Source organism: Azospirillum sp. RU38E (genome assembly GCF_900188385.1).
GTDB lineage: Bacteria > Pseudomonadota > Alphaproteobacteria > Azospirillales > Azospirillaceae > Niveispirillum.
This window is the reverse complement of the sequence record NZ_FZOI01000029.1, coordinates 1-41062: the sequence shown is the minus strand read 5'-3', so window position 1 is coordinate 41062 and position 41062 is coordinate 1. Positions and strand designations below refer to the sequence as shown.

The following is a 41062-nucleotide window of genomic DNA, read 5'->3' as shown; positions in this document are numbered from 1 at the left end:
ACCGGTGACGCTTAGTGTGTAATTGGTGTTGGATGCGAGGCTGCCCTGGCTGATGGCGTAGGTACCGACATTCTCACCGGCAGCCCGGTCGAGGGCGCCGGAGAGCACCGCCGCCGCGCTGTCATCCCGCTTCAGGCCGCTGACGCTGTAGCTCAAGGCCGGGTCGGCGTCGCCGTAGACCCGGCTGACGGCGTTGGCCGTCACGATCAAGGCCGCCGGGGTGATGCTGAGCGTCGAGCCGGTGTAACTGATTGTATAATTGGCGTTGGCGGCAAGGTTGCCCTGGGTGATCGCGTGGCTGCCGGCATCCTCCCCCGCATGGGTCAGGCTGCCGGACAGCACGGCACCGGCCAGATCGCCCCGTTTCAGCCCGCTGACCCCATAGGTCAAGGCGGGGGTGCTGTCGCCATAGATCTTGCTGGCGGCATTAGCAGTGATGGTCAGGGTGGCGGGGGTGATGGCAAGTGCTGCACCGCTATAGGTAATGGTATAATTGGTATTGGCGGTCAGCCCGCCCTGGCCGATGGCGTAAGTGCCAACATCCTCCCCCACCGCGCGGGAGAGCGCACCGGTCAGCACGGTGCCCTCCACGTCGCCGCGTTTCAGCCCGCTGACGCGATAGGTCAGGGTGGGATCAGCATCACCGTAAATCCTGGTCTGCGCATTGGCCGTGATGGTCAGCGCGGCCGGAGTGATGGCAAGTTCCGCCCCCGTATAGGTGATGGTGTAATTGGCCCCCGCCGTGACACTGCCCTGGTTGATGGCATAGCGGCCGGTATTCTCTCCACCTGCGCGGGTCAGGCTGCCGCTGATCGTATCGCCTTGCAGCAGGCCGCTGCTGGCATAGGTCAGGCTGGGATCGGCATCGCCATAGACCTTGCTGGCAGCATTGGCGGTGATGGTCAGCGCGGCCGGGTTGATGGTCAGGGTGCCATAGGCATTGCCGCTGTCGGCAATCCGGTAATTGGCGGCATCCGCCCCGCCCAGCGCCCGCACCGCCTGGTCATAGGTGCCGACGGAGAGCCGGCCGCTGAGGCTGCCATCGGCCAGCCCCACAGTGCCCGTAACGGCATCGCCATTCAGCACACCGGTCAGGCTGGCAGTGCCATAGGATATCGTCTGGCCATAGGTAGCGCTGGCCGCCGCCACACTGTAGGTCAGTGATTTGGCGGCGATCACCAGATTGCCGGCGCTGTTGCCGCTGGCGGCGATGCTGTAATTGCCGGCATCCGCCCCGGTCAGGCCGGTGAGGGTCTGGGCATAGGTGCCGGCCCCCAGCCGGGCGGACAGGCTGGCATTGCTGAGCGCCACCGTGCCCGATACCGCATCAGTGCCCACCACCCCGGACAGGCTGGCCGTGCCCAGGCTGGCCAGGGTGCCATAGGTGCCGCTGGCCGCACCGATGGAATAGGTCAGGGCCTTGGGCGCGATGGTCAGGGTGCCGCTGCTGTTGCCGCTGACGGCGAGGGTATAATTGCCGGCGGCGGCCCCGCTCAGCCCGGTGACAGATTGGGTATAGCTGCCGGCCCGCGTGGTGGCGGACAGGGTGATGGCGCCATTGCTGTCCCGCGTGCCCACCACCCCCGATACCGCATCCGCCCCCACTACCCCGGTCAGGGTCACCGTACCATTGCTGGCCAGCGTACCATAGGTGCCGCTGGCATTGGCCACGGCCCAGCTCAGCGCCTTGGGGTTGATGGTCAGGGTACCGGTGGCCGAAACATCGAACTGATAGCCCAGATCGGAGGCCAGGGTGCCCAGCGCCGCGCGGATCGTATAGGTGCCGGCATTGGCATTGCCGCCGGAAAGGCTGGCGGCACCGCTGACCGCCTGGGCCAGCGTGTCATTCCCCACCAGCCCGCTGACCGTATAGGTCAGGGTGGGGATGGCCCCGCTATAGGTATGGCTGAAACTGTCCGGTGTGACGGTGAGGGTCGGCGCGTAACTGTAAACGAAGCGGCTGCCGCTGTTGGCTATGGCCGCATGGCTGCGCCCGCTGAAATCATAGGAACGGTTATAGAGCGGCAGGGCATCCACCCCACCCGTGCTGGTGCTGACGGGTGAGGTAGAGAAGACCAGGAAGCGCCCGCCACCACCGACCGACAGGGCCGTCGCCCCACCATTATTGCTGAAGCTGCCATTGGCGGCCAGCACCAGGGCGTCACCGGTCCCGCTGGCCGAAACACCGGCCCCGCTGGCAATGGTCAGGGTGCCGCCAGCCGTCAGCTTCACCGTGCCGCTGGCACTGATCCCGGCCGTCGCATTGACGGTGCCGATGGTCAGCGCCCCGGCATGGGCGAAATCCAGGCTGCCGACGCTGCCAGCAAGGGTGGCGATGCTGTTGCCAGCGCCAGCCAGGATGAAATCCCCGCCGCCCAGCAGCCGCAGGGAACCACCGGTGATCGCCTGGCTCTGCGTCACGGTGCCGGCACTGGTCAGCAGCACGGCCCCGCTGCCGGCATTCAGCCCGTTAAGGCCATTGACCGTGCCGATGGCAAAGCCGCCATCATCACGCAGGCTGATATCATGGCCGCTGGCGCTGACAGCCACGGTACCCAGGGCATTATCGGCATGGGCGAGCGTCACCGCCCCGCCCGCGGTGACGGCCAGATTGGCGACGCTCAGCCCCGCCGCCTGACTGACCATGCCGCCGGCCACCAGATAAAGCGTGCTGCTGTTGGCCGGGCTGATGGCGGCACTGATGCCGATAGCACCGCTGCCGGAGGTCTCTATCCGCAACAGACTGGCCGTCACCCGGTCCAGGGCCGCGTCGGACAATTGCAAGGCTGTACCGGTACCGGCAGCCCCCAGATCAATGTCCCGACTGCGGCTGTTGGTTGTCAGGGCCACCATGCCGCTGGCCGAGATGGTGCCGGAGAGGTCCATCGTATCGGCAGTAAGCGTGACATTGCCCGCCGCCGCATTCACCGCCCCCGTGGCGGCAATGGTCAGACCGCTGGCCTGCAGGGAGAGATTGCCACTGTTGCTGCCGGTCCCGGTGGAGAGGGTGCCTGTGACCCGCAGGGTGCTGCCGGTGCTGATGCTGGTGTCATCGCGCAGGGACAGCGTGCCAATCTCCACCGCCGCCGTGCCGGTGGTGGTGCCGATATTGATACTGGCGAAGCCCGCCTGCAACAGCGCCAGTTCCGCATTGGTCAGGTTCAGCGTGCCGGCCCCGCCGCCCAGCCCAATGCTGGTGCGCAGGAGCAGCGGACGAATGAACAATTGCCCCGTTCCGCTGATACTGGCCGTACCGCTGCCAGCGGACAGGTCCATCTTGTCGGCCATCAGAGAGATGTTGCCCGCCCCGCCATTGATGCGGGTGCCGGTGGCCCCGTCGGCAGCGAAAAGCAGCCCTTCCCCCGCATCCTGATGGCGGGCGGTGATGACAATGCCGCTGGCACCGGTCAGGCTGGAGCCATTGCCGATCCGCACGCCGGCCGACAAACTGTTGCCTGCCCCGCCGGTCCCATCCAGACTGATCATGCCGCTGCCGCTGGTGGTCAGGCTGGCAGCGTTGAGATCAACACCGATACCGGTGGCGGCGTTGATTGCTGACGCCACCCCACGCCCCCTTATGGCGATATTGCCGCCCCCGGCATCCAGGGTGGCATTGGTGATGGCAACGCCAATGCCAGTATCAGCAGCCCCTGTCGCCGCATTGCGGTTAGGGTCGCTGCCGCCGCCCAGGATGATCGCCCCGCCACGGCTGGACAGGCTGGCATTGCTGATGCGGATAGCGCCGGTGCCGGCATTGCCGCTGTCGGCATTCAGCGTGATGGCCAGGGCACCCCAGCTGCTGGCGCTGATATTGGCCGTCACCGCCAGATCGCCGCTGCTGTTCAGCCGCAGGCTGCCGCTGGTTGATCCGGTATAGCTGATGGCCTGCCCCACATTCAGGCCGGCGGCACTGAGGGTAAGGTTGCCGCTGGCCGTCAGCCCCGCGACACCCCCCACCATGCCAATGGTCAGCGCCTGATCGCTGACCAGACTGGCACTGCCCAAATTGCCGGCCAGGGTGGCAATGCTGTTGGCGCTGTTGGTCAGGGTGAAGCTGCCACTGCCCAGCAGGGACAGGTTGGCAATATCCAGTGCGGTGGATTGGGTGACGCTGCCGGCGCTGGCCAGTTCCAGCACCGACAGGGTGCCCGTCACCGGACTGTCCACCAGGGTGATATTGCCGCCGCCGGTCGCGCCCAGCCGCAGGATACCGGCGGAGACATTCCCCAACTCCGTCCGGGTCAGGTGCAGGCTGCTGCCATCATCCGTACCGTCGGAAACGGTGAGCGCCTGACCATTGCTGCGCGGGGCCAACGTCACCCGGCCGCTGCTGCGCAGTTGAAGCTTACCCAGGTCGATCCTGTCGGCGACAAGGCTGATGGCACCGGTCTGGTTGGCATCCCCCAGCTGCGCGTCCGGAGTGGCGGTGCGGCTATTGCCGATGCCGCTGCCCCCCGCCCCGCCGGTGCCGGTGATGCTGATCGTGCCCGCACCGGCGGTTACCCGATAACCGCTATGGATCATCACGCCGATATTTTCGGCATGGCTGGTGCTGCCGCCCGAATATCCCGTCAGGCTGACATCACCACCATTGGCGGTGATAGCAAAGCTGGTCCCGGACTGGCCGTGCAGCTCAACCCCGATGGTATTGGTGCTGCCGGACAGGGCCGATCCTGTCAGGCTGATCGTGCCGCTGCCGGTGGCGCTCAGGCTGCCATTCAACACCCGGATGCCGGTATTGAAGCTGCCGGCCACACCGGATCGCGCCGTGCCGGTAATGCTGATGGCACCATTGACTGTGTTGATATTGGTGCCGCTGCCCGACAGGTCCACGCCATAATGCCGCTGTGCAGCACCAATGCCAGAGGTACCGGTGATGGTGATGTTGCCGCTGCTGGTGGCAAGGCTGGTGCCACCGATCAGCCCCACCCCGCTGGTACCGATGGTACTGGTGCCCACCGGCCCGGAGCCGGTGATGCTGATGGAACCGCTGCCGGTGCTGATCTGCACCCCGCTCAACTGCACGCCGTAAAGGTCGCTGCTGCTGGCCGTCCCGGACAGGGAAAGCGACCCGCCATTGCTGCTGATGGACAGGCCGGAGGCCAGCACCAGCATCCCGCCCGACGCGCTCAGCCAGACATGCCGGCCGGCGGCCAGCGGGGTTTGCAGGGCCGCAGCATCGGTCACGCTCAAGCCACCGCTGGCCGAAACCGCGATGCTGCCGGCGGTGATGCGGCCGATTTCGGCCGCACTCAGGGCCAGACCGGTGCTGCCATTGCCCAGCTCGACGGAACGGTTACTGCTGCGGGTGGCGAGGCTGGTGGTGTAGAGACCGGTATTGATGGTGCCGGCAATATCCATCACATCCGACCGCAGGGTCAGGCCGCCGCCCGTCACGCTCAAGGCCCCGGTCAGCGACAGGTCGCCGCCCTGGATCTGGGTGTCGCCCTTGATGCTGGCGGTACCGATGGTGACCGCCCCCGTGCCATCGCTGCGCCCGATGGTCACCTGATCAAAACCTGACTGGATGGTCGCCAGTTCCGCCGCCGTCAGGTTCAGCGTGCCGGCACCGCCGCCAAGGCCGATGCTGGTGGTAGTGCTGGCCGGCCGGATGGTCAGGCTGCCGCCGCCGCTGGACAGGCTGGCATTGCTGGCAATGTCCAGGCTGTCGCTGACCAGGGTGATGGCATTGCCACGGCCATTCAGGCTGGCCCCCGACGCGATGCTGAGGGAGCCGGCCGTCAGGCTGGCACCGCCGCTGAAGCTGCCGACACTCAAAGCACCGCTGGTGACCAGCGACAGGCTATAGGCTGTGCCGGAGACCGCGGCGATGCTGTTGGCGCTGTTGGTCAGGCTGACATAGCCATTCTGTAACACCAGCGCACTGGCGGTAAGGGCGGCGGATTGGGAGATATTGCCCGTACTGGACAGGGACAATTGCCCCGCCGTCACAGCCCCCGTCAGCGCGATGGACGATCCGGACAGGCTGATGGCGCCGCCATTGCTGGCCATGCTGCCCAGGATCGTGACGCTGCCGCCGCTGCTGGCGAAATCCAGCCCCAACTGGCCGGCGCTGGTGGTGATATTGGCCCCACTGGCCAATGTGATATTGCCCCCGGCGCGCAGGGTCAGCGTGGCATTGCCGCCGGCGGATTTGGCGATGCCGGTATTGATGGAAATGGCATTGTCGGCCGCCAGCGTCACGCTGGTGCCGGCATTCAGCAGGCCTTGCAGGGCACCTGCCGTGATGGTGCTGTTGGCCTGGGGGAAATTGCCGGCGCTGTTCAGATCGCCAGCCCCGGCCAAGTCATCCCCGGTGACCCCATCGCCATTGATATTGGCCGGGCCAGTGGAAATGGTGATGTTGGCCGGGTCCAGCAGCAGCGTGCCGGCCAGCCCCGCCGGGGCCGACAAATCGACCATGCCGGCGAAATCCAGCCGGTCCTTGGCCGATATTTCGGCAAAGCCGCCAGCGCCCTGGCCCGCCCCTTTGGCGGAAAGACTGCCCTGGAAATCCGTCCGGCCATCCGCCCACAGGATCACCCGGCCGCCAGCCCCATCCTGTGTTGCATCGGCGCGGATGCGGCTGGCCGCATCGACGCGTGTGGTCTCCGCCCGCGCCAGATCCCCCTTGCCCTGATAATCACCGCCGATGCGGATGGAACCACCACCGGTCGCCCCGCTGGCATCCAGCGCGGCACCTTGCAGGGCAACACTTTCCCCCGTCACGCTGATGGCGCCGCCGGTCCCGCTGGCAGCACTGGCATCCAGTTGGCCGGTGACGGTGACATCCGCCCCGTCCCCACCGATGAAGATGCGGCCGTCGCGCGCCTCCGCCCGTGTCGCCTGCACCAGCCCACCGACATTGATCGCGGCCACCGCCCCCGCTGCCGCCCGCGCCGTCACCAGCACCGAACCGCCCTGCGCCGACAGGGTGCCGGCATTGGCCACCTGCGCCGCCGTTTCCGCCGGCAATTCATAGCGCAGCAGCCCGTCGCCCTGCAGGTCCAGCGTGAAGGTTTCCGTGCCGGCCAGCACGATCCGGCCCAGCTTGGCCTGCACCACACCCTTGTTGGCAACGGCCGCCGCCGCCAGCGCCACATAGCCGCCATCAGCAACCTGGATGGTGCCTTCATTCACCACAGCCGCCCCAGCAGCCCCCTTCTGCCCGAAGACCAGCCGCCCGGCGGCAAAATCGCCGTTGCTGATATTGGCCGTGGTGGCGATGAAGGCGCCGGCATCGATGCGGGCATTGCGCCCGATGATGATGCCAGCCTGATCAATGATCACCACCTGCCCATTGGCCGTCAGCGAGCCATCGATGCGGGTGCCGCTGCCGCCCCCCACCCGGTTGACCAGCAGGGCGCTGCTGCCCGGCTGGCGGACGCTCACCTGTTCCCCGGCGCCAACCGTGAAGGACCGCCAGTCGATCAGCGCCCGGTCGCTCTGCTGCTGGATCAGGGTCTGGTTGCCGTTGCTGCTGATGCTGGCCTGACCGACGGCGACCGACCCGCCCTCCGGCCCCGCCAAGGCAGGCAGGACCGGCAGGGTGAAGACGCTGGCCAGCGCCAGCGCCCGCAATCCCCGCCGCCGTGCCATAGCCGCCCTCATAGCTGCACCGTCAGATCGACGAACAGGCGGGTACGTTCCCGCGTGGCACCGGGGATGGGCAGGCGGCGCAGCGTGCGCGCCCCTTCCAGCATCAGGCTGGCCTTGCCGGCCAGGCCGATGCGCAACCCGCCGCCGGCCGAAACCAGATGCGTATCGGCAGCGACACTGTCCCACACCCGCCCGCTATCGATGAAGGCATAGGGGGTGATGCCATCCACATAGGCGATACCGGGATCGAAGCGGCGGCGCAGTTCCAACCCGCCGCCAATGCCGGACGGGCCGGACAGGTCACCGCCATTATAGCCGCGCCCGAAGCGGCTGCCACCCAGCGCGAACTCCTCCCCCGCCGGCAGTGTATCGGGGCTGTACTGGCCGCCGATGGTCAGGCTGGCGCTGACGCCCGCCCCGATCAGGGTGGCATAGCCCAGTTCGCCACTGAACTTGGTAAAGTCCGGTTCCACCTTGGGACGGGAGGCTTTCAGCGATCCCTTCTCCGTCGCCCCCAGAATGCCCAGCCCGCGCGTCACCCCGCCCATGGCCAGCACATCCCCGCCCAGCAGGCGCTGAGCGGTGAAAATCGCGCGGATATCCACGCTGCGCCAATCATCCCGGCTGAAAGGCGCATTCAGGATGCGCACCGTGGCCCGCTGGGCATTCCAGCCGCCTTCCAGCGACAGGTTGCGGGCGCGGCTGCGGATCAACGGCCAGGACAGGCGCTGACCGAAACCATAGCTCTCCGTCGCCACGGCAAAGGGCTTCAGCGCCGCACCGGGCCGGCCCCGGCTGTAATTGCCATTGCTGGTCAGGGTCAGACCGTCGCCGGACAGGGGCTGCAGCCAGCGCAGATTGGCGGAACGCTGTTCCCTGATCTCCGGCGTGGCGGACAGGGTGGCGCCCAACTGTTCCCCCAGACCCAGCGCATCATTGGTTGCCAGATCGACAAAGCCGGACCAGGGGCCGGCAAAATCCGATCCACGGTTGCCGATGCCGGCCATCAGCCCCCAGGGCGCGCGTTCCACCCCCACCAGCAGTTCCGCCGCCCCGAAGGCATCGCCCGGCCGGATCAACCCGGTCACCGTCACCCCCGGCAGATCATCCACCAGCAGCAGGCCACGTTCGATCAGCGGCACCTGGGCCGGGCGGGCAGCCAGGGCGGGGGCCAGCCGAGCCTCCACCAGCACCCGGTCATCGGCGCTACCGCCTTCCACCCGCACCTTTTCCAGATGCCCCTCAATCACCTTGATGGTGATGGTGCCGTCCTTGATTTCCTGCGCCGGGACGAAGACGCGCGTCAGCCCGTAGCCAGCAGCCAGATAACGGGCCTGGATCGCCTCCGCCACGGCGGAGACATCGCCCAGCGTCACCGGGCGGGCCAGCAGACCGGCCAAGGGTGCGGCAAACTCCTGCTGCACCGGGATGGTCTGCGCCCCATCGATCAACACGCGCGACAGGGTGAAGCGCAGATCGGCCGCCGCCCCGGCGGGCGCACCCTTGCGTTGGGCAGGGATGGAAAATTGCAGTTGCGCCTTGGGCACCCGGCGCTCTTCCTCCAGCGGGGCAGGCAGGCTGGGCCGCCCGGGCTCCACACTGCCAGGCAGTTGCACAGGGGTTTGCTGCGCCACGGCAGAGCCGGCAGCCAGCACAAGCAGGGCCATGGCAGGGAAAGCTGCGCGCATCCTGGGAACAGAAAAGGAAATTGACATCAAAAGATGTAGGCTGCGAAGAGCGCCAAAATCCAGGATTTTATCTATTCTGTATATAAAGATCAGCCTTGACCAACGATGCAAGCCGCGACCACCCCTGAATGTCATTATGCTGTGTCGAGAATATTTACAACCTAGGATTAATATCGACCTATTTGCCATTCATGCTTGGTGATGACAGGAAACCGGCACCGGGCCGAATGCCGCACCGCCGCAACGGGCTTGCCGTCAATGATCCTACCAACGTATTTTCGGGCGCCCAGTTTTCAGAGACGCGCTGGACGTGAAGAGGACAAGCGATTGGAAGAGATTGAGGTCGGCCCCGGCAAGCTGTTGGTCAAGGAGGGCGACCGGTCCGGGGCGGCCTTTCTGATCGCCGGCGGCCGGGTGGAGGTTTTCCGCGCTGTCAACGGCAGTAAACACCGGCTGGCCGTCTTGGGACCGGGGGAAATAGCCGGGGAAATGGGGTTGCTGGACAATGCGCCCCGTTCAGCCTGCATCGCCACCATGGAGCCGACGCGGCTGGTGATGATCTCCCCCGATCTGGTGGCCCGGCAGATGAAGGCCAGCCCACCGCTGGTGCGCTTCGTTCTGCGCTCACTGATCCGTACCCTGCGCAGTATCAATGGCATCCCGGCCCCCGCCAGCGACCCGATGCTGGATGGCGACCCCATCGTTTCCGAACGAACCTACAAGCTGCTGCGGCGGGAGACCTACCCGGCAGGCCGGGTGATCTTCCGCCGCGGCGATGAAGGCCATTATGCCTATCTGGTGCAAAGCGGGCTGGTGGAGGTGTGGAAGGAAACACTTGAGGATGAGGTGCAGGTGCTGGCCCAGGTCGGACCGGGCGGCGTGTTCGGCGAAATGGCCCTGTTGCGCAATGCCAACCGCGCGGCCAGTGTCACCGCCGTCGAACATACGGTATGCGAGGTGATCCCCCGCCACCGGTTCGATGAGTTGTTGCGCATGGCCCCCACGCTGATCCGCCAGTTGGTGCTGACTTATATCCGCCGGATCGAAACCGGGCTTTAAACCAGCAACCGTTTCCTGTTGGCACCGTCCCGCTTTCCCGTTAGCCTGAATTGTGACAGCGCTGTCAAGCATTGTCCAAAGTCAGGATCGGGAGGAAACAACGAATGTGTTACCGGGCATGGCGGCCGTTGCTGGCCGCCCTCAGCTTTCTGTGGACCATGACCAGCCCTGCGGCGGACGCAGAGAAGATCGACAAGGCCCAGGCGGCTGCCATCGCCGGCGACCCGGCCTTTCACTATCGGCCGCAGCGGCTGGTGGATATTCCCGCCCCTGCCGGCCCCACCATCAGCCTGTTCAACGGCAAGAACCTGGATGGCTGGGACAGTTGGCTGGGCTATGCCGACCCGGCCCATACGTTCAAGCCCGATCCGGCCCCGACCTATGGGCTGAACCAGGATCGGTTCGGCATTTTCAACGTAGTGATGGAAGAGGGTGCGCCCGCCCTCTTCATCACCGGGAAAATCTGGGGCGGCATCGTCCACCAGGGCCTCTATGGCGATTATCATCTGCGCCTGGAATATAAATGGGGGCGGGAGCGCCATGCCCCGCGCGCCGACAAGCCACGAAATAACGGCTTGCTCTACCATTCCCATGGGGCACCGGGGGCCGTCTTTGGCAGTTGGATGGCGGCGGTGGAGTTCGAGATCATGCTGGGCTCCGTCGGCATGGTTGTGCCGGTGGGCACCCATGTCGGCATCCACACCAAGGCTGGGCACGATCCTGCCATCATCTATCCGCAGCGCCGCTATATGCCGGACGGCAAGGAAGTCTCGGTCACGCAGCCCGCCTGGAATGTGGAAGCCGCCATCGATGCCGAGAAGCCAGCCGGCCAGTGGAATGTGCTGGATCTTTACGTATTGGGCGACCGGGCCATCCATGTGGTGAACGGCGTGCCCGTGATGGAAGTCTGGGGCCTGTCGCGCCGTGATACGGTGGATGGCAAGCCCGTACCGCTGACGCAGGGGCATATCCAACTGCAATCGGAAGGGGCGGATACCTATTTCCGCAACATCACCCTGGAACCGATCCGCAGCCTGCCCCGGCTGGTATCCGAGTGAGGAGACAAATTCATGGGCCTGACAAAATCTCTCGCAGCCCTGCTGCTGGCCGGCGGCTTGGCTTTGCCCGCCCATGCCACCCCGCGCATCGCCCCGGAGAAGCTGGGCCTGCAGCTCTACAGCCTGCATGACGGGTTGAAAGCCGATCTGGATGGCACGCTGGCCAAGGTCCATGCCATGGGGCTGCGGCAGGTGGAGCTTTACCCGATGCCGGGCCAGACGGCAGAGGGCTGGGGTCGCGCGCTGGACAAGGCAGGGCTGCGCGCCATCGGCAGCCATGTGCAACTGTCCGACCTGAAAACCGACCTGCCCGGCATCATCGACCGGGCCAAGGCGCTGAAACTGTCTTATGTCGGGGTGGCCTGGGTGAAGCCGGGGCCGGAACCCCTGACGGCTCAGGTAATGGATCAGGTGGCCGCCACCTATAATGCTGCCTGTCCGGCGCTGAGGGCCGCCGGCATCGGGTTGATGTACCATATCCATGGCTATGAGCTGGCAGGGGCTGATCAGGGCAGCAGCCTGTTCGACCGGTTGATGGCGGCCACCGACCCGGCCTGTGTAACGGTGGAAATGGATGTGTTCTGGGTGGTCCGGGCAGGGGCCGACCCGGCGGCCCTGCTGCATCGATACCCCGACCGTATCCGGATGCTGCATGTGAAAGACATCCGGCGCGGGGCCGCAACCAGCAGCGATGGACGGGCGGACAAGGCCGATTTCGTGCCTGTCGGCCAGGGGGCGGTCGACTGGCCAGCCTTGTTCGCCGCCGCCGGCAAGGTGGATTGGTTCGTGCTGGAGGATGAAAGCGCCAACCCGGAAGCCGGGCTGGCGCAGTCCCTGGATTATCTGGGTGTGCGGTAAAGCACCCGACCGATCATTATTCCCCCGTCTCCAGCACCGCCCGCACCTTGGCCAGCAGCGCCGCCCGCTGCTTGTCATCCCGCATCTTGCGCACATTGTCTGCCAGCGCCAGCACGGTGGCGGCATAGTCATTGTGCCAGTCGGGTTTGGCGACCGCTGCCTTGTCAATGCGGGGCGGATGGGTCGGGGTCATGGGCTTGGCACCGCGCGGGGTCAGGCTCCAGGCCTCATCCAGGCCCGGCAGGTGGATCTTGTTGCCGTCCAGCCCGGCCTCGATCAGGCTGGCGCGGAGCGCCACCCGTTCCTGATCCTCCCCATGCACCAGGAAGATACCGCCGGCAACCGGCAGGCGGGCCAGTATCCAATGCATCAGGGCGGCGCGGTCGGCATGGCCGGAATAGGCATCGATGGTGCGGATGGTGGCCCGGACCTCCACCTCTTCCCCATGGATGCGCACGCGGGAGACGCCATCCTGCAACAGCCGGCCCAGCGTGGCCGGCGCCTGATAGCCCACCAGCAGCACCGTGGCACTGTTGCGCCATAGGTGGTTTTTCAGATGGTGACGGATGCGCCCCGCCTCGCACATGCCCGAGGCGGCAATGATGATGGCATTGCCGGTCAGCCGGTTCAGCCGCTTCGATGCCTCCACCTCCTCAATCAGATGCAGGTTCCGGCGGCTGAAGGGGGCGGGCGTGCCGGGCTGGTTCACATCCGGCAGATGCTTGTCGAAAATGCGGGTGACATTGACGGCCAGCGGGCTGTCCAGGAACACCTCCACCGCTGGCAGTTCCTTGCTGTCGAACAGCAAATCCAGATCGTAAAGCAGTTCCTGGGTGCGTTCCACGGCAAAGGCAGGGATCACCACTGGCCCGCCGCGCTTCAGGGCCGCGCGCAATTCCTCCGCCAGGATCAGCCGGCGGCTGGTGGCATCAATCACCGGGCGTTCCCGCCCGCCATATGTGGATTCCACCACCAGCCAGTCAGGCCGGGCGGGGCCGTTGGGGTCCGGGTGGAACGGCTTGTCACCCGGACCCAGATCGCCGGAAAACACCATGCGCACCGGCCCATCGGCCCCCGGCAATTCCAGTTCCACCGAAGCGGACCCCAGGATATGCCCGGCATCCCAGAAACGCGCCCGCACGCCGGGTGCCACATCCACCCAGACATCGCGGTCCACCGCGCGGATATGCGACAGGCAGCGTTCGGCATCCCTCCTGCTATAGATCGGCTCCACCTCCCGCCGGCCGCGCTGGCGGTTGCGCTGGTTCAGGTAGCGCACCTCCGTTTCCTGGATATGGCCGCTGTCCGGCAGCATGAAGGTCAACAGATCGGCCGTGCCATGGGTGGTGACGACCGGCCCCTGGAAACCATGGCGGTAAAGCTTGGGGATCAGCCCGCTATGATCAATATGGGCATGGGTCAGCACCAGGGCCGCCGGCTCCGTCACATCAAAGGCGAAGTCGCGGTAATTCAGCTCCTGCTCCGTCTTCGGGCCCTGGAACAGGCCACAATCCAGCAGCAGGCTGCCCATGGCATGGCGGATCAGGAAGCAGGAGCCGGTGACACCACCCGCCGCCCCGTGGAAGCTGATGGTCGGATCGCTGGGATGGGTATCGGTCATCAGGCTGCCTCTGTGGCTTTCGGGGGAGTGCCCAGGGTGAAGCCGCTGTCTTCAGCAGCCATTCCGCAGGCGAAACGAAAATCTGTTTCGGTATCGGAATAAATTCGGTAGAGCGGTTCGCCTGCCTGGGCGAAGCTGCCGACCTTTTTCAGCAGGTCGATGCCGGCCCCGGCATCAAAGGGGGCGCCGGCCAGCCGGGCAATGCGCGCGATGCGGTAGCAGTCGATGGCGCCCACGGTGCCATCATGCTCGGCCACAATCTCCCGCGACAGGTGGCCCAGCCGGGCCTCCCGCGGGGGTTTGCCCTGCAATTCCATGATCTTGTGCATGGTGGTCAGCGCCGCGCCCGAGGCCAGCAGTTCGCGCGCCCGCGCCATGCCGGCCCCGCCGCGCAGGGCGGGATCAAATTCCAGAATACGCCCGGCCAGCGCCAGGGCGCGTTCGCGCAAATCCACCGGTGCTTCCGGCCGGTTCTCCAGCACGGCAATCACATCGCGCGCCTCCAGCACCGGGCCGATGCCATTGCCCACCGGCTGGCTGCCATCGGTCATGGTGACCCGCAGGTTCAACCCGATGGCATCGCCGACATATTCAAACAGCTTGCGCAGGCGCAGCGCGTCATTCTGGGTGCGCACCTTGGCCGAGGGGCCGATGGGCACATCGATCACCAGATGGGTGGAGCCGGCCGCCAGCTTCTTGGACAGGATGGAGGCGACCATCTGTTCGCGCGTGTCGATATTCAGCGGCCGTTCCACCGAAATCAGCACATCATCGGCCGGCGACAGGCGGACATGGCCGCCCCAGACCAGACAGCCCTTCACCTCCCGCACGATGTCGCGCATCTGCTCCAGCCCGACCTCCACATTGGCCAGCACCTCCATCGTGTCCGCCGTGCCGGCGGGGGAGGTGATGGCGCGGGAAGAGGTTTTGGGGATGGGCAAACCATGGGCCGCGACAATGGGCACCACGATCATGGAGGTGCGGTTGCCCGGAATACCGCCGATACAATGCTTGTCCACCACCAGCCCGCCGGCAGCCACCCCGTTTCCCCAGGTGAGCCGGTCACCGGCCGCTACCATGGCACGGGTCAGGTGCAGGGTTTCAGCCGTGGTCATGAAACCACCGCAGGCGACGATGAAGGCCGCCACCTCCACCCGTGAATAGCGGTGATGGGCGATATCGTCGATAATGGCCGCGAACTGGTCCGGCCCCAGTTCACTGCCCTGGATCTTGGCGTGCAGCGCGTCGCGGCTGCGGGCGGGGGTAGCATGTTTCAGGCGGACCGCCGTATCCTCCGGCATCCCGAAATGGTTGAAGGCGGTGGTCGACAGGCCCAGCGCACCAGAGCCCAACAAGGCCGGATCATCCACCATCACCAGATCGGCGATGATCCGGTGACCGTTGGCCGCCACTTCCACCTTTTCCAGCCCGGCAAATTCCGCCGCGCGATAGATGGTGCAGTGGCGGGACAGGAAGGCCACATTCTCCTGCCGCGTATCGACACCCACCCGCTTCAGTTTCAGCATTTTTCCACCCGTTAACCGGCGGAATGGTTTCGTCTTCCGCCGTGTTTCCACGATAGACCCGGAAAAGGAACCGCCGCCTTGATGTGGGTCAAGGTGGGGTGGGATGGGGTGGCGCATGATAACTATCGGATCGATCTATAACGATCCGAGGGAGGTATGTCATGGAAAGCAAACATCCGGCCATGGTGCTGAAACAACCGGGCCAGCCGCTGGTGCTGGAATGGCATCAGGTGCCCGCCCCCGGACCCGGCCAGCTGCTGATCCGCGTCTGTGCCTGTGGGGTCTGCCGCACTGACCTGCATGTGGTGGATGGGGAACTGCCCCACCCCGCCCTGCCGCTGGTGCCGGGGCATGAGGTGGTGGGCAGGATAGCTGCCATTGGCAGCGGGGTGGACGGGTTCCAGCTTGACCAGCGGGTGGGCGTGCCCTGGCTGGGTTGGGCCTGCGGCAATTGCGATGCCTGTCACGAAGGCCGGGAGAATCTATGCCCGGAGGCACGCTTCACCGGCTATACGCTGGCCGGCGGCTATGCCAGCCATATTCTGGCTGATGCCCGTTTCTGTTTCGCCATCCCGGACGGGTACAGCGATGCGGCCGCCGCCCCGCTGCTCTGCGCCGGGCTGATCGGCTATCGCGCCCTGCGGATGGCGGGGGATGGGAAGCGGCTGGGGCTTTATGGTTTTGGGGCGGCCGCCCATATCATCGCCCAGGTGGCCAAGGCGCAGGGACGGCGGGTCTGTGCCTTTGTGCGGCCGGGCGATGCGGCGGCGATGGATTTCGCCCTGCGGATGGGGGCGGACTGGGCCGGCCCGTCTGACGCGCCGGGGCCGGAACCACTGGATGCCGCCATCCTGTTCGCCCCGATCGGCGCCCTGGTGCCGGCGGCCCTGACCGCGGTCAAGCCGGGCGGGCGTGTCGTCTGCGCCGGCATCCATATGAGCGATATACCCGCCATGCCCTATCACCTGTTATGGCAGGAACGGCAATTGCTGTCGGTCGCCAACCTGACGCGGCAGGATGCGCTGGAATTCCTGGAACTGGCGGGGCGCATCCCCCTCCATACGGAAATCCATGCCTATCCGCTGATCCGCGCCAATGAGGCACTGGCCGACCTGCGGGCCGGTGCCTTTACCGGGGCAGCGGTGCTGCTGCCGTAGGTGCCAGGATCAAGGCAACAGCATGATGGCCAGTGACCCCGCCCCCAGGGAGAGCAGGTTGATCACCAATACCGGCACGCCAATCCCACGCCCGCCGATAAAGGCAGCCATCACCGATTTGGTCAGGGTGTTGACGGCGATGGCGATGCCAATGGCAATCAGGGCGGTTTCCGCTGCAATGGAATGGCCGCCCAGCCGGGCCATGGAAATGGTAACAGCATCGACATCGGCGATGCCGGAAACCGCCGCCACCGCCAGCACCGCACTGTCACCGATATAGGCCTTGGCGGCACCGGCGGCCAGCATGACAATGGCGATGAAGGCGGAGAGCTTCAGCGCCGTGGCCAGTTCCAGCGGGTTGCTGGTGGCCAGGGCCGCCTGATTGCCGCTCATCGTGTGGCGACGGCTGAACAGCAGCACAAGGATTCCCAATCCCATCACCGCCAGCATGGCAGCCAGCGGCAATACCAGTTCCACTGCCAGCGTCTGGTTCAGCAGGCCGACAATGACGCAGACCCGAACCGCCATCACGGCGCCGGCCAGCAAAATGCCGGCGGACAGGGTGTTTTCCAGCCCCGGCGTGCTGCGGGCAAAGCGCGACAGGGTCAGCGTGGTGGCGGTGGAACTGGCCAGCCCGCCGGCCAGTGCCGCCATCAACACGCCCAGCCGGTCCCCGAACAGGCGGATGGCGACATAACCGCCAAAGGAAATGGCGGCGATCAGAATAGCCAGGAACCAGATTTCCGCCGGGTTCACCGCCCCCCAGGGGTCGATGGTGCGGTTGGGCAACACCGGCAGCAGCAGGAAGGACATGGAGAGCAGCACCAGGATGGCGCGGATTTCCTCCCACCGCAGGCCGCGCAGCCATTGGTGCAGCGGATCGCGCAGCGCCAGCAGCAGCGTCATGGCCACCGCCGCCGCCACGGCCACCCGCACCTCGCCCAGCACGGCGAAGGCCCCCAGCATGAAGGTCAGGATCGCCGCCACCGTGCCGGTGGCGCTGACATCGCGGTCGTCGCGCGCCTCCAACAGCCGGAAGGCGGCGAAGGTGCCGGCATGGCCCAGCAGGGCCGCCGCCAGCACCCAGGAACTGGTGATCTGCGACAAGGCCCCCGCCACCCCGCCCAACAGGCCGGACAGCGCAAAGGTGCGCAGACCAGCGGCCCGCTGGCCGTCGCCGGCCTCACGCATTTTCCACCCGCGCTCCAACCCCACCAGCAAGCCGATCGCCAAGGCCACGGCCAACCGGCTCAGCAAGGTTACTTCATTCATGAGAGAGGGTTTCCTGGGGGTGTACGACTGGGCCCCTTACCCCTCCGTGCCTCCCCCGCGGAAGCGGGGGTCCAGGGGCAAAGGGCACCGAGGCTATGGTTCTTATGGCTCCTGGTTCCCCGCTTCCGCGGGGAAGGCACGAATTTGGTTCGGTTATTTATCTTAGCATTCACATGCGCATCGCGGGACAATCCCCCTCACCGCATATGTACATACGTCCCCGGTGCCGCCTCCAGCGGCGGCAAACCGGCTTCCTTGCAGCCCATGGACGGCGGCGGTACCGGGGCACCGGAACGTTCATCCAGCCAATCCACCCAGGACGGCCACCAGGAACCCTCCCGCGGTGGCGTGGCTGCCATCCAGGTATCGGCATCCATATAGGGCTGATCGGGCTGGATGGTTTCCAGTCGGTGGCGACGGCGGGGGCGACCGGGTTCCGAGACGATGCCGGCATTGTGTCCGCCATTGGTCAGGCAGAAGGTCAGTTCCGTATCCAGCAGCAGCCGGGCCCGATAGACGGAATGCCAGGGGGCCACATGGTCCGTCTCCGTGCCCACGGCAAAGACAGGGCAGCGTATGTCGCCCAGGGCCACCGGCCGGCCATCCACCCGGTAGCGGCCGCCGGCCAGTTCATTCTCCAGGAACAGCCGGCGCAGATATTCCGAATGCATCCGATAGGGCATCCGGGTGCTGTCGGCGTTCCAGGCCATCAGGTCGATCATCGGCTCCCGCTCACCCAGCAGATATTCGCGCACCATCTTCGACCAGATCAGGTCGTTGGAGCGCAGAAGCTGGAAGGCGCCGGCCATCTGGGTGGTATCGAGATAGCCCTGGCTCCACATGCCATCTTCCAGGAAGGAAAGCTGGCTTTCATCGATGAACAGGGTCAGCTCACCGGCTTCGGTGAAATCGGTCTGGGCGGCCAGCAAGGTCATGCTGGCCAGCCGCTGGTCACCATCGCGGGCCAAAGCCGCCGCGACGATGGAGAGCAGCGTACCGCCCAGGCAATAACCCATGGCATGGACGGGCATTCCCGGCACCACCGCATTCACCACCCGCAGCGCATCCAGCACACCCAGGCGCTGGTAATCCTCCATGCCCAGATCACGATCCTCCGGCCCCGGATTCTTCCAACTGACGCAGAAGACCGTATAGCCACGGGAGACCAGATAGCCGATCAGGGAATTCTGCGCTGACAGGTCCAGGATATAATATTTCATGATCCAGGCGGGCACGATCAGCACCGGTTCCGGCCGCACCTCCCCCGTCGTGGGGCTATACTGGATCAGTTCCATCAGGCGATTGCGGAACACCACCCGGCCGGGTGTAACGGCCAGATTTCCCCCCACCCGGAAATCCTCCACCCCCGCCGGCCCCTTGCCGGAGAGTTGACGGCGCAGATCGTCGGTCCAGTTGCGATAACCACGGGCCAGATTGACGCCCATCTGGTTCACGGTGGCTTCCAGCACCTCCGGATTGGTCAGCGGGAAATTGGTGGGGGAGATCATGTCCAGCAACTGGCGGGCCGTGAAGGTCACGCCCTTTTCATGGCCTTCCGCCACGCCCCGGATGCCGGTGGTGGCATTGTGCCACCATTGCTGCTGCAGCAAAAAAGCCTGATGGATCAGGTTGAAGGGTGGTTTCATCCAGCCGGGATGCTCAAACCGCCGGTCCTGCGGCAGCGGGTCGATGCAGCGCGGCGCCCCCTCCTGCGTACCACAGGTAGTGGCATAATGGGCCAGCCGGGCTGTCTTGCGCATACCCTTCTGCCACAGCTCAATCTGCTTGCCGGGGGAGGAGGCCAGATGGATGGCCCAATCCGCCCAGGCCAGCGTCAGCGCTGCCGGCGAAACGGACGCGGTGAAGCGCCCCATCCAGGCATGGGTCATCCGGTCCAGGATGGAGAGCGTGGCCGCCGCCGGCGCCGCCTCCTCCAGCGCCGCCGGCGCGCAGGAGGGGAGTGCAGGCGGGACCGCCTTTACGGGGGTGATGCTGGTGGCGGTACGGATCGTCCCTTCCGGCATGGCTCTAGCCTTCCTGTCCAGTGATGGTTTCCAAGGACAACCACAGACTGGCAGCAAAGGCCCCAGGGGGCCTTGATATGCATCAAGGAGCAGCGTTTCCGATGGGGCGCCGGGGGGTTACCCCGTTCAGCTAAACCCGGCGCGCAGGCAATCATGCAAGGTGATGACACCCACCGGCTTTTGATCCGCCGTGACGAACAGGCAGGTGATGCCCTCATGATTCATGCGGGCCAGACTTTCGCCCACCAGCGCGTCAGGCCGGGTGACGCGCGGCTTGCGGCTCATGATCTCATCAGCGCGGCGGGAAAGCAGGCCAGGGTCCATATGGCGGCGCAGGTCGCCGTCGGTGATAACGCCGACCAGCCGCCCGTCCCCATCCACCACCCCGGCACAACCCAGGCTTTTGGAGGTGATGGTCAGCAGCACCTCCGACATGGGTGCTGTCAGCGCCACCAGGGGTAGCGCTTCATCCTGGCGCATGATTTTTTCCACCCGCATCAGGGTCTGGCCCAACCGGCCACCGGGGTGGAAATTGCGGAAGTCCCCTGCCGTGAAGCCGCGCGCCGTCATCAGCGCCACGGCAATGGCATCCCCCAGGGCCATCATCATGGTAGTGGAGGTGGTGGGCGCCATGCCGACCAGACAGGCCTCCGGCGCCTGCGGCATCACCAGCGGCAGGGTGGCCGCGCGCGCCAGGGTGGATTCCGCCCGGCTGGTGATGCCGACCAGCGGGATGCTCCAGCGGCCGCAATAAAGCAGCAGGTCGGACAGTTCCTGTGTTTCACCGGAATTGGACAGGGCCATCACCAGATCGCCGGGGCCGATCATCCCCAGATCGCCATGGCTCGCCTCCGCCGGATGAATGAAATAGGCCTGAGTGCCGGTGGAGGACAGGGTGGCCGCGATCTTGCGGGCGACATGGCCGCTTTTGCCGATGCCGGCCACGAAGACCCGGCCCTGGCGGGCCAGAATGGTCTCCACCACCCGGTCAAACGGCTCGTCCAGACTGTCCTGCAACAGCCGCAAGCCATCGATTTCCTTGGCGATGGCCGTGCGGCCGATCAGATGGGGGGCTTGCGCCATCATGTCATTCCCTATTCACGCCCTGTCGACCAACCGACCTTATCGGGCCACAGGCTGATGTGGGGCTGGATGCCCGATTGATCCAGCCTGCGCAAGCGGGACCGGCTGCATGTCGGCCCTGAAGCATAGAGCCGCGACGGATGGCAGCGCTGACAATGTCCTGTCGGGTGGCCGACAGCCTGCGCCGATCAGATTAACACCACCTCACTCCCCGGAAAACGACCCTTTACCTTTGACAGAAGAACCGTTTAGTTTAAAGAAGCCACAGCCAAAGACAATTTGCAGATTGATCATTCCCATGCGAATGCGTCGTTTTTTAAGTAGGAAGTTGACGGAAACGGTCGATATTATCGACTATGTGCGCACCCATCTTACGTCGATTATCCGACCCAGCTACATCCGGCGGCGCTGGAGCGGCGACGTTCGTTTGGATGGCGCAAAGCGTGTTGTGGTTTTCAACCATTTCGACATGCGCGGCATTATTCATGAATATGTAGAATTTTATCTGAAAGAGCTGAAAAAGCAGGGGTTTTCCATTGTTTTCACCAGCAATTCCCCACGCTTTCCCGAAAAAAGCGTCGAGAAGCTGAAGCCACTCGTGTCGGTCATTTTGTGGCGCCGTAATGTCGGCTATGATTTTGGCGCCTTTAAGGATGGCATTGCGGAAATACCCGATCCGCAAGCACTCGACATGCTGCTGATCACCAATGACAGCATGTATGGACCTTTGCAGGATTTCGCGCAGGTGATCAACCGGGCTGATCCGGTTGAAGCGGATCTGTGGGGCATCACGGATTGCTGGGATGGCCGTTTCCACCTGCAAAGCTATTTCCTGTTGTTCCATCCCCAGGCAATCCGCAGTCCGGCCTTTGCCAAATTCTGGGGCAACCTGCCCTATTTCCGGCGCAAGCGCTGGGTTGTGCGCTATGGGGAGATCGGACTTACGCCGTTCTTTCTGTCCTACGGCGTGCGCTGCAAAGCGATGTTTCCCTACAGGAGCTTGATCAGCGCCATAACACCGAAGGTCGAAGCCTATCTGGCCGCCACCTCCGATGAGGCAGATCCTGTCCGTCGTCGATATGTCGAAATGATCGGCAAATGCCTGCGCGACGGTGTGCCGCTCAATCAGACGCATTTCTTTTGGGATCAGTTGCTGACGGACGGCAAATGCCCCTTCATCAAGCGTGATTTGTTGCAGCATAATCCCATGGCAATCCCCTACCTCCATAAATGGCAGCAATTGATCGGGCAGGTCTCCAACTACGATTCCGAGCTGATCGTCAAGCACCTGCAGACGACGATGCGCAACCGGGTCTATTAGGATTCAGAGGCCGCAGGAAAATACGCTTCCGCCCCGATCCTGCGGCACCCTTCCCACCGGTCAAGACCGGGAAAGAAAGGCCAGCAAAGCATCATTCACGCCGCTGGCCGGCAGGGAGAGCGGCAACAGCATCCCCCGCCCCTGTGCACGCAACCGCTCGGCCTGGGCGCCAATATCAAAAACGGCTGTCGGCAGGCCCGCCGCCAGCACATGGCTGAGCGCATAGCACCAAGTCTCTGGCCAGACGGAGGGCACAAAGGCCGCGTGCGGGGTGATCTCGGACAGCAGGCCGGGAAACTCCGCTTCCTCATACCGGCCGGTCACCATCGCCGCGCCGGTCTCAATCAAGGCATCATCATCCAGGCTGTAGCCGAGGACAATGAAGCGAAGCGGCAGCACGCGTGCCGCCGCGTCACGCGCACAATCCAGCAGGATTTGGAAGCCTTTGGGAGGGCCAATGGCACCGGGTACCACGATGCGCAGATTCTCCCCCGCCTGACGCGGCGGCGTCACGAAAGAGCTGGGGGCGACGGTTTCCTGCAATGGTGTAACACAGAGCCGCGCTGCCGGTGCATAACGCAACAAACGCCCCGCCGCCTCCTGCGTGGCGCAGTCCACCTGCTGTGCCTGTTCCAGCACAGGACGCGTCACCGCGCGCCACGCCGCCACGCTCATCCCGGTCTGGAGCACATCGCCATGCGCTGCCACGCACTGTTCGCAAGCGCGAATATCCGTTGGCTCGCCGCAATAACGGTCATCGCCATTGGTCAAGGTGATGCGGGGGCAGATCCAACTGTAATCATGCAGATGCACCCGATAGGGAATGCGCGCGGCCAACCCGGTCAGGCAGTCTGCTGTCAGATGGAACGGATGGTGCAGTTCCATCTCCCTGACCCCCAGCCGCGCCAGGTCAGACCAGAGCAAATCCAGTTCTGTCAGTGTGTCGTAAAATAGGTTCCCCAGTTCCGGGCGGTCGGGCAATTCCAGGATCAGCCGACGGGGCTTGCCCTCCATCCGATCAGGGCGCAACAACAGCACCCCGTCGGCACTCTCCCGGGAACGGACCGCTATCCTGTCCTGAATGAAACGTTCGGTCCCGCCGCCAAGCTTGGCACAGACGATCATGAAGGGCCGCTGAACCATATCGCTGAAAAGCCGGGCGCGATCCAGGGCACGCCGATGAACCGCCAGCGGATCCCGCTCGATAAAGCCATGCACCGTGGGTTCATAATCGGGATAAAGCCGGGCGAGCAGGCGCAAGGCCTGATCGACCCTGGCCTGTTTGGCAGGGCCAAAGGACCCCCCCCCGACATGACCGACATAAAGATCCAACGCCATCCGGTGGCGCCAGCCAAGCCGGCTGGCGCGCTGGCAGAAATCATTCTCCTCCCCATATCCGGCCCCGAACGTGGCCGCATCGAACCAACCGGTCTGCGCTAAACAATCCCGCCGGATATACATGCAGAAACCGACCGCCGTCGGAATGTCGATGGCCTGACCATCCAGTACATGTCCAGCCAGGGCACTCAGGGCCGGCACGTCAACCTCGGCCAGCGGCGTGGCCGCATTGGCACGCGGATAGGAACAGATGGTGGCATCATTGGACCAGGGCGTGACCGTACCGATATCGGGAGCCTGCTGCGCTGCCACCTGCAAGCGTCTGAGCCAGCCGGGCACCACAACAGTATCGGCATTCAGCAACACCACATCGCGGGCGCCACCAGCCATGGCCATGCCGATATTGACGCTGCGCACAAATCCCAAATTGGTCGGATTGCGGTGCAGCGTGATGCGGCCTTCCAGGGCCAGGCGGTCGAGCAATTGGGCAATTATCGGGTCCGGCCCCCGATCATCAATGGCAATGATCCGCATGGGGACACCCGGATCGCAGGACAAAAGCCGGTCGAAACAGACGCGCGTCGCCTCAAGGTCGCCATAGACGGGCACAATCACATCCACCGTCGGCGACAGCACGGCAGGCAGCCCAACCGGCTGCGGCAGGCTCAACGGCTCCCGGGTAAGCGCAAACAACAATCCTGGGATGCCGATGCCGGAAAGGGACAGCTTCTCCGGTTCCAGCCGGGATAGTTCCTCACCCACACTGCCAGCCAGCGGCGTCAGCACCGGCTCAGCCCGTATCTGGCCGTCATCCGTCAGAAGCAGGGCCAGGGGGCGGTCCGGGCAGGCCGTATCCCGGGCGCGAACCAGCAGGTCCCCCCCCTCATCCCGTTCCACGATCGCCACCAAACGGGGAGGATAGAGCCAAGCCCCACGCAGCGCCGGAGCAGCAACCGGGACACCGTCCAGATACACCTCGGGATCAACGGCCCCCCGCAAGGCATCCGGCAGCTGCAGTTCCACCACACTGGCGGCAGCGGCAGGTGGCACCTGCCGCTGAACCAACACATGACCCACCCATTCCAGGGCCAGATGCCCCCCACCAGGCGGCACAGCGCATTGGATCGTCCGCCTGGCGATGAAGGCGATGGGACGGCCGCTTGCTTGGGCATAGAGACGAAGCAATTCCACCGCTTCGGCATCCGCTTCGGCATGCCAGGCCAAGGCCTCCAGAACCGATGGTTCCCAACACCCCAATCGCGCCAGGGTTTTGGCCGCCATGGCGTGTCGCGGCGTCAGTGCCAGGGCCTCATCCAGCAGTTGTCGTGCGCCAGGGGCATCGTTCAGCCGCAGACGCGCAATAGCCGCCAGCAATAGATCGTCGGCATGGGGTGGATCAAAGCGTGAAAGGCGCTGCGCCAAGACCGACAACGGCGCAATATCCGGGGCTGCCAGTGCTGCCAGCATGGCAGCACGCGCGATCTCCCGCTTCGATATGGCGGGTGTGACTTTTCCGTCCCCCCCTTTGGTGGAGGGCAGCGCCTTCTCGGTCATCGCGGAACGATGGCCAACCGCAAGGCAATCAAGGGATCCTGTGGCTGGGGAGAACGGCAGGGTTCACCATCAGCCGCTTCGATCTCCCCATGCCGAAGGAAGCGCGCTGCATAGATCACACGATGCGTGTTGGCCAAAGGGGGCATCAGCCGGAAGGCAATACCGGAAAGCGGCCGCCCCCCACCAAGGGTGAGACCCCCGGGTGCCGGCGTCCAATGCGCCTCAGCGGCGTTTGCCCCAGCCACCCTGTATTGCAGCAACTGGCCAACGCTGGGACTGGTCTCAACCCGGATACCCTCAATCCAGAACGGCGCATCCTCCGCAGCCGCCCATTCCCCGGCTGCGAATGCCTGCTCGCCGATCTGTTGGATGGTGGCGAATAAACGCAAGCCGACGGGCGGTGCCTGTTTTGCCGGTGAGAGCGGACGTATCTCAAGATCAACACAGGACTGAATATCCTGACCAAAAATATAATTGGTGATCATTAACGGAGAGGGGCCTGGAGGTACCGAGATCACCACCTCATCGGCAGCGGCGACCCAAGCCACTGGCTCCAAGGCGCCCTTTTGCAGAAAACGAACCGGAGAGGTGCCGGGTTGCGGCACGGATGTCAGCTGGGCTGCCGGGAAGGCGACCCCATTGATCACCCGGGGCCGCTGGGCGGAAGGCCGCACCGCAGCGACATAAGTACCTTCAGGAAGAACAATGACCTGGGCCGAACTGCGCAGCCGGTCCGCTGTGGCTTCCGGTTCCACCGTCGCCAACGTACCATTCGTCGTCGTCATCGTTATCACTTACGTAAGGGGGTAGCAGCGCGCTGATGATAGCCGATATCGGGTTAAGCAATTAAACAAAAATATTCACCCTTAACCCTATGACAGTTAGAGCCGGGTGCGTTTAAACGGAAACGCACCCGGCTCTAACTCCTTGTTCAGCGAGCGGATTCACGCTCCAAAGCGATTCCGCTTTTCCGCGATCCGCTCTAGGCGTGGGCAATCACAGGGGGCAAGATCACGTTGCATTCCAGAACGTAGCGGCAAAGTGTTGTGCCCCGTCCGCCACCGAATGGAACCAAATACCCCCGCAGCACCACGGCGGGGACATCATGATAATTGCAAACAGAACAGTAGTTATAAAAAAATGGCGGACCGAAGTCCGCCATTTCTTCACACATAACAAGCGTAAAAGCTTACTTGACCGTGAACCAGTTTATGCTTGCACCCGTCTGGCCGACCACCGTAATCGTCGACCCATCGGGGAGCGTCAGGACGGTATTGCCACCGGTGACCTGTGCACTGGAAATCAAGGACACCAAGTTCAAGGTACCCGTGCCATAATTGGCAGTCGTGAAGGCGAGCGTGTCCTGAGTCGGGTTGAAACCCGAGATCGTGTCATTGCCATCGCCCGGGCGGAAAATGAACACATCTTTGCCGGCGCCAGCCACAAGCGAATCATTGCCTGTTTCGCCGATGATGTAGCCACCGCCAGTACCAGCCGTAATCGTGTCATTACCGGCGCCACCACCGAGCGTGGCACTGCCCGCACCACCGGTCAGAACGTCGTTGCCCGCACCGCCATTGATAATCGCGTCACCGTTGGCGGAAATCACATCACTACCGGTACCGCCCAACACGCTGTCGCGACCATCGCCGGCCACAATGGTATTTGAGCCGGAGGTGCTGTTCAGCACCATGAACTGATTGCCGGCATCGCCAACAACCAGCTTGGCCGAATCGCTGGCACCCACAAACACGGCAGCGACACTACCATTGCCGGTGCCCGTCACGACGATCTGATTCAAAGACGAATCAACACCAATATTCGTCAGACTGCCGGACGAAACCCCTGTTAAGTCCACAACACCAAGATCATTCGATGCGCCGGCCGACTTAACCACCGTGGCGGTTGACACGTTGGTGAACGTGGCCTGCCCCAGCAGAAGCGGACCGCTGGTGATCGGCGCCGTCTGAACAGGTGCCGTCGTACCAATGGTCGAGATCGTCTGGGTCGTCCCAGCGGGCACAACCGTCTGCAGAATGTTGGAAACGGTCGTGAGCTGTGCGTTCGTCAAACCGGCGCCACCGACAGTGGAGCCTCCGGGCAAAGTTGCCATGTCTGTCCCCCAAAAATTTCATCAAGGGGACATGACAGGAGCCTCTTAGAGCTTCCGCGCCGCGTCCCGCTAATCTTAACTACCGCGGTGGAAGGTAACAGTTCATCCCTCGCCAAGCAACCGGTTATTGCAGTGCATTACAAATCAGAACCACACGCCAATGCAGGTACCAAAGGGTGAAAGACATGCCAGCTACGGCTAATTTTTCTGATTTTTCAGTTAATTAACAAGCTCTACGTCAGCTGACGTGGCTAACCAGTATGCGCGATATGGACACGCCACCTGCGGGATAACCCATAAGACCTACCCCATTTTGGTTAACATGACGCGCCCCTGACGCGAGCACTGCTTAACGTTGTCGGGCCTCAGCGACAATTGCAAGCGCCGTTGCCACGGGCTCATCATCGGCCAAATCGGGGGAATCCCACCCATCGAACAGATCATCGGCTTCCTGAAAGGCTCCCAGTTGCACCAACCGAATTAGAATCAGTTTACGGGCATGTCGAATCGATGCAGGCGCCGTGTCCGCTCCTGGCATGCACCAGATCGCTCGGAAAGTGTCCAGCACGGCCGCAGCATCGGACGCCGTGGCGATCGCCTCCCATGCCCCGATTTTATCGACCACAAAATCCTGGCATAGAGGAGCTGCAAGCAGCGTTACCTCATCACCCACGATGTTCGTCATGCCGACCCGCCACAACATGTCGGGATGACCCATCGCCCGCAAATCCCGCCGCAGGAAACGGCGCAAGGAACGACGGGCCTCTGCGGGGATAAGAAGCCCGGTCGCAGGGTTCCCCCGTTCCACCGCCGCCAGCAGTGGGGCTGTGTCTCCTCCCGCGCAGGCGGTGGCCACCAAATTCAATATAATCGCGTGCGCGCTGAGACGTTCCGTCTCCCCATCGTCCATGCCGGCATTCTGCAGGGCCAATCGCAAGCCGCGGCCGGCGAGAATCGCGGCAGCGGTATAGCGAACGGCCGCGACTGGATCCGCCTCCAAATTGTTTGCGAGGATTGCCCGATAATAAAGCAGGCCAGCAAGATGCGCTGGATAGTGACGCAACCATTCCTGCGCATCACCATAGTCTTTCAAGGGCCGCAAGGCCGCCGAGCGGCTGACATCCAGTCCGAAACGCCGCCGAATATCGTCAGCAATCAATACAAACTGCGTCAGAGCAGCCGCTGATTCGCCAGCATTGACCAGTTCCTTGAAGAGTCGGTAACGCAGCCCGGACAATAAAACGGGCGCCAGACCCGGCGTATCCGCCCGCTGACAGAGATAGTTACGATAAAGCTGACTATCCAGCTGTCTTTTCGCGGGTAGTTCGGCATTACTGGCAAGAGCATGCAAAGTATCGCCCCGCTCCTCGACCCGAACATGCCGGAAGCCGGTGGAACGCAGCGCCCTCTCAAGCCCCATGGCACTGAACAGGGTTAGATGCAGGCCTGGCGTTGCGATCGGGGCCAGGATACCCGGCGTGGTGTTCGGGTTGAGGGCGGCACCATTGGGCGTGGTCAAAACCGCCACGCCGGTTTCGCCGACAGCACGGCGCACAGACGCCAGAAATCCCGATGGTTCGGGAATATGCTCAATCACCTCAGAGGCATAGGCAACGTCAAAAGGCTCTGCCAGCGGCGTCTCCTCCGTCCAATAATCCAGCACAATATCAAGGCCAAGATAGGAACGCCCCAGCGCGGCCAGACCGGAAGGATCATATCCTTTAGCCGTCCAACCCAAGGAGACCTGGACAAAGTCACTGGCAAAGCCGAAACCGCCGCCAATTTCCAACATGCGGCGCCCCGGCCCGGCCTCCGCCCAGCCCAGCGGCTCCAGCATCGGGCGGATGCCGGCATTCTGCTCCAGATAGAATTCCAGCAATGGCCCATCCGGATGAGCTTCCGGCGTATAATCCGCGCCGCGACGGTCGGTGGAAAAACGTGACTCACAGGACGGACATTGCACAATCGTCCAGTCGGTCTGGCCCGGCCCCGCTCCGGGAATGACCAATACAGGGCGATGGGGGCCGGAATCGGCACAGACAGGGCAATCTGCCTCAAAAGCTATGCCCTCACCGGACTGCCATACGAATTCCACATCAACCCCCGTTATTTACCGGTTTCAGCATTCAGCACGGCTAAGGCGATCATAAGAAACCAAGCTCTGAAAGGCCAAAGCCAAATATCTTGCGGATTAATCCCCACGCGATACAACAGGGTCAATCGCCAACCCAGGGTGCGATATGTACAAAGTCTTGTTCTTGCACAAGTTATTTCCTGCACAGTTCGTCCATCTGGCAACAAAGCTGGCATCGGTTCCCGGTGTACGAGTGACGGCACTGGCAAGTGACTTTCAGGCCCGCCTCACCGGGGTTGAAGCAGAGGCCTACCATTTCGTTGATCGCGGAGGCGGCGGCAGTCACCCTTATCTGTTCGAGTCCAATCGCGCCATCTGGCGCGGCCAGGCGGTATTGGCCCACTGCGCCGAGCTATCGCGGGCTGGCTATCGGCCTGATCTGATCATCGGTCATAATGGTTGGGGGGAGATTCTGTTTCTCAAGGATCTCTGGCCGGCAGCAGCGCTGATCGGCTATTTTGAGTTCTTCTATCGCGGACAAGGGGCCGATATCGGGTTCGACCCGGAAGAACCCTTCAGCTTGGACGATCTGGCCCGCGTCAAAACAATGAATACTATCAATTTGCTGGGGCTGGACACGGTGGATGCCGGTGTCAGCCCCACCGCATGGCAAAAACAGCTCTATCCAACCGAATATCAGCCAAAACTGACCTTAATCCACGACGGCATCGACACCGAACGCGCCTGCGCCGGCCCTGCCCGGCCTCTGGTGCTGCCGGACGGGCGGCGACTGGGACCGGATGTTCCGATCGTCACTTACGTCGCCCGCGATCTGGAGCCCTATCGCGGTTTTCGCTCCGCCATGCGCGCGGCCGTCGATATTTTGCAGCGGCGAACGGACGCCCATATGGTGTTTGTCGGCGGTGATGGTATCTCCTATGGCAACCCGCCCCCCGGCGGCGGTACCTGGCGCGCCCGGATGTTGGCTGAACTGGACGGAAAACTGCCAACGGACAGGGTTCATTTTATCGGCAAAGTGCCGCATGCCGAGTTTATCAACTTGATGCGCCTGTCGCGCGTACACCTTTATCTTACCTACCCGTTCGTCCTCAGCTGGTCCATGCTGGAAGCCATGGCAACCGGCGTTACACTGGTCGCCTCCGCGACCCCCCCCGTACAGGAGGTGGTGGAGCATGGGCATAATGGCCTGCTGGTGCCGTTCGCTGACCCAGCTGCGATCGCTGAAGGAGTGTTGCAGGCTCTGGCGATGCAAGCGGACCACCGTCTGGCCATGCGTCGGGCCGCCCGCAAGACGGTGGTCGACCGGTACGATCTGCATTGGGTGGCTCTGCCGGCCTGGATGCAGCTGTTGCGCGACCGTTTTCACGCCCCTGTGTAGCAAGATGGAAGAGGCGGTTTTCGCCTGAGCAGAGAGCGCTAACCTCTTCCCCTGCCGGGCCTGCTGGGATAGAGGTGTTGTCGTGGATTCGCGTGCGGGGGAAAGTGACAGTGGCCGGCAGCAGGTTGACCTCGCTGATTAACAGCATCACCCACGGAATAAGGGGCTCTGCCTATGCCCGTGGCGAGCGGCTGGCTGGCAGGGGGAAGTTGGCTGATGCCGCTGCAATCTGGCAGGAAGGCGCCAGACAGGGAGATCCCCAATGCCAGATGGCCCTGGCAGAGGCCCTGGATGCTGGACGCGGCGTCCTGCCCAACCCCAAAAGCGCGTTCCGCTGGTACCGGGCGGCCGCAGAAAATGGCCTCGCACGCGCGCAGGCCTGCCTTGCCAGCCACTATGCCAATGGCTTTGGGGATGCAAAAGGCCAGCACAAGGCTGATGCTTTTGTCCTGGAAAGAAGTGACGTCCAAGCGCGTCATTGGGCCCGATTGGCAGCAGAACAGGGAATGGTGGAAGCACAGGTGCTGTTGGGCTGGCTTTATGCCCGTGACGGTGGCCCTGACGCCCCGCTTGACATCGCACAGGCCTGCATCTGGTATCAGCGCGCGATCGATCAGGGCAGCATCAAGGGCATGGTGGGTCTGGCCAATCTGATCGCGGGGGGCAATATGCCGGACCGGGAGCCCGCAGACGCTTTTGCCCTTTATGAGCAGGCCGCCCACCAGAACGACCCCACCGCACAATATTATACAGGGCTCTATCTGCTGGAGGGCATTGGAACCGTGCCGGATGGCGGGGCCGCCATGGCGTGGCTCTCAAAGGCCGGCGAGGCCGGCATCGTTGCGGCCTGCCGTACCCTGGGCATTGTTTACCGGCGGGGGCGCGGCGTAGAGCGGAATTTCGCTGCCGCTGAGACCTGGCTGCGACGCGGCGCACTTAAGGGTGACTCCGAATGTATGGCGCTGCTGGCAGACATGCATATGGCCAGAGAAGCAGCCGTTGCCAATCCCGGTGAAGCCATCATCTGGTACACGGCCGCCGCAGAATTGGGGCATGTCGGCGCCCTGGCTGCACTGGGACTAGCCCACCAGACGGGCAAACATGTGCCACTCGACCCCTTGCGGGCAGTCTATTTCTTTGAGAAGGCCGCCGCCGGGGGACATGCAGAAGGAGCTTTCCATCTCGGCCTCTGCCACCTGGAGGGTCGCGGCATCCCGGTTGATTATCAGAAGGCGGCCCGCTTCCTGATGATGGCGGCCGAATTGGGCCACGCCAATGCCACCTATAATATGGGGGTGTTGTGTTTCCATGGCCATGGCGTGCCGCAAGATCAAGAAAGGGCGATGAGCTTTTATGCCCGGTCGGCCGAAATGGGCAGCGCTTCAGGGCAGTTCCGGCTGGCCCATGCCCTCGCCACAGGTCAGGAACTGCTGCCTGCTGACCCTGAAAAGGCCATGCACTGGTTCACTGCCGCCGCCGAACAGGGCCATGTCCCCGCCCAGGTTAATCTGGTCCGCATTCTCATCAGCCGGCAAGCCCCCAGAGAAGAACTCGAATATTGGCGTAGCCGCCTCTATGAAGCCGCCAGGCAGGGTATTGCCATTGCCATGACCGCCCTGGCGGAAATGAAATGGAATATTGACCGCGATGCCCCCGCAGCTATTGAAATGGCCCGGTCTGCGGTAGAGCTGGGCGATCCGTTGGCCGAAAGTCTGGCGCAATATCTGGAGGCACGGAGCTTCAGCGGTATTGTCCGCTGAAGCTCCCCAGTCTTTAAAATACTGGCTCTAGAGCCGGGTGCGTTTAAACGGAAATACACCCGGCTCTAAGTCCTTGTTCAGCGAGCGGATTCACGCTCCAAAGCGATTCCGCTTTTCCGCGATCCGCTCTAGGTTCTGTTCTTTATCATGAGGGCTCCCGCATACCCTCAGAGATATTTTTAATCACCGTACCCAGCAGATATTGCATGATCGTGCGCTCACCGACCACAATATCTGCCTGAAGCGGCATACCCGGCAGCAATGTGACATCCTTAGGCACATTCCGTAGCTTTATTTCCGTAATTTCAATACGGGACTTATAGAAGCGGGTTCCACTGGGCGTACCATCATCCAGTCGATTGAAACTGTCGGCACTGACGGAACGGACGCGTCCAACCACCGTGCCATATTCGGTGAATCGATAGGCGTCCAGCTTAATCTTCGTTTCGTCGCCGGGCTTCACGAAACCCTGGTCAGTGCCGGCAATGTCTGCCTCGACCTCCAGCTCCGCATTGCTGGGAACCAAGGAAACGATCACTTCGCCCGACGGTACAACGGCGCCATTGCCAATATCCGCCACCTTGACAACGGTGGCGTCACTGACCGCACGAAGCTCAATCAGATTGCGGCGATATTCCGCCTTGGACAGTTCATCAGCCACCTGCTGAAGCTCAGTGCGGCGGGAAACCAATTCCTGGGAAACACTGGAGTTCCATTCCTGCATATAGGCCTCCCGCTCCGCCCCCAAGGATTGCAGCTCATGCCGCGCTGTAACGATCTGCTGCTCACTATTCGAAAGATTACGGGCAATTTCCGCCTTGTTATCTTGAGCAACCAGCACGTTCAGTCGGCTCCCCACCTCTTTACGGGCCAGTTCTGAACGCATCTTTTCAATCTCGCTGTTCACTGCCAATCGGGAACGATAATATTCCGCGTCTCGTGAACTGCTTTGAATGGTGCCCTGGATGGACTTGATTTTCTGATCATAAACCGCCAGACGCGATTCCCGCTCTGCCTGCCGGGAACGCCAGATCTCCAATTGTGTCGACCAGGAGATGCTCGCCTGGTCAGCAGCTTTGAAGGGAGCGCCCGCCTGCTCAGCCTCCAGCCGAGCGACCTGGGCACGCAGGGTTTCCACACGGGACTGCAACTGCGAGACGTCGGCACCGGTCAATGTCGGGTCCAGAATCACCAGCACATCGCCCTTCTTCACTGTTTGGCCTGGCCGGACCAAGACCTCACGAATCACCGAGGATTCAAGGGGCTGAACGGTGATGGTCGGCGTACGGGAGATAATGCGCCCGCGTGAGCTGACGACGATATCCAGCGTCATAATGTTGGCCAGTACAACCAATGCCAACACCATGCCTGCCAAGATGTGGACCGTCAGCTGCACCTGTCTTGGGTACGGGGCACCAATAATCTCAGCCATCTCTGACTGGAAGTCGTTGATAGCCTGGTCCGCCGCGTCAGCAGTCCGGCTGTTAGGACGCAGGACCAGCGATCGACCGCTCATTGTTCGCTCCTGTCGGGGACTGATGACGATTTTGCTGGAACCAGAGATGACGATAAATACTGCACCGCTCCAGCAACTCCTCATGCGTGCCAATATCGTAGACCCGGCCCCGCTCCATCACGATGATCTGGTCGCAATCCACCAGCGATGCCAGTCGATGCGAGATGATGAGCATGGTGCGGCCAGCCGCTATGTGGCGCAAATTATTATTGACGATGGCTTCGCTATCCGGGTCGAGCGCACTGGTCGCTTCATCCAGAATCAGAATGGAGGGGTCAACCAGCAGTGCCCGGGCAATCGCCAAACGCTGGCGCTGGCCACCTGAAAGATTGGCAGCGCCTTCCGAAAGGAACGTATCGTAACCGGCAGGCTGCCGTTCAATGAATTCCTCAGCACCAGCCAAACGCGCAGCGGCGATCACTTCATCAAAGGTGGCATCGGGCTTGGCGGCGGCGATGTTCTGACGAATGGTTCCGCTGAACAGGAAATTATCCTGCAATACCACGCCCAGGTTCGCGCGCAGATGGTGAATGTCCATCTGCTTCAAATCATTACCTTCAAGCTTGATCAAGCCATCATAATCCTGATGCAGCCCCTGCAACAGGCGGGTGATGGTGGTCTTACCCGATCCCGACCGTCCCATGATGCCGACGACACTGCCCGGTGCGATCTCAAAACTCACCTTATCCAGGGCATAAGTGCTGGCTCCCGAATAACGGAAGCGCACCTCATCAAAAGTGATACCGCCCTGGAACCGTGGACGCAGGCCGTGGGTGGAACGGGTATCCTCCGCCGGAATATTGACCAGGGAGGCAACGAGGCTCATCGCACCGCGCATCTCCTGCACCTGCTGAAGCAGACCTGCGATCTGAACAATCGGTTGTGTCGCCCGGCTGGCCAACATTACGAACGCGATCAGACCGCCGATCAGCACGCTCCCGCTCTCCGCCGTCAGCGCCAGGTAACAACCCAATAACAGGGTGCCGGAATAGATCAGCTTCTCCAGGGGTTGCAGGATCGTTTGCGGTTGATTGGAGATGAACCCCATATCGCGATGCGCCCGCACGGCCTCCGAAGAGCATTGATCCCATTCTTGACGCTTACCCCCCTCCAAGGCCAAAGACTTGATGGTGCGCATGCCATGAATGGTTTCAACAAGGAATGAGCCGCGGCGCTGTTCTGCCCGCACAACCCGTCCATAAGCATGACCGACGATAGGCATATAAATGAGGACGCAAGCAAACATTACAGCAGAAACACCCAGCACAAAAAAGGTCAATGGCGCATGTAGGTAGAACATTGCCGGTAAAATTACGACCAATGTAATACTATCCAGACAGACAGTAAAAAGCTGACCTGTCATAAAATTACGAATACGCGAAATCTCACTGACCTTATGTGCTATCATTCCGGTGGGCTGCTGTTCGAACACTTCGATGGGCAGACCAATCAGTTTTTCAAAAACATAGGTACTGATCCGCGCATCGATGCGCGCCGCCCCTTCTGCTACAAGCCAGCGCCGCAGATAGCCAAAGATCGCATCAAAAATGACAACAAAAAATATGCCCACCGCCAGAACAAACAAGGTGGACATCCTTTGGTGGACCAGAACACGATCAAGCACGATGAAATACAACAAAGGCGGCACAAGTGCAAAGAAGGAAAGAATAAGTGCCGCGATGCCGACATCGCGGAAAATACGTTTCTCCATCATCACCTGGCGTAACAACCAGCTGGCACTGAAATTTTCATTCAAATTACTGGTCGCGTTCTGAGTTTTGAAGAGGATAACCTCGCCATCCCAAATTTCGGCAAGACCAATGGCATCAAAGGGCGCTGGCGTCGCACCATCTGCAGGGTGGCGAAGCACCACCAGCGGTGGCTGCGTGGCCGGACTTACGGACAGGAGAACCCTGGCCGTACCATCCCGCAGACGAAGCAAAGCCGGTACAGCCCGCCCAATACGGAGCAGTTGCTCAAATCGCATGCGCGTCACGCGACATTTCAGGCCGTGGTGCTCCGCCGCCGCGACCACGATGGAAGGACGAACTTCTTCCGGACCTGTCGCATGGCTGCGCAGCAATTGCTCACGTGAAAGATGCAGCCCATGATGGCGGGCGATGAAACGCAACGCCTCCAGCATCGTGTGCGAGACGGTTGGGTCCACTGGGGAAATCCCCTCGCTATCAGGGGCTTGCTCCGCCTGAGACATGTCTGTCCTTCGCAAACGCCAATCATTCACCCTGGCGCACCGAGCGGCAGGGGTGGGTATGACTAACGCAAAGAGATGATCCGGATCAAAGAAAATCGCTGCGGCGCGTCATTCCACCAGCCCCTGCTCCCGCAGCCAATCCACCACGCGCAGCGCCTGTTCGGCCGGCGTGCCCTCCCCGAAGCGCAAGTGCAGCTCTGGATTATCCGGCACTTCATAAGGGCTGTCGACGCCGGTGAAATGGGCGATCTCCCCCGCTCGGGCGCGGCGGTAATGGCCTTTGATGTCCCGCCGTTCGCACTCACCCAAAGGGGTATCCACAAATATCTCCACCATCTCGCCGGCCGGCAGGATGACGCGGGCCCGTTCCCGGTCTTCCCGGAAGGGGGAGATCAGGCTGACCAGCACGATCAGCCCGGCATCCGTCATCAGCCGCGCCACCTCCGCCACCCGGCGGATATTCTCCGCCCGGTGGGCATCACCGAATCCGAGATCACGGCACAGGCCGTTGCGCAGGTTATCGCCGTCCAGCACCATGGTCTGGCAGCCGCGCCGGTGCAGTTCCTGTTCCACCAGATCGGCGATGGTGGATTTGCCGGCCCCGGACAGGCCGGTGAACCACAGCACACAGGGCCGATGCGGTCGGTTGGCCACCCGCGCGACCTTGTCCACCTTCATGTTCTGCCAGGGCACATCACCTGACCGCCGCAGGGGCGCATCAACCATGCCCGCCGCGACAGTGGCATTGCTGATCCGATCAATCAGAATGAAACCACCCAGGGTGCGCGATTGGCGATAGGGCAGCAGGCCGATGGGACGATCCAGCGTCAGATGGCAATAGCCGACATCGTTCAGCCCCAGCTGGCCGCCCAGCTGGGGCCGCCAGTCATCCACATTCAACCGATGAACCAGCTCCGTCACCTGCGCCCCGACCGAGGCGGCCCCCAGACGCAGCAGATAGGAGCGGTGCGGCACCAGGGGCCGGTCCTGCATCCAGATCAGGTGGGCGGAAATCTGGTCGGCCACCGGCGGCGGGGCGGCGGCGGCGGCAATCAGGTCACCCCGGCTGACATCCACCTCGTCGGCCAGCACCAGGGTCACCGCCTGGCCGGCCCGTGCGCTGGGAAGGTCGCCATCCATGCTGACGATACGGGCCACCCGGCTCTGCCGGCAGGAAGGCAGCACCATCACCGGATCGCCGGGAACCACGCGCCCCGCCGCGATGGTGCCGGCAAAGCCCCGGAAATCCTGATGCGGACGGTTGACCCATTGCACCGGCAGGCGCAACGGCCCTTCCTGGTCACCGGTCGCCGCCGGGCAGCTTTCCAGCAGGTCCAGCAGGGTCGGTCCGCCATACCATCCCAGCGCCGCCGACCGGCGGGTGACATTGTCGCCGTTTCGGGCCGACAAGGGCACGGCACTGATGGACTGGAAATCAAGGGCGGCGGCAAAGGCGCGGAAATCCGCCTCAATCACCTGGAAGGCCATCTGATTCCAGCCAATGGCATCCATCTTGTTGATTGCCAGCACAATCCGGCGGATGCCCATCAGGGCGGCAATGCCGGCATGGCGCCGTGTCTGCGGCAACAACCCCTTGCGCGCATCCACCAGCAGCACGGCCAGATCCGCCGTGGAGGCAGCGGTGGCCATATTACGGGTATATTGCTCATGCCCTGGCGTATCGGCGATGATGAATTTGCGCCGGATCGTGCTGAAATAGCGGTAGGCGACGTCAATGGTGATGCCCTGCTCCCGCTCTGCCGCCAGCCCATCCACCAGCAGGGCGAAATCCAGCGCGCCTTCACCGGTGGTACCATGGGCGGCACTGTCCCGGCGCAGCTGTTCCAGCTGATCCGCCGGTACGGCACCGCAATCATGCAGCAACCGGCCGATCAGGGTGGATTTGCCGTCATCGACCGACCCGCAGGTGATGAAACGCAGGGGAATGCCGGCGCGCTCTTCCAACATCGCATCCATCAGAAGTAGCCTTCCTGCTTCTTGCGCTCCATGGAGGCGGCACCGTCAGCATCAATGATCCGGCCCTGGCGCTCCGACTGGCTGCTGTCGGCCAGTTCGTCAATGATGGCATCCAGGCTGTCCGCCCGGCTTTCCACCGCACCGGTCAGCGGGTAACAGCCCAGCGTGCGAAACCGGACCCAGCGCATTTCCGGCTGCTCCCCCGGCTGCAGCGGCATCCGCGCATCATCCACCATGATCAACGCGCCATCACGCTCCACCACCGGGCGGGGCTTGGCGAAATAGAGCGGAACGATGGGGATATTCTCCCGCCTGATATAGGCCCAGACATCCCGTTCGGTCCAATTGGACAGGGGGAAGACGCGGATGCTCTCCCCCTTGGCGATGCGGCCATTATACAGGTTCCATAGTTCCGGCCGCTGATTCTTGGGATCCCAGCCATGGGCCTGATTGCGGAAGGAGAAGATGCGTTCCTTGGCGCGCGACCTTTCCTCATCCCGGCGCGCACCACCGAAGGCAGCATCGAAACCGTAACGGTTCAAGGCCTGTTTCAGGGCCTGGGTCTTCATCACGTCCGTATGCACGGCCGAGCCATGGGTGAAAGGCCCCACCCCTTGGGCCACCCCTTCCGGATTGATATGGACCAGCAGGTCCAGCCCCAGTTCCCGGACGCGCGCATCGCGGAAGGCGATCATCTCCCGGAATTTCCAGGTCGTATCCACATGCAGCAGCGGAAAGGGCGGCTTGGCGGGATAAAACGCCTTCAGGGCCAGATGCAGCATGACCGCACTGTCCTTGCCGATGGAATAGAGCATCACCGGGGCCTGGAACTGCGCCGCGACCTCCCGCATTATGTGGATGCTCTCGGCTTCCAGCCAGTCCAGATGGCTGAAACCGGTCATGGGAGAATGTGGGGACATGGCACGCATGACCTGATATGGACACCCACCCGGCGGGGTCAGCGGTAAACTTGCCCTGATACGGCCGAAATTTCTACATATTAGTTGTATTGAGACACAGCGCAGCACCTGATTGATGTTTGCGGGTTATGGCCGAACAAGGGGCTAGCGCCTGGCGCCAGGAAAGTGGGAGTGGAAGTAACAATGTCGCAGCAACAACCGTCATCGGCTGTCGGTGGCTGGTATAGGGGCTTTTCGTCTGATGGACGGGCCACACTGGCAGCAGCCTTCGCCGACATGGCGGTCGGGCTGGCCTCCTGGCGGATCTGGTTCACCCTGGCCTGGACGGACATCCGGCAGAAATATCGCGGCTCCATCCTGGGGCCGCTATGGGTGACGCTCAGCATGGCGGCGTTTACCGCCGGCATCGCCATTGTCTATGCCGCCATCTTCAAGATCGATGTGCCAGCATATCTGCCCCATGTCGCCATCGGCATGGTGACATGGACGCTGATCACCAGCCTGATCAGCGAGAGTTGTATGGCGCTGGTGGGGGCGGAGGGCTATCTGAAGCAGGTGCGCCTGCCGCTGACCGTCTTCGTCAACCGGGTGATCGCCCGTAACGCCCTGGTGCTGCTGCACCATGTGTTGATCGTGGTGGGCGTCAGCCTGCTTTATGAGACGGGCGTGACCCTGGAGGGTGTCGGGCTGGCCATTGCCGCCGTGCTGTTGCTGCTGGTCTGCGGCTATGGCTGGGGCCTGATGCTGGCCTGTGTCTGTATGCGGTTCCGCGATGTGGCGCAGATCGTCCAGACCATCCTGACTGGTGCCTTCTTCATCACCCCGGTGCTGTGGAAGGGCAATTTTCTGGATGCCAACCATCCGGCCCTGCGCTTCAACCCGTTCCATTATCTGGTTGAGATCGTGCGCCAGCCGCTGACCACCGGCACGGTGGACCCGATGCACTGGATCGTTGTTGGCTGGATCGCCATCGCCGGTCTGGTGCTGGGCCTGCTGGTCTTCCGCGCTTCCCGCCCCCGCGTCACCTTTTGGATCTGAAGCGATCATGTCCGTTCACATCACCTTAGAGGACGTTTCCGTCCGCTTTCAGATTTTCGGGCTGCATGGGCGGTCACTGAAGAAGACGGCGCTCAGCCTCACCACCGGTGGGCGCATCGGCTCCGGCGCGTCGGGGCGGGTGCATATTGATGCACTGCGCAATGTCAATCTCGACCTGCGGGAGGGGGACCGGGTGGGGCTGATCGGCCATAATGGCGCCGGGAAAAGCACCATCCTGCGCACCATGGCCGGCATTTATGAGCCGACGGGCGGGCGCATCCGGGTGAGCGGTCGCGTCTCCCCCATGTTCGATCTGATGCTGGGCATCGATCATGATGCGACGGGCAACGAGAATCTGCGCCTGCGCGGCCTGCTGCTGGGCATGACGGCGGCGGAGATTGAGGAATATGCCGCCGAGATCGGGGAGTTTTCCGGCTTGGGCGAATATCTCGATCTGCCGGTGAAGACCTATTCGTCAGGCATGTTGCTGCGACTGATGTTTTCCGTTGCCACCGCCGTGTCGCCGGAAATCCTGCTGCTGGATGAATGGATCACCGCCGGCGACGCCAATTTCATGGAACGGGCGGAGGTGCGGGTGAACAAGCTGATCGACCGGTCCAGCCTGATGGTGATTGCCAGCCATAGCCGCGACCTGATCCAGCGGTTGTGCAACAAGGTGGCCGTGCTGGAACATGGCCAGGTGGTGGATTATGGCCCCATCACGCCGGCCATGCTGGACCGGGCCATGGCAGCGTAAAGCGGTGGCGGGGGGCACCGCCCCCCGCCGGTCTATCGATCAACGCGCCAGCCAGCCGCCATCGACAGCCAGGATATGGCCCTGGACATAGTCGGCGGCACGGCTGGCCAGGAACACGGCGGCCCCGCCCAGATCGTC

The 41062-nt window shown here is 63.0% G+C and carries 25 protein-coding genes; 9 read left to right on the top strand and 16 right to left on the bottom strand.

Going from position 1 to position 41062, the window contains the following annotated elements:
• The coding region (locus CHB97_RS24465; RefSeq protein WP_089290648.1) for an MBG domain-containing protein at positions 1–7599 on the bottom strand (7599 nt) is incomplete at its 3' end.
• 8 nt (positions 7600–7607) lie between these two features.
• Positions 7608–9266 (bottom strand): ShlB/FhaC/HecB family hemolysin secretion/activation protein, encoded by a 1659-nt coding sequence (locus tag CHB97_RS24460; RefSeq protein ID WP_160106235.1) that lies wholly within the window; start codon positions 9264–9266, stop codon positions 7608–7610.
• A gap of 348 nt (positions 9267–9614) precedes the next feature.
• Between CHB97_RS24460 and CHB97_RS24455 the strand changes: the two genes are divergently transcribed.
• The 3 genes from CHB97_RS24455 (at position 9615) to CHB97_RS24445 (ending at position 12262) form a co-directional block, all read left to right on the top strand.
• Positions 9615–10346: a cyclic nucleotide-binding domain-containing protein gene (locus tag CHB97_RS24455; protein WP_160106233.1), complete on the top strand. Its 732-nt coding sequence runs from the start codon at positions 9615–9617 to the stop codon at positions 10344–10346.
• A 104-nt stretch (positions 10347–10450) separates the two neighbouring features.
• On the top strand, positions 10451–11404 hold the full coding sequence (locus CHB97_RS24450; protein ID WP_200820113.1) for a DUF1080 domain-containing protein: 954 nt from the start codon (positions 10451–10453) through the stop codon (positions 11402–11404).
• A 12-nt stretch (positions 11405–11416) separates the two neighbouring features.
• The gene (locus tag CHB97_RS24445; protein ID WP_089290645.1) at positions 11417–12262 is read left to right on the top strand and encodes a sugar phosphate isomerase/epimerase; all 846 of its coding nucleotides are present in this window, start codon (positions 11417–11419) and stop codon (positions 12260–12262) included.
• 16 nt (positions 12263–12278) lie between these two features.
• Here the strand turns inward: CHB97_RS24445 and CHB97_RS24440 are convergent, their stop codons facing one another.
• Both CHB97_RS24440 and CHB97_RS24435 read right to left on the bottom strand, forming a co-directional pair.
• Positions 12279–13883 (bottom strand): MBL fold metallo-hydrolase RNA specificity domain-containing protein, encoded by a 1605-nt coding sequence (locus CHB97_RS24440; protein WP_089290644.1) that lies wholly within the window; start codon positions 13881–13883, stop codon positions 12279–12281.
• Positions 13883–15409, bottom strand: a complete 1527-nt coding sequence (locus tag CHB97_RS24435) for a thymidine phosphorylase family protein (protein WP_089290643.1) — start codon at positions 15407–15409, stop codon at positions 13883–13885. The genes CHB97_RS24440 and CHB97_RS24435 overlap by 1 nt, the downstream gene beginning before the upstream one ends.
• 161 nt (positions 15410–15570) lie before the next feature.
• On the opposite strand from CHB97_RS24435, the gene CHB97_RS24430 reads away from it, so the two are divergent.
• The gene (locus CHB97_RS24430) at positions 15571–16566 is read left to right on the top strand and encodes a zinc-dependent alcohol dehydrogenase family protein (protein WP_089290642.1); all 996 of its coding nucleotides are present in this window, start codon (positions 15571–15573) and stop codon (positions 16564–16566) included.
• Positions 16567–16575: 9 nt separating this feature from the next.
• Here CHB97_RS24430 and CHB97_RS24425 read toward each other — a convergent pair whose 3' ends face one another.
• From CHB97_RS24425 to CHB97_RS24415, 3 genes are all read right to left on the bottom strand, one after another.
• Complete coding sequence (locus CHB97_RS24425) at positions 16576–17838, bottom strand: MgtC/SapB family protein (RefSeq protein WP_089290641.1); 1263 nt, start codon at positions 17836–17838, stop codon at positions 16576–16578.
• Positions 17839–18035: 197 nt separating this feature from the next.
• The gene (locus CHB97_RS24420) at positions 18036–19862 is read right to left on the bottom strand and encodes an alpha/beta hydrolase (RefSeq protein WP_089290640.1); all 1827 of its coding nucleotides are present in this window, start codon (positions 19860–19862) and stop codon (positions 18036–18038) included.
• Positions 19863–19988: 126 nt separating this feature from the next.
• The gene (locus CHB97_RS24415; protein WP_089290639.1) at positions 19989–20948 is read right to left on the bottom strand and encodes an SIS domain-containing protein; all 960 of its coding nucleotides are present in this window, start codon (positions 20946–20948) and stop codon (positions 19989–19991) included.
• A 106-nt stretch (positions 20949–21054) separates the two neighbouring features.
• Between CHB97_RS24415 and CHB97_RS24410 the strand changes: the two genes are divergently transcribed.
• A complete protein-coding gene (locus CHB97_RS24410) occupies positions 21055–22266 on the top strand; it encodes a rhamnan synthesis F family protein (RefSeq protein ID WP_089290638.1) in 1212 nt (403 codons plus the stop codon).
• A gap of 60 nt (positions 22267–22326) precedes the next feature.
• On the opposite strand, the gene CHB97_RS24405 is transcribed toward CHB97_RS24410, so the two are convergent.
• The 4 genes from CHB97_RS24405 to CHB97_RS24385 form a co-directional block, all read right to left on the bottom strand.
• Positions 22327–25158 carry a glycosyltransferase gene (locus CHB97_RS24405; RefSeq protein WP_089290637.1) on the bottom strand — a complete coding sequence of 944 codons (2832 nt, stop codon included), beginning with the start codon at positions 25156–25158 and terminating at the stop codon, positions 22327–22329.
• The gene (locus CHB97_RS24400) at positions 25155–25943 is read right to left on the bottom strand and encodes a hypothetical protein (RefSeq protein WP_089367514.1); all 789 of its coding nucleotides are present in this window, start codon (positions 25941–25943) and stop codon (positions 25155–25157) included. Before CHB97_RS24400 ends, CHB97_RS24405 begins: the two co-directional genes overlap by 4 nt.
• A 404-nt stretch (positions 25944–26347) precedes the next feature.
• Positions 26348–27271, bottom strand: a complete 924-nt coding sequence (locus tag CHB97_RS26240) for a calcium-binding protein (protein WP_143271183.1) — start codon at positions 27269–27271, stop codon at positions 26348–26350.
• Between the two features lie 349 nt (positions 27272–27620).
• Complete coding sequence (locus CHB97_RS24385) at positions 27621–29366, bottom strand: bifunctional 2-polyprenyl-6-hydroxyphenol methylase/3-demethylubiquinol 3-O-methyltransferase UbiG (RefSeq protein ID WP_143271181.1); 1746 nt, start codon at positions 29364–29366, stop codon at positions 27621–27623.
• Between the two features lie 145 nt (positions 29367–29511).
• On the opposite strand from CHB97_RS24385, the gene CHB97_RS24380 reads away from it, so the two are divergent.
• A complete protein-coding gene (locus tag CHB97_RS24380; RefSeq protein ID WP_089290632.1) occupies positions 29512–30744 on the top strand; it encodes a glycosyltransferase in 1233 nt (410 codons plus the stop codon).
• Positions 30684–32504 carry an SEL1-like repeat protein gene (locus CHB97_RS24375; RefSeq protein ID WP_143271179.1) on the top strand — a complete coding sequence of 607 codons (1821 nt, stop codon included), beginning with the start codon at positions 30684–30686 and terminating at the stop codon, positions 32502–32504. The genes CHB97_RS24380 and CHB97_RS24375 overlap by 61 nt, the downstream gene beginning before the upstream one ends.
• A gap of 145 nt (positions 32505–32649) precedes the next feature.
• On the opposite strand, the gene CHB97_RS24370 is transcribed toward CHB97_RS24375, so the two are convergent.
• The 4 genes from CHB97_RS24370 to cysD form a co-directional block, all read right to left on the bottom strand.
• A complete protein-coding gene (locus CHB97_RS24370; protein ID WP_244559692.1) occupies positions 32650–34020 on the bottom strand; it encodes an HlyD family type I secretion periplasmic adaptor subunit in 1371 nt (456 codons plus the stop codon).
• Positions 33989–36232, bottom strand: coding sequence for a peptidase domain-containing ABC transporter (locus CHB97_RS24365; protein ID WP_089290630.1), 2244 nt, complete (start codon positions 36230–36232; stop codon positions 33989–33991). The genes CHB97_RS24370 and CHB97_RS24365 overlap by 32 nt, the downstream gene beginning before the upstream one ends.
• A gap of 108 nt (positions 36233–36340) precedes the next feature.
• On the bottom strand, positions 36341–38209 hold the full coding sequence (gene cysN / locus CHB97_RS24360; protein ID WP_089290629.1) for a sulfate adenylyltransferase subunit CysN: 1869 nt from the start codon (positions 38207–38209) through the stop codon (positions 36341–36343).
• On the bottom strand, positions 38209–39129 hold the full coding sequence (gene cysD, locus CHB97_RS24355; protein WP_200820112.1) for a sulfate adenylyltransferase subunit CysD: 921 nt from the start codon (positions 39127–39129) through the stop codon (positions 38209–38211). Before cysD ends, cysN begins: the two co-directional genes overlap by 1 nt.
• Before the next feature lie 183 nt (positions 39130–39312).
• Here cysD and CHB97_RS24350 point away from each other — a divergent pair, with 183 nt between their 5' ends.
• Both CHB97_RS24350 and CHB97_RS24345 read left to right on the top strand, forming a co-directional pair.
• The gene (locus tag CHB97_RS24350; protein ID WP_089290627.1) at positions 39313–40167 is read left to right on the top strand and encodes an ABC transporter permease; all 855 of its coding nucleotides are present in this window, start codon (positions 39313–39315) and stop codon (positions 40165–40167) included.
• Positions 40168–40174: 7 nt separating this feature from the next.
• Positions 40175–40924 carry an ABC transporter ATP-binding protein gene (locus CHB97_RS24345; RefSeq protein ID WP_089290626.1) on the top strand — a complete coding sequence of 250 codons (750 nt, stop codon included), beginning with the start codon at positions 40175–40177 and terminating at the stop codon, positions 40922–40924.
• Positions 40925–40963: 39 nt separating this feature from the next.
• On the opposite strand, the gene CHB97_RS26235 is transcribed toward CHB97_RS24345, so the two are convergent.
• Positions 40964–41056 (bottom strand): hypothetical protein, encoded by a 93-nt coding sequence (locus tag CHB97_RS26235; RefSeq protein ID WP_371332968.1) that lies wholly within the window; start codon positions 41054–41056, stop codon positions 40964–40966.
• Positions 41057–41062 lie beyond the last annotated feature (6 nt).

What these genes read in the sequence shown, in the direction of transcription:
- CHB97_RS24430 (WP_089290642.1), top strand. Translation starts at nt 15,571, where the DNA reads ATGGAAAGCAAACATCCGGCCATGGTGCTGAAACAACCGGGCCAGCCG.
- CHB97_RS24425 (WP_089290641.1), bottom strand. Translation starts at nt 17,838, where the DNA reads ATGAATGAAGTAACCTTGCTGAGCCGGTTGGCCGTGGCCTTGGCGATC.
- cysN (WP_089290629.1), bottom strand. Translation starts at nt 38,209, where the DNA reads ATGGATGCGATGTTGGAAGAGCGCGCCGGCATTCCCCTGCGTTTCATC.
- CHB97_RS24415 (WP_089290639.1), bottom strand. Translation starts at nt 20,948, where the DNA reads ATGATGGCGCAAGCCCCCCATCTGATCGGCCGCACGGCCATCGCCAAG.
- CHB97_RS24445 (WP_089290645.1), top strand. Translation starts at nt 11,417, where the DNA reads ATGGGCCTGACAAAATCTCTCGCAGCCCTGCTGCTGGCCGGCGGCTTG.
- CHB97_RS24460 (WP_160106235.1), bottom strand. Translation starts at nt 9,266, where the DNA reads ATGGCCCTGCTTGTGCTGGCTGCCGGCTCTGCCGTGGCGCAGCAAACC.
- cysD (WP_200820112.1), bottom strand. Translation starts at nt 39,129, where the DNA reads ATGTCCCCACATTCTCCCATGACCGGTTTCAGCCATCTGGACTGGCTG.
- CHB97_RS24400 (WP_089367514.1), bottom strand. Translation starts at nt 25,943, where the DNA reads ATGACGACGACGAATGGTACGTTGGCGACGGTGGAACCGGAAGCCACA.
- CHB97_RS24380 (WP_089290632.1), top strand. Translation starts at nt 29,512, where the DNA reads ATGTACAAAGTCTTGTTCTTGCACAAGTTATTTCCTGCACAGTTCGTC.
- CHB97_RS24365 (WP_089290630.1), bottom strand. Translation starts at nt 36,232, where the DNA reads ATGTCTCAGGCGGAGCAAGCCCCTGATAGCGAGGGGATTTCCCCAGTG.
- CHB97_RS24370 (WP_244559692.1), bottom strand. Translation starts at nt 34,020, where the DNA reads ATGAGCGGTCGATCGCTGGTCCTGCGTCCTAACAGCCGGACTGCTGAC.
- CHB97_RS24410 (WP_089290638.1), top strand. Translation starts at nt 21,055, where the DNA reads ATGTCGGCCCTGAAGCATAGAGCCGCGACGGATGGCAGCGCTGACAAT.
- CHB97_RS24435 (WP_089290643.1), bottom strand. Translation starts at nt 15,409, where the DNA reads ATGCTGAAACTGAAGCGGGTGGGTGTCGATACGCGGCAGGAGAATGTG.
- CHB97_RS24420 (WP_089290640.1), bottom strand. Translation starts at nt 19,862, where the DNA reads ATGCCGGAAGGGACGATCCGTACCGCCACCAGCATCACCCCCGTAAAG.
- CHB97_RS24440 (WP_089290644.1), bottom strand. Translation starts at nt 13,883, where the DNA reads ATGACCGATACCCATCCCAGCGATCCGACCATCAGCTTCCACGGGGCG.
- CHB97_RS26240 (WP_143271183.1), bottom strand. Translation starts at nt 27,271, where the DNA reads ATGGCAACTTTGCCCGGAGGCTCCACTGTCGGTGGCGCCGGTTTGACG.
- CHB97_RS24345 (WP_089290626.1), top strand. Translation starts at nt 40,175, where the DNA reads ATGTCCGTTCACATCACCTTAGAGGACGTTTCCGTCCGCTTTCAGATT.
- CHB97_RS24350 (WP_089290627.1), top strand. Translation starts at nt 39,313, where the DNA reads ATGTCGCAGCAACAACCGTCATCGGCTGTCGGTGGCTGGTATAGGGGC.
- CHB97_RS24450 (WP_200820113.1), top strand. Translation starts at nt 10,451, where the DNA reads ATGTGTTACCGGGCATGGCGGCCGTTGCTGGCCGCCCTCAGCTTTCTG.
- CHB97_RS24405 (WP_089290637.1), bottom strand. Translation starts at nt 25,158, where the DNA reads ATGACCGAGAAGGCGCTGCCCTCCACCAAAGGGGGGGACGGAAAAGTC.